Raw genomic sequence first — 57,671 nt, forward strand, 5'->3', positions numbered from 1 at the left:
TATGTGATATTCGATGCTTTAGGCGTACGAAACCTTTCATAGTTCTAACATAAAGGCTCAACTGCAAGACTCAGCCCCCCTACTCATCCTTTTTATGCACTCTCCCTCGCATATTTCGCCGCAGCTAAAAACAACTCATGATCCGGTCTAATCCCGGTATACAACACAAACTGTTCGACCGCTTGAATCGCAAACACCTCTGCGCCGCTGATAACGGTTTTGCCCTGTGTCTTGGCGTAGCGGATCATTGGCGTTTCCGATGGCAGTGCAACCACGTCAAAAACCACGTTTGCGGAGTTGATTTCATCTTCGCTGTAGGCAAGTTTATCGGCGTCAGCGCCGCCGCTCATACCAATTGGCGTCGCGTTAATTAATACCTCGGCGGTGACACCTTGCATATCCGCGCGCCATTCATAGCCATATAACTCGGCCAATTGCTGCCCCGTCTTTTCATTTTTAGCCACGATATAGCCACGCTTAAAACCAGCATCTTTCAACGCGCAAGCTACGGCTTTCGCCATACCGCCGCTACCACGTAAAGCAAAAACCTGATCATTAGACACCGCATACTGTGCCAACAGTTGCGCAATCGCCAAATAATCGGTGTTATAGGCCTTTAAATGACCATCAGTGTTAACAATGGTATTAACTGAATCAATCGCCTTAGCAGATGCATCCATTTCATCGACTAACGGGATCACATCCTCTTTAAACGGCATCGAAATCGCACATCCGCGAATCCCCAGCGCACGAACGCCGCCTATAGCCGCCTGAATATCTTTGGTCGTAAACGCTTTGTAGAGATAGTCCAGATCCAGTGCATCGTAAAGATAGTTATGGAAACGAGTACCAAAATTACTTGGCCGCGCCGCCAGCGACATACAAACCTGCGTATCTTTATTTAGGTATTTGGTCATGTAACAAAGCCTCTTCGCCAAAGGTGAATATGAGTAAAGCCGCAGAGATGCGCCCGTATTGAGGTCTATCATGGACTAAAATGGGGAAGGTGAAAATGGCTGAATATCTTCTCTTTAGTTCCTCTTTTATAGCAACACTGCGACTCGCCAGAACGCAAAAAAGGAGCCATAAGGCTCCTCTCTCTATGCATATTGGCAAAACTTAGAAGTTATAACCTGCAACCAGGTAGTAACCCCAGCCGGTAGATTTCACGTCAAAGTTACCTTTACCGAAGTTCAGTTCAGTACCATCGTTCCACTGTCCGCCATTATGGAAGTAACGCGCAACGAAGGAGTAGTGCCAGTGATCGTAGTTCAATGCCAAGATGTGGCTGGAGGCGATAGAGTTGCTAGTACGAGTACGCTTGCCATCGATGTTGCTGTAGCCAGAGTCTTTGCCCAGGTCAGAACCCCAGTCAAAGTTGGTAAAGCCGATGTAGCTCAGGTTGCCACCCAATACTTCGGTGATTGGCACGAAGTATTTAACTTTGAAGCGGTAACCATCCCACTCGTTTTCGTTAGACGCATTGTAGTTCTGCCATTGGTATTTGGCATATACGTTCATGGACAGGCTCATTGGTAGGCCGGTATCGATATCGGTACCCAAACCCATATACCAAGTGCTCTGGCGGTTATCGCTGTTACGCCCCATATCGTAGATATAGTTGTTCGCGAAGTACCACTCTTTAAACGGACCAAAGCTCAGGTCGGTGCCAGTCAGTTTATCAATAGAGAAACGTGGTTCGATTTCCATGAACAACGGTGAACCGTGGTTCCAGATACCGCGAGAGGTGCTGTCACCACCGAAGAACATTGGCGCATCCACGTAACCGTAGAAGTCGAACCAATCTTTCTTGGCAAAAGCTTCATATTCTAAGTAGGTATCGTCACGTAATTGTGGTCCGAAACGCGTATGAGCACTGCCCACGACGTTAACGCTCTGGTGCCACCAGTCAGAAAGATATTCGCTGTTGTTGTCTGCTGCTACAGCAGTAACGCTGCTTGAAAGCGCAAGCACGGTGCCTGCAGCTAAAATTATTTTTTTCATAATATTGCTACTTACCTTAAGCAAGATTCCCTGCCAGGGGAAAGACCCATGTAAACATCACCACAAATAGCCATCAATTGATCAACAACCCAGCTTTCTGGCTGCGTGTATTATAGAAATCATTGCTCACAAAAATCTGTGATCTAGGAATACATTCTTAAATACGTAATCGATTGCATTCACGTTTGCGGTAAAAAAATCCGGAGGGATTCTACAATCTTTGCAGGATTAATCAAATTTAAAACGAAGAGAACAATTTTAAAACAGCCCGACAAGGCTTGCCCTGTAAGGGTTTCATCAATAGTCATCAACTAACATGATCACCTGTAGCCACGTTGCGCAACGTTATCTACGAAAAGTCTGACGAAACTTTGCTGTTGTAACAGTGTCGCACCAAACAGATGTTTGGAAGATAATAAAACAGCTCCAATTTTGTGATAATTATGACACCACGCTTATGCACGCGACATTATAAAAACTTATTTATTCCCTTATAAATCATTTAATTAGTTGATAACTAGAAGCCAAAATATTACTCCCTATCCTGTTTTAATTATATTTTGGCGTACACGTGTACACTGGAATCATTCTCAGCTAATCTAGCCTTAGCTTTACACCATCACATGTTTTTCATTGTTCAACAGAGGTAACGCCGCACTATGGCAAAGGCAAATATTGTTCAGCAGGGATATTCGCTGGCAGAGGAAGTTGCCAACAGCATCAGCCACGGAGTTGGTTTTATTCTAGGCATCGTCGGCTTAGTGTTATTACTGGTGCAAGCCGTTGGCACCGGAGCTGACGCCACCGCGATCACCAGTTACAGCCTGTATGGCGGCAGCATGATTCTGCTGTTTCTGGCCTCCACGCTGTATCACGCAATTTCACATCAGCGCGCCAAGCGTTGGCTAAAGGTGTTTGACCACTGCGCAATCTATCTATTGATTGCCGGCACCTATACCCCTTTCTTGCTGGTTGGGCTGGACTCAACGCTAGCTAAATGGCTGATGGCGGTGATCTGGGGAATTGCGCTATTTGGCATTATCTTCAAACTCGCATTTGCGCATCGCTTTGAAGTGTTGTCGTTGATCACCTATCTGACGATGGGATGGTTGTCGCTGATTGTGATTTACCAACTGGCGACCAAGCTGGCATGGGGCGGAGTGACACTGCTTGCTATCGGCGGGATTGTTTATACGCTGGGAGTGATTTTTTACGTCAGCAAACGCATCCCCTACAACCACGCCATCTGGCATGCGTTTGTACTCGGCGGCTGCGCTTGTCACTTCTTTGCGATTTATTTGTACGTGTAGCTGACGTTGGACTACGTAAAAGACCGGAATGATGAAACGAGGGCACCCACGTAGCAGGCTGGAAGGTGGTGCCGAGGCGTCGGAGGGCGGCGATTGAGCCCTCCGACACGGACGCCTGCACAATGCAGATGTAAGACCGGATATATTAGGCAGACGTAATATTCACCCAGTTTAATCTTGTTTCAACGCCACTTTTCCGCCTACCAACTTGCTCATTTTAATCACTATCGGCGACAGCAAAATCAACGCGATAAGGTTTGGTAGCACCATCAGCCCGTTGAACATATCGGCCATATTCCATACCAGCTCAACCTTGAAGAATGACGCAATAAAGATAAAGGCGATCACCATCAGTTGATAAGCACGTACCGCTCTTTGTGAATTGAATAGGTAGCGAATGTTCATTTCACCGTAGTAGTACCAACCGACAATCGTTGAAAAAGCAAAGAAAAATAGGGAGACAGAAATAAACAGGCTGCCGAAATAGCCGTAGACATAGGTATACGCTTGCTGAGTGACCGCAATTCCTTGACCGGTAAACACACCGAGGAAATTAGCCTGAGTTTTACCATCCAGTTCCCACATGCTCATACCTGAAGTGATAATCGCCAATGCCGTCAACGTTACGATGACGCACACGACGAAAACCCCCATCATCGCGATATAACCCTGTTGTTCTGGACGTTCGACCTTAGCGACCGCATGCGCATGAGGCGTAGACCCCATACCGGCTTCATTGGAGAACAGGCCGCGAGCAATACCAAAACGCATTGCCTGCTGGATGGCAATCCCTGCCCCACCGCCTAACACCGCTGTCGGATTAAACGCCGCAACGAAGATCGATTTAAACGCAGGCAAAATATAGTGTGCGTTATGCACCAAAATCACCAGAGTACCCAATAAATAGAAGACGGCTTTAATAGGCACCACTTTCTCAGTAAAGGACGCAATACTGCTGATCCCGCCCATAATGACCACGCCGGTAATCAACGCAAGAATAATACCAATGACCCAACCCGGAACACCTAAAGAACTATTAAACGCCGCGGCAATAGAGTTGGATTGAACCATGTTGCCGATAAAGCCTAATGCAATAATCACTAACACCGAGAAAATACAGGCGAGCCATTTGCAGTTCAGACCCTTTTCGATGTAATACGCTGGTCCACCGACGACCTGCCCATTTTTATCTTTCGATCTGAATTTTTGAGCCAACATCGCTTCAGCATAAATTGTCGCCATCCCAAGAAACGACGAAACCCACATCCAGAAAATCGCACCTGGACCACCAGCAATAATGGCCGTAGCCGGCCCCGCTAAGTTCCCCGTGCCAACCTGCCCAGCAATCGCCGTCGCCACGGCTTGAAAAGAGCTCATCCCCTGCTTATCTGCTTTAGCGCCAGACAGCGAGATACCACTAAACAAGGCATTAAATCCCGAGCCAAAATGACGGATTTGGATGAAACCCAAACGCAGTGTGTAATAAATCCCCGTCCCACAAAGTAGAAAAATCAGTAGTTCATCCCAAAGCAGGCTGTTGACCTGATTAACTAACTGAGTAATGAATTCCATAAATGCCTTACCTGTTTTATGCCAGCGCGCGTGTGGTCACGCGTCAAAGTTGTCGTGCAAAACCAATAGCTCACCCGTAGTCGTTAAAAGCACCAAGGTGGATTGTCATGATGAAAATGCTGATATATCAGCCAATAAGCCTAGATAGACTGGCTGATCTTGTATTCATTAGGGGAACATTTCACGGTGAGAACTCTATCACACTTTTATCACCATTCTGGGGTTGAATGAGGGGAAAGTCAGCATGAGTAAAAGTGATGATTAGTGTAAGTAATAGAATGTTAAACCATCATAACTAAATGATAAAAATAGATTTATTCAGACCCTCCCAAGAGGTAAGTCATTGGGTATCTGCAACTTATGCATTAGAAAACTTCATCCAAAACAAATGAGAAAAAGTAAGGGAAATCCAAAACCCGCTTACGCCCCCGTTTTCATGCTCATATTTTGTAACCAATCCCCGAGCCACAAGAGAAAACATTAAGCATAGAACAGGGTCTGAGTATCTAATAAAACGCCATTCGAGCAGTGAGTTCGAAGTGACATAGCAATGTCAAAGGATGACACCCCATGAAAGCCAAACTCGTTTTTCTCCCTTTTGCGCTGTTATTGCTATTTGGTCATGCCTACGCAGCCATGCCAGATATTCCCCCCTCTTTACTAAAGGAGGCACAACAAGGTGATGCCAGTGCTCAAAATAAAATCGGCGATAGCTACTTTGAGGAGGAGGAGTATCAACAAGCGCTCATTTGGTATCAGAAAGCCGCTGACCAAGGCTTTATTACAGCGCAAATCAACCTTGCCTATATGTACGACGATGGAGACGGCATTCCAAAAAACGACCAGCAAGCCGTGGTTTGGTATAGAAAAGCAGCCGAGCAAGGTAATGCAATGGCACAATTTAATCTTGCAGTCAAATACGATGAGGGCAAAGGCGTACCGTTAGATAATAAACAAGCCATTGCTTGGTATAAAAAAGCCGCCGAGCAAGGTTATGCCGTTGCACAATTTAATCTTGCACTCAAATATGATGAGGGCCAAGGAGTACCTTTAGACGATAGACAAGCTGTTATCTGGTATCAGAAAGCAGCCGACCAAGGCCATGCTGATGCACAAAATAATCTCGGAGCATCCTATCAAAACGGTGATGGCGTACCACGAAATATCCATCTTGCTATTAGCTGGTACGAAAAATCTGCCGAACAAGAGAACTACATAGCGGAAAGTAATCTTGAAAACATATACCGCAGTGGCGAAGGTGTTCCAAAAGATACTCAAAAGGCAGATTATTGGATGCAAAAATCCTACGCCGAGCAGGGAAAAGCCGGATACCAGAATTCATTAGCAACACTCTATTACAATGGGACTGGTGTATCACAGGATTATCAGAAAGCAGTCATTTGGTATCAAAAATCAGCCGAACAAGGTTATGCAATGGCACAATATAATCTTGGTTTGATATATGAATATGGAAAGGGAGTGACACCAGATTTTCCTTTAGCGCTATCTTGGTACACCAAAGCCGCAGAACAAGACGATATCAATGCGCAACAACGCTTAGCCACTCTGTATCAAAATGGTCAAGGCATAATACCTAAAGATCCGCAGCAAGCTGCATTCTGGCAATTAAAAGCCGCAATAAATCCCCAGAGAAATAAAAAAACAAATGATATAGATAGAGTCATCAATTTTTTCGTTAAAGATTTCAATGATTCAATAGCTTGGATTAAAAATGAGAAAACGGTAGATGACATTGCAGAAGAGTTTATCCTCAGTAAAAAATATGATCATGGCAATGGAACAATAAAAGATTACCAAAAAGCGTTACTTTCTTGGTATCAACAGACGGCCGATCGGGATGGTGCGGAAGCCCAATATAACCTAGGACGGATGCTTGAAGACGGAACAGGGGTTCCTCAAAACCCTAAGCAAGCGGTGGTTTGGTACAAAAAATCCGCAGAGCAAGATTATGCTGTCGCACAATATTCGCTAGCTCTAATGTATGATCTTGGTAATAAAATTCCGCAGAATTATTCTCAAGCGTTGATTTGGTACACCAAAGCAGCCGAACTAAATGACGCTAATGCACAAAACAATCTCGCAGCCATGTATGGAAATGCGAAAGGAATTCCCAGAGATAATAAAAAAGCACTTTTTTGGTATACAAAATCAGCAGAGCAAGGCGCCAGCATTGCACAATATAATGTTGGTCAAGTCTATGAAAATGGCAGTGGTACATCGATTGATTACCAGAAGGCGTTAGTGTGGTATACCAAAGCCGCTGAGCAAGGGGAATCAGCCGCTTATGTAAAAATTGGTCATATTTACCGTGATGGGCGTGGCGTCGCCCAAAACTATACCACCGCCATTGAGTGGTATCAAAAAGGCATAGCATCAGGGAATATAGATGCAAAAATTAGCTTAGCCGAAATGTTCTATTATGGATTAGGAGTAGCTCAGGATTATCAAAAAGCATTCAGCCAATACGAAGAACTTGCCAAACAAGGTTATGCCTCGCCTCAATTAACACTTGGGTACCTATACGAAAATGGAGAAGGTGTTGCCAAGGATTATATTCAGGCATGGGCGTGGTATGCAGTCGCCATTTATAATGGTGAGAAGAAAGACATTCAGTGTTTAAAACAAAATATGACTGAATTAGATTTAGATAAAGCAGAAATGCTCGCTCATCACTATATTATTCAATATAGAAAGAAAACGTAATCCTTGAAGAAATAACGATGGTAAAAAAAGCCTCATCGATAAAATGATGAGGCTGAAACCGAAGAGATGCTATGTCAGACACTCCTCGGGGTAGGTGAAATCAATGGCTCTTGAATTAGAACATTTCGCTCATATTCAGTTGGCTCATCAGCAACGCATTATCGCTATAGTCGACCGGTACGGCGACAACCGCAGGTCCTTGCACATCCATGGCGGCGCGAAGCGTGCTCTCGAGCGTTTCCGAGGAGGTAACGGCAAAACCTTTAGCCCCAAAAGCTTCAGCATAAACTTTAAAGTCAATGGGCCCAAACTTAACCCCTGACGTGCGGTGATACTTTTTATCTTCTTGAATCGCAACCATATTATATTCGTCATCGACCCAAATAATATGCAGCAGGTTTACGCCTAAACGTACGGCAGTTTCTAGCTCCATGCTGGATTGCATAAAACCACCGTCTCCAGAAACCGAGACCACTTTGCGGCTAGGATCGACTAACGCAGCACCTATTGCCCACGGTAACGCAACGCCCATGGTTTGCTGTCCATTTGAGATCAACACCTGACGCGCACGGAAACTGTACAGGTAGCGAGCAATCCAAATATGGAAACTTCCCATATCTACGCATAACGTCACATCACTATTGACGATATCCTGCATCGCTCTAACCAAGCGCAACGGATGAATCGCAAACTGCGTTAGGCTACGGCCTTTTTGTGCCAGAAGTTCCCGTTGCTGACGCCGCTCTTCTAAAATAGCCACCGCATCACGGCTTAAATCCAGCGCGGCATGAATATGCTCAGAAAGCAGATCCAACGTATCGGCGATATCACCCACCAGTTCAATATCTGGCTGATAATCGCTATCGGTTTCGGCAGGCATGATATCGACATGTACCAACGCACTTTCGTCGTTATTCCACTGTGCTGGTTCATATTCTATCGGGCTGTAACCAATAGTTATCACCAGATCCGCATTCCTCAGCAGACGATCCCCTGCCTGATTATTGAATAACCCCACCCGACCAGCAAAGCGATGGAAATGCGCCTGATCGATAACCCCCGCAGCTTGATAGGTACTGGTAACGGGCAGCCCACTTTTATGTAAAAACCGGCGAATAGCTTCAGCATTACGCGGCTGGCTGGCCATCAGTCCCAGCAAAATGACTGGATTTTTGGCTTTCTCAAGACGGCGTGCGACTTGAGCCACACTCTCAAAAGGAGCCGCACCAAGAGTAGGGTGCTGCGTCGTCAACACCCTGCTATTGACTGGCTCGTTGAGAATATCCATGGGTAGACTAATGAAACTTGCCCCAGGACGCCCAAACTCTGCCGCTCTAAAACCATTGGCTAACACCTCAGGCAAAGCAGAAGCCGATGTCACTTCAGCTGAATACTTGGTGACCGGACGGAACATCGTCACGGTATCCATGGTCTGGTGTACCTGTTTTAAATGGTCAGCGCGTTTTACCGCCCCACCCAATGCAACCAAAGGATCACCCTCCGATGTTGCCGTGGCTACACCGGTAATTAAATTCGAACAGCCAGGTCCTGAAGTCACCAACGCTACGCCAGCTTTACCCGTCAAACGGCCCACCGCCCCCGCCATAAAAGCCGCATTTGCCTCATGACGCACAGGAATAGTTTCGATATTGGAATCGACTAATGAGTTAAATACGCGGTCAATTTTCGCACCAGGAATACCGAATACATGTTTTACCCCCTGAGCTTCCAACTGCGCGACGATCAGATCTGCCCCACACTGCCATGCTTTGTTGCTATCAGACTTTTTCATGGAACCCAACTCCTAGATGCCTTCAAGATTTAACTTTCTACAGAACGAATTGCGGTATCTAAATTTGCAGGACATAAATCAGCCTGCATAAAATCATCGTCATGGGGAAAATCGATCAGCAATTTGTCGATTGTGCCGAAGGTCAGCACACCGCTTTCCACCTGATAATCGAGAACATGCCCACCACAGTCGCGCTCTTCAGTAATGAAGTGTTCGTGATAGCCAGCAACGTTGATACCTTGCATATAGTTAGGGGTGAGGAACCCAATCAGTACGCCCTTACGCTGTTCAATGTGATATGTCGGCTGCGCTTCAATAGCCTCCTGCATCGGCTTATAAGGACGATGCTGTTCAGGTACAGTCCGCGTTTCCACATTATGGAAAACACCGTCGATGCGTAGTGCGCAAAATGCATTTTGGCTCGTCAGCATTTTGTCGATAACCTGATGGATTTCATCACGGCTATGTAGGCGGTTAATACGGTACTCTTCGGTGGGTTGGTAAAATGTCATGACGGCAAAAGGTGTCTTTTGCTCAGGCTTGGCTTTCCGAGCGCTGCCGTCACCACGTAGTTGGAAAATGTTGCGGTTAAACGCAATCATCTCACCGTCGAGGTGATTAAACGTGCCCAAGCCAAAGTCACCATGCTTGAGCAAATCGGCCATGGTGGTTTCACCTTCGTAGACCCCGCTTAATAGCGCACTCATTAGAGAAGTTTGATAAATGACGCGTTCTGGATGTTTACGATAGAGCTGCTTAGCAGTTTCTGCGATGTCTGCCACGCATGAACAGTCAGAATGATGTGCTTTCATGAGGTGATCCATTTTTTAATCATTAGCGTTGTTAACTAAAGGTTGACTCCTTTCAGCAATGAGTTCCAATATGATGTTGTGTTCACTTTGAGACGTTTTTGATATGGAACTACGCCATTTACGCTATTTCGTCGCAGTGGCTCAAACCGGTCACTTCACTCGAGCCGCTGAGCAACTCGGGATCTCCCAGCCACCACTCAGTCAGCAAATCCAAAAGCTTGAGCATGAAGTTGGCACGCCTCTCATAAAGCGCTTAACTCGCGGGATCGAGCTTACGGAAACCGGGAAAACGCTCTATAAAGACGCATGTGAAATCATCAAACTCACCGATGCCGCACTGGAACGTGCTCGCAACGTGGCGCGCGGTATCAGTGGTTCCGTCAATATTGGATTTGCGTGCTCTACGGCGTTTAATCCCACGGTATTTTCGCTGTTACGCCGCTTTCGCGAAAACTACCCAAAGATGCACCTCCAGCCGCAAGAGAAAGACATGTCGGCATTGATGAACGCACTTGAAGAAGGGAATCTGGATTTTGCTTTTATCCGCCTGCCGTGCGAGCGCAGTAAAGACTTTATGTGCCGAGTGATCGACACAGAGAAAATGATGGTGGCTTTACCGCGTACTCATCCTCTCAGCCAAAATAAATCCCTATCATTACTAGAGCTGAAAGATGAGCCGCTGATTACCTTTCCACGAGAGGTGGCGCCAAGTCTATATGACCAAACGATTAACGCCTGTGAAGAAGCCGGATTCACGCCGTTGTTAGGCCAACAATCTCCTCAGCTAACCTCGGCAATTAGCATGGTGGGAGGAGGATTTGGCTTTGCTCTCGTTCCGGCTTCGCTAAGCAAAATAGATGAAAAAAACGTGGTTTGTCTTGAGTCTCTCCGGGCGCTGCCTACCAGCGATATCGCCATTGCTTGGCGGCGTGGTGATTCAGGACATGTAATCCTTCACCTACTCAATTTGCTATAACGCTTTGCGAATTTATGACATAAAAAACCGCTCTGAGCTGTTGATTCACAGCATCAGAGCGGTGGTTTTGATACTTACCGTTTTATTCTAAATAACTATTCGTATTCAGAAATTGGCACACACGAGCAGAACAGATTACGATCGCCGTAGACGTCATCCAGACGTTTCACGGTTGGCCAGTATTTATTCTCTCTGGTTGATTCCGTTGGGAATACCGCCAATTCGCGTGAATAAGCGTGCTCCCAGTTTGCCACCAACTCAGCCTGAATGTGGGGAGCGTTGACCAGCGGGTTATCCGCCAATGTCCATTCGCCACTGCTGACCCGCTCAATTTCGGCGCGAATCGCTAACATGGCATCAATAAAGCGATCCAGTTCAGCTTTGCTTTCCGACTCGGTGGGCTCAACCATCAGCGTCCCCGCCACAGGGAAAGACATGGTTGGTGCGTGGAAGCCGAAATCAATAAGACGTTTAGCAATATCCATTTCGCTGATACCGGTCTGCTCTTTCAGCGGACGAATATCCAGAATACATTCGTGTGCGACACGCCCATCACGACCGGTATACAAAATTGGATAAGCCGATTTCAGGCGCGTAGCAATATAGTTCGCATTTAAAATTGCCGTCTGGCTGGCTTTTTTCAGCCCCTCAGCTCCCATCATGCGGATGTACATCCAGCTAATCGGCAGAATCGACGCGCTGCCAAACGGTGCAGCAGAAACCGCGCCTTGCTGAGTGGTTAAACCGTCAATCTGTACGATGGTATGACCCGGTACAAACGGAGCCAAATGTGATTTCACACCGATAGGCCCCATGCCCGGTCCGCCACCGCCGTGAGGGATACAGAAGGTTTTATGTAGGTTGAGATGCGACACATCCGCGCCGATATAGCCCGGCGTGGTGATCCCCACCTGTGCGTTCATGTTGGCGCCGTCAAGATAAACCTGTCCACCAAACTGATGCACGATCTGGCACACTTCACGAATGGTTTCTTCATATACGCCATGGGTCGACGGATAGGTCACCATAATACAAGACAGCTCATCGCCGGCCTGCTCTGCTTTAGCACGCAGATCGTGCAGATCGATGTTACCGGAATCGTCGCAGGCCACAACGACCACACTCATACCCGCCATTTGCGCTGAGGCTGGGTTCGTCCCATGGGCAGAACTTGGAATCAAGCAAACATGACGCGTTGCTTCGTTACGGCTCTCGTGATAGCGACGGATCGCCAGCAGCCCCGCATATTCCCCCTGAGCACCGGAGTTCGGCTGCATACACACAGCGTCATAACCGGTTAATTGCACCAGCCACTGTGACAATTGGGAAATCATTATCTGATACCCTAACGCCTGTTCTGGCGGGCAGAACGGGTGCAGTTCTGCAAATTCAGGCCAAGTAATTGGAATCATCTCCGCAGCAGCGTTCAGTTTCATCGTGCAAGAACCCAGCGGGATCATCGCCTGATTCAACGCTAAATCCTTACGCTCTAAACGATGCATGTAGCGCATCATTTCAGTTTCGCTGTGATAGCGATTGAATACTGGGTGAGTCAGAATAGGATCGGTACGCAGCATATGCGATGGGATACTGCCTTCGCTCTCTTCAGAAACTAGAGTGTCTAGCGTATCAATATCCAAGCCATGATTATCGCCTAACAGAACCGCAAACAGCGCTTCAACATCTTCACGGCTGGTCGCTTCATCCAGAGAAATCCCTACTGCGCCAGGAATATCGCTGCGTAGGTTGAAGCCAAAACTCAATGCACGAGCCAAAACCTCGGCTTTATCTTTAACTACCACCGTAAGCGTATCAAACCAGCTGTGATTACGAATGGTGACATCTTTTTGCTTCAGACCCGCAGCCAAAATATCGGTTAAACGATGAATACGATCGGCAATACGTTTCAGCCCAACTGGACCATGATAAACCGCATATAGACTGGCGATATTGGCGAGCAATACCTGCGAAGTACAAATGTTGGAGTTAGCTTTTTCGCGACGGATATGCTGTTCACGCGTCTGCATTGCCATGCGCAGCGCGGTATTACCCGCCGCATCACGCGAAACCCCAATGATGCGTCCCGGCATGGAACGTTTAAATTCGTCACGGCAGCCAAAGAAGGCCGCGTGTGGACCACCATACCCCATCGGCACACCGAAGCGTTGTGCAGAGCCAAATACGACGTCTGCACCTAATTTTCCCGGAGCCGCCAGCAGTACCAGTGCCATAGGATCGGCTGCGACACAGGTTATCACCTTGCGGTTTTTCAGCTCATTCATCAGCGCGGTGTAGTCGTGCAGCTCGCCGTAGGTCCCCACCTGTTGCAGCAATACGCCAAACACGTCTTGATGATCGAGCACTTTCTCTGCATCGTCGACGATAACGTCAAAGCCAAAAGTCTCGGCACGGGTACGTACCACATCCAGCGTTTGCGGATGAACATCTGCAGCCACAAAGAAGCGGTTAGCGTTTTTCAGCTTGCTGGCTCGTTTGGCTAACGCCATGGCTTCCGCCGCGGCTGTTGCTTCATCCAGCAGGGAAGCAGAAGCTAACTCAAGACCGGTAAGATCCTGCGTCAACTGCTGGAAATTCAGCAGTGCCTCAAGACGTCCTTGAGACACTTCCGGTTGGTATGGCGTATAAGCGGTGTACCAACCCGGATTCTCCAGCATATTGCGCTGAATAACCGGCGGCATCAGCACACCGTGGTAACCCATACCAATAAAGGATTTGTAACGTTGATTCTGACCCGCAATGGCTTTCAGCTCAGCCAACGCCTGATGTTCAGTCACGGCGTCACCCACCGCTGGCGGTGTTGGCAACTGAATATCCGATGGAACGATCTGCTCGATCAGATCACGTAAAGAGCGTGCTCCGACAGTTTCCAGCATTTCTTGCTGCTGTTGCGCAGACGGACCGATATGGCGAGCAATAAAGGATTCGCTGTTTTCGAGCTGGCTGAGAGTCTGGGTCATGAGTTACTGATTCCTAAATGTGCATACAAAAGAAATGACACTACGAACTCACTTTCTCTCCGCGATACCCTACTGCCGAGAGAAAGTTTGAAGCGCTATCTACCACGAGTTGCCGCTACGGTGCCCAAAAGCGTTCAGGCACGGACACTTAGTCTTCGATAGAAGACTCATAGGCTGCAGCATCCAGCAAGTCAGCAATCTGCGATTCGTCTGATGCTTTAATGCGGAACAACCAGCCTTCGGAATAAGGCGCGCTGTTTACCAGTTCTGGTGCACCTTCTAACTCATCGTTAATCGAGACGATTTCACCGCTGATAGGCGCATAAATATCTGAAGCCGCTTTTACGGACTCCGCTACCGCACAGTCATCCCCAGCATCGAAAGAGGCACCGACTTCAGGCAAATCGATAAACACCATATCGCCCAGCAACTCCTGTGCATGCTCGGTGATACCAACGCTATAAACCCCTTCGCCTTCTGCACGAACCCATTCGTGAGATGCGGTATATTTCAATTCAGTAGGCACGTTGCTCATCGAAATCCTCTCTTAAATGTTTGTTAAATTATACTTTCTAAGTCTGATTCAATTGGTGTAGCCAATTTAAGTGCGGTCAGCGTAGGAACCGGAATGTACTCAGTACGTGAGGATTCCGAGCGCTACCCGAACTTAACGTGGCAAGCGCAGTAGCCTAGTTAATCAGGCTTTTACCGTTGCGCACAAAACCAGGTTTAACGACACGAACCGGCATTTCACGGTTACGGATCTGCACAATAGCCTCTTCACCAATTCCTACGGGGACGCGCGCCAATGCAATACTGACACCTAAGGTTGGAGAGAAAGAACCACTGGTGATCACACCTTCTTGAAGATTTCCGTTGGTATCGGTGAAACGCACCGGAAGCTCATTACGTAACACACCTTTTTCGGTCATTACCAAGCCAACCAACTGTTCTGTGCCGTTTTCGCGTTGCTGCTCTAATGCTTCACGGCCAATAAAATCACGATCTTCCGGAGACCAAGCGATGGTCCAGCCCATATTGGCGGCTAACGGCGAAACACCTTCATCCATTTCCTGACCGTAGAGGTTCATACCCGCCTCTAAACGCAGAGTGTCACGCGCGCCTAAACCACAGGGTTTTACGCCAGCTTTAACCAGTTTTTGCCAAAACTCAGGGGCTTCACCCACGGGCAGTGCAATTTCATAACCGTTCTCGCCGGTGTAACCCGTAGTCGCAATAAAGTAATCGCCGGCCTGTACGCCAAAGAAAGGTTTCATGCCGCTGATAGCCTGCTTTTGAGCATCCGAGAACAGCGTTGCTGCTCGTTCCTGCGCTTGCGGGCCTTGAACGGCAATCAGCGCGAGATCGTCACGTACGGTGATATCAACGTGATATGGCTCGGCGTGCTCGGTGATCCATGCCAGATCCTTTTCACGCGTAGCAGAGTTAACCACCAGTCGGAAATATTCCTCGTCGAGGAAATAAACAATCAGGTCATCAATAACGCCTGCTGAGGCGTTAAGCATGCCAGTGTAGAGAGCTTTACCCGGAACCGTCAGTTTAGCGACGTCGTTTGCTAGCAGGTAGCGCAAAAACTCACGGGTTCGTGGCCCGCGCAGATCGACGATAGTCATGTGGGAAACGTCAAACATGCCTGCATCCTGGCGCACGGCATGATGCTCATCGAGCTGTGAGCCGTAGTGCAGCGGCATCATCCAACCGTGGAAATCAACCATACGCGCGCCACAGGCGACGTGCTGATCGAAGAGTGGAGTCTGTTTAGCCATCTTAACCCTCTTTTCCTGAACGTTTTGTCATCCGGTACAAGTCATTCTCTTGGCGTCCCGGGCGCACTGATAAGATATGTTTTGCCTAAAGATGTCTTCGAGCTAAAAAGCAGCAAACATCGCTACGCAAACGATACCCTTGCTCAGACGTTATCACCGAAATCAGCGATTAACCATAAGTTAAAATAAGAGTAGGTGTTAACGATAGTGAAATTTAGAGAGGGGATAATGCAGAAGTTTCACCTAGAAAACTGCGTCTAATGGCACATTATTAACATTTTCACTGCAACTGCATTGCAGTTATATAACGTATGTCGCAATTTTATCGTGGAAAATAGCGGATGTTAAAATCGCATGCATTAGAAAAACTAATTCAAAACACAGGGCAGCATTAGAATATTTCAAACAAGGTCGCAAGAGGGAAAAGAAAGGGAAGAATGGAGGCGGCCAACAATACGTTTTGTCAGCCGCAAAAGAGGATTATTTTTGCAACCAATCCGGTAAATCAGCTAACCCCATAGCATGTTGCACCAGCCGAGGTTTTAGGCCGGGGAGATTATCCGCTAGCATCATTCCAACATCACGCAGTAGCTTTTTAGCAGGGTTATCACCGTCAAAGAGCTGACGGAAACCTTGCATCGCCGTCAGCATCACTGCGGCGCTATGCTTACGAGAACGTTCATAGCGGCGCAGATACATATATCGGCCAATATCCTTACCCTGACGTTGCAAGCGCTTAATTTCAGAAGCCAACTCAGCGGCATCCATAAAGCCTAAATTCACGCCCTGCCCCGCTAATGGGTGAATGGTATGCGCTGCATCTCCTACCAAGGCTAAACGATGTGCGGCAAAACTACGTGCGTAGCGCCCCACCAGCGGATGTGACTGACGTGGGCTTACCACCTCACACAGCCCTAAACGTGTATCAAAAGCCACCGCCAGTTCGCGGTTAAAATCGCTGTCCGATAAAGCTTCCAGACGCCGAGCCTCTTCCGGCCCAACAGACCATACGATTGAGCACAGGTATTCGTCTTCCAGCGGCAAGAAAGCCAGTATGCCATTTGGCCGGAAAACCTGACGAGCACAGCCATCGTGCGGCTGTTCGGTTTTGATCGTAGCAACTAGGGCATGGTGCCCATAATCCCAGAACGTTAGAGGGATATCCGCATGCTGACGCAGCCACGACTGTGCTCCATCGGCCCCAATGACTAAACGCGCCGTGAGCATTTGCCCATTATTCAGGGTGATGAACGCTTCATTCTCTCCCCATGCCACCTGTTGGAAAGTGGCTGGCGCTATCATGGTTACCTCGGATTGCCGAGCAACCTTATTCCACAATGCCTGCTGAATGACATCGTTTTCAATGATATGTCCCAGATGAGTATGGCCATATTCCTGTGCGCGGAACGCAATGCGTCCAAAGCTATCACTATCCCATACTTCCATGCCTTGATAGGCACTGGCGCGTAGGGCGAGAATATCTTGCCAAACGCCCAGATGTTGCAGTAGGCGCTCGCTGGCGGCATTAATCGCGGAAACACGCAGGGCGGGTTCTGGCGTTAGCTCTGCGAGCTCAGGGATCCTATGTTCAACCACAGCAATACGTAAACCGCTTCCCTGAAGCGCCGCTGCTGTTGCCAATCCCACCATGCCACCACCGGCAATGACCACATCAAAAGATTGCATTGTGATTATCTGTTCCTGTTAATGAATCATATCCCTAAAGCATTCAAGCTGCTGAAAAGCACCCCGAAGTACGGCGAGGATAAATTTAACGCTCCACCCAGCCGAGCGTACGCCGCGCCAATGTTTCACGCAGCGATGGAACGAGCTCCATCGCCATCAGCCCCAGATTGCGCCCAACAACCAATGGCGCAAGGCGATTAGCAAACAGATGTATAAGCCCGTCGGTCACACCAATCGTAGCCTGTTGATCCGGTTCACGACGCTGTTGATACTGGCTTAGCACCTGATAACTGCCGATATCATGCCCTTGCTGCTCGGCCTGAACAACCGTCTCTGCCAGTGAAATCACATCGCGCAGCCCCAGATTGAACCCTTGGCCTGCAATTGGATGCAGCGTCTGTGCCGCGTTACCCACCAAGGCAAGACGATGGCTAATATGTTGCTGAGCCAACGTTAAGCGCAATGGATAGCTATGGCGCTTACCCGCTTTGACCATCGCGCCCAATCGCCAGCCGAACGCCATCTGCAGCTGCCGCAAAAATTCGCTATCGCTCCAGCTATCCACGTTGTCCTGTTCGTCTGCGGAATGGCACCACACCAGCGAGCAACGCCCCTCACTCATCGGTAACATGGCTAGCGGGCCATTACGGGTAAAACGCTCAAAGGCTTTACCTTGATGCGGCAATGCGGTGGTCACATTAGCAATAACAGCGATTTGACCATAGTCTTCACTACGCCAATCGACGTTGCAATGCTGAGCCAACGCCGAAGATGAACCATCTGCCGCCACCAGCAGTTCGCCAGTGAGATGAGAGCCATTATCCAGCGTAATACGGGCACTATTTTTTTGCCGCTCGACCCCCACCACTTTTGCCGGACAGTGCAGTGTAACGCCCGGCGCTTTCTCTAGCAGTTGGAATAGCCGTGAACCCGCCTGATGCAGTTCAACCACCTGTCCCAAATAAGGGATCTGATAATCCAGAGCATCGAGGCCAACAAAGCCGGCATGTCCCTGATCGCTAACATGCACACGCTCAATCGGTGTAGCACACGCCTTAAGCGCCTGCCATACGCCAATTCGTTCCAATTGCTGGCATGTACCATACGCGAGAGCAATAGCGCGAGCGTCGAATCCTGGATGTTGTCTGCTGTCTGGGGAAACCGCCTCAACAACCTCAACTTGAATACGTCCAGCGCTCAGAGCAGAAACCGCCAACGCCAGCGTGGCTCCCGCCATGCCCCCGCCCACAATGATCATTTTCATGCCGTTTATCTTTCCTTAACGGGCTGATTTGGCCTGCGCCATCAGCGCTTCGATATCATCAGCCTGCTTAACAACATCTTTAGTTAACACCTCAAATCCATCTTCAGTAATCAAGATGTCATCTTCAATGCGGATGCCAATACCGCGATATTCCACTGGAACATCGGCATCTGGTGCGATATATAAGCCCGGCTCGCAGGTTAATACCATGCCCGGTTCTAACACGCGCTCACGTGCAGAAGAGCCATAATCGCCAACGTCATGCACATCCAGCCCCAACCAATGGCTCAAACCGTGCATAAAGAACTGGCGATGTGCCTGATCGGCAATCAGCTGATCCACATCCCCTTTCATTACGCCTAATTTTACTAACCCTTCGACCATCACTCGAACCGTCGCCTCGTTCGCTTCGCGAATACTGCGGCCAGGAGCAAAGATTTCAAATGCCTTGTCCATCGAAGCCAATACCAGATCGTAAATTTCGCGCTGTGGCTTGGTGAATTTGCCATTTACAGGGAAAGTACGGGTGATATCACCGGCATAGCCTTTATATTCACAGCCCGCATCAATCAGTACCAAATCGCCGTCTTTTAACTCACACTCATTTTCGGTGTAGTGCAAAATGCAGCCGTTTTCACCACCGCCAACGATAGTGTTGTAAGAAGGGAAACGCGCGCCGTGCTGAGTAAACTCATGCAGAATTTCGCCTTCCAACTGGTATTCGAACATACCTGGACGACATTTTTCCATCGCACGGATATGGCCTAATGCCGTTATCTCACCCGCTCGGCGCATCGCCGCAATTTCTTCCTGCGATTTAAACAAACGCATTTCATGTACCCAAGGACGCCAATCAATAAGCGTTGCCGGCGCGCGGAAGTTTTGACGTACACCACGGCGCAGTTTTTCGAGGGCGGCAAAGGTAATTTGGTCGGCAAAATCGTACTGACCCTGAGCGTGATAAACCACGTCTAGCCCGTTCAGCAGCAGGTGAAGCTGCTCTTCAATATCGCCGTAAGGTAAGGCGCGGTCTATGCCTAACTTGGCCGGAGCGGCCTCTTGCCCTAAACGACGACCAAACCAAATCTCGGCGGTTAAATCACGCACGCGGTTAAACAGCACGCTGTGATTATGGGTTTCGTCGCTTTTAATCAAGATCAGCAGCGCTTCAGGTTCGTTAAAACCCGTCAGATACCAGAAATCACTATTCTGGCGGTAAGGATATTCACTGTCCGCGCTGCGGGTACATTCTGGAGCAGCAAAAAAGAGAGCGGCACTACCGGGTGCCATCTGTGCCAAAACAGCCTGTCGGCGACGTTGGAATTCTTGCGGGGTCATGACCTTCTCCTGAAATCGGCAGTTGCGAAAACGTAGCGTAGTGCTCATAGCATACGGCTTAATCAGCATGAGCTATCAATACAGATAGAGCCCCCAAGCTTCAAGCATGCAGGGGATATAGCCTAAATATTGGTGTTGCATCAAGGCAGCAAGCACATAAATTCCGATGAACCTACATCAGTAAGCGATTCGGGCGCATGAGCGCAGCTAACGCCGAGGCAGCTTTAAATATGATGGGTATAGACTATCACGCGGTTTGCGAAATGGGATAAGCAAGATCAATCAGGCGGCGGGAGTGCCACCTGATTCATAACAGAAATTAGTGCAACGTTGGCTTTTGCACTTCAGCCGCGTTTGGCTTTTCTTGAGAAAATTCGCTGTGGCACAGCATGGCTGCCATACGCACATATTCCGCGACTTCTTCCAAAGATTGTTCTAACTCTTCCTGATCTTCGTCTTCTTCATAGCCCAATTGAGCAATGCTACGCAGATCGTCGATCACTTCACCCACTTCCCCTTTAATTTTGCCAAGGTTCTTTTGCATCATACCTAAACCTAGCAGGAAGTGATTTACCCAGCCAGACAGCGCATCGGCGCGATCAAACACGGTCACATCATCGCCATCAGGCAATAACAATTGGAAACCAAATCCATCGTCTTCCAGCGTGTCGCGGGTATGCTGATAAACAGCCTGAAGAGGCTGTGCAAGCGATTGAGAAAAAGCCTCGCCCTCATTGGTCAGGTCATGAACCATAGTGCGCCAGTTGTCGTTCTGATTGCCGCCACACAGTATTCCGCTGATCAAACCATGCATTTCAGCGGGAGTTAATCCAACGCCTTGCTGTTGCAAAGCCTGAGTAAAAACAGAATATTCCGGTACAGTAATCTCAATTGACATACGTTTTGGTCATCGTTGGCAGATAAAGTTCGTGTTATGCTACCATCAAGAACAGTCGCTATACCAGAAAGGGCACGCTGTAAGGCTTGAAATGGCTTGTAACTGCGTAGCGAGGTATATATAGTTGGCGCCCGATTTAGTGACCCTCGCGGTTTTGAAACTGGCGCAAAATCTAGGCAGGAAGGTGGTATGTCTGCACAACCGGTAGATATTCAAATTTTTGGTCGTTCGTTAAGAGTTAATTGCCCGCCAGAACAACAAGAAGCGTTGAATCAGGCTGCAGAGGATCTTAATCAGCGGTTGCAAGATCTCAAAGTTCGCACTAGAGTCACAAATACAGAGCAACTGGTTTTCATCGCGGCATTAAACGTATGTCACGAACTGGCGCAAGAACGCTTGAAAACTCGCGATTATGCCTCCAATATGGAGCAAAGAATTCGCATGTTGCAGCAGACAATTGAACAAGCTCTGCTGGAACAAGGTCGCATCACTGATCGTCAGGGTGCGCAGTTCGAATAAGTGTGACCTATAGTTGTAACATGTTGGTTAGCAAGCGATTTTTAAATAAAATCGTATCAATTTAAGAAAAATGTGATAAGCTAATTAGCGTAAAGGATACAAAATTTCTCTGAGGTGTTCGTGTGCGGGCCAGTCCCCTGAGCCGATATTTAATACCTCAAGAATGCGGCGGATCCGTAATCGGTGAGCACGCTCGGTCTCCGAGAAGCCTTAAGATTGCGTCGTTGCGTTCACCTTGAACCATGGGTTCAAGGGTTACAGCCTGTTACGGCACCTCGGAGATTCCTTACCCTAAACATCCTTAAACGGGTGTCTCATGCCCAATAACTCTGCTCTTCCCTACTCTACTCCAATATCTGCTCTATCCCGTTCGGATATCCGCTCTTCTGTCCGCCAGCGCCGGAAAAAACTTAGCTCTGAATTTCAACGACATGCAGCCCTGAATATAGCGGCTCGAGTGATGTCATTACCTCAAATTCAACGCGCTCAAACGCTTTCTCTTTTTCTCTCTTTTGACGGAGAATTAAATACGCGTCCACTCATTGAGCAGCTCTGGCAGGCAGGAAAATCGGTTTATCTGCCGGTTCTTCATCCCTTTAGTCGCGGCAATCTGCTGTTTTTACGCTATGCCCCTGACACCGAAATGACGCGAAACTATTTTGGCATTGATGAGCCTCGGCTCGACGTGCGGCAAGTTCTACCACTACATCGACTGCATATTGTATTTACACCGTTAGTTGCATTTGATGAATTAGGGCAAAGACTGGGGATGGGCGGCGGCTTTTACGACCGTACTCTTCAGGAATGGCAAAGCGCGCACGCCAAGCACTGCGGCCCTTATCCCATCGGCTTAGCTCACGATTGCCAAAAGGTCGATACTCTGCCGTCTCAAGAATGGGATGTGCCGCTGCCAGAAATAATCACGCCAACGGCTCACTATCATTGGTGATGTTGCGTAAGGATTATCGACAAAATAACGGTAGGACAGACTCAAGAGATGGTCTGTCCCACGGGAGTTAAGACTTTGCTTTTGGTACCGCTGTTAGCGTACAAACAGCTTGAATTTTGTCGCCACGACGATCGGTGATCGTCACTTCATCTCCCGCTTTTTTACCTGCACAAGGCTGCACCATTTTTTCATTAAATGCATCTCTAGCTTGCTGACGTGTTGGGGTCGCAAGCGTTGAGAATGATGCCAATGCAGATGCCACAATAACCATGCTGAAAACTGTTTTCTTTAACATAACTCAACTCCTATTTTTGTATTACGATATGAACCGATGAAATAGTAGCAAGCTATCGTCAACCTACCTGTAACATTGCATGTTTAATAATTTCATATGTAAACTATTGATTTTGTCGCCCATAGCCGCAAGCATAAAAAACGGCAGCCTTATGGCTGCCGTTTTCACAATGATACTGATGGGAAATTAATACAGAAGACGAGCGCGGATAGTCCCTGCGATCTCTTTCATCCGTTGCAACGCTGCTTCTGCGCGCTCGGTTTCCGTTTCGATATCAATAACCACATAGCCAATCTGCGCATTAGTTTGCAGATACTGAGCGGCGATATTCACACCCTCTTCGGCAAAAATCTGGTTAATCTGAGTCAAAACCCCTGGGCGGTTTTCATGAATATGTAGAAGTCGACTGACATTCTCTTCATGCATCGGCAGTGAAACTTCAGGGAAGTTGACGGCTGACAGTGAAGAGCCATTATCTGAATATTTTGTCAGCTTACCCGCAACTTCTGCGCCAATATTCTCCTGCGCTTCCTGCGTTGAGCCGCCGATATGAGGCGTTAGCAGCACGTTATCAAACTCACACAGCGGTGAGTTAAACGGATCGCTGTTCGTTGCTGGCTCCGTTGGGAACACGTCGATAGCCGCACCAGACAAATGTTTAGATGACAGCGCATTGCATAGCGCAGGAATATCGACGACCGTCCCACGTGAGGCGTTAATGAGGATCGAACCAGGCTTCATCAACGCCAGTTCATCCGCACCAATCATATCTTTCGTAGAGCGGGTTTCCGGCACATGCAGAGACACCACGTCACTCATGTTGAGCAAATCAGAGAGATGGCGAACCTGCTGCGCATTACCCAGAGGTAGCTTGTTTTCAATGTCATAGAAAAAGACATTCATCCCGATACCTTCAGCCAAAATTCCCAACTGAGTACCGATGTGACCATAGCCAATAATGCCGAGCTTTTTACCGCGTGCTTCAAAACAGCCAACGGCTTGCTTGTTCCACTCACCGCGATGCGCACAGGCATTCGCCGTCGGTATGCCGCGCAACAGTAACAATAACTCGCCCAGCACCATTTCAGCCACGGAGCGCGTGTTTGAGAACGGCGCGTTAAATACCGGAATACCGCGTTTGGCAGCGGCAACCAGGTCAACCTGATTGGTTCCGATACAGAAACAACCGACCGCAATCAGCTTCTCGGCTGCTGCAAAAATATCTTCAGTCAGATGGGTTCGGGAGCGAATACCTACAAAGTGGGCATCGCGGATGGACGATTTCAGCGATTCCGAGTCCAGCGCACCTTTATGATATTCAATGTTGGTGTAACCCGCTGCACGTAAATTATCAACCGTGCTTTGATGAACTCCTTCAACTAAAAGGAATTTAATCCTGTCTTTCTCCAAAGATACTTTTGCCATGACCCGACCCTAACCCCTGTTAATTCGAACCTTAGTGTGACCGCTGCGAACGATAAAACTCATGCGGCATGCAGCCAACATAACAAATATTACGCATCCAGCAAGCCAACCGATTGCCTACAATGAGGTGAGCAAAGGGAATAAAACGTTAAAAGTTGGCGAAAAATGCTACCGGCTTTCATCACCGCAGAGTGAAAGTATCGTCAAGCGCAAATATGTGACATATGTCACCGAATTTAGGGTGTGTGATAAATAAATGAAATTCAGTGTTTAAAACAACGTTAACAAAGGGAAGGACGCTAAAGGGAAATCATGGCAGATGAACAAAAAAACAGCTCCGAGTTTTCGGAGCTGAGTCGACGATAACAATTGTTACGGCGAATTTATGCAGTGATGGCTTGATAAGGCGATGGCTTTATAAAACGACGATTTTATAAAACGATAGTTTTTACGCCGTCTGCCGAGCCGACCAACGCAACGTCAGCCCCGCGGTTAGCAAACAGGCCAACGGTCACTACACCTGCGATCGCGTTGATTTGCTTTTCTAACGCAATTGCATCCATGATTTTCAGGTTATGCACATCTAAAATCACGTTGCCGTTATCGGTCAAAACACCTTGTCGGTACTCTGGCTGGCCACCGAGCTTCACCAACTCACGCGCAACATAGGAGCGCGCCATTGGAATAACCTCCACCGGCAGGGGGAATTTACCCAGAATATCAACCTGTTTGGACGCATCGACGATGCAAATGAACTTCTTCGCGACGGCAGCCACCACTTTTTCACGTGTTAACGCCGCGCCGCCGCCTTTGATCATCTGCATGTGGCCGTTGATTTCATCGGCGCCATCAACATAAATATCGAGTGAGTCCACATCGTTAAGATCGAAGACAGTAATACCCAAACTCTTCAATTTTTCCGTAGAAGCGTCAGAGCTGGATACAGCACCCTCGATCTGCCCTTTCATGGTTCCTAGTGCATCAATAAAATGAGCTGCCGTTGACCCCGTCCCCACTCCAACGATGGTACCTGGCTTCACATATTTCAGCGCTTCCCAACCCACTGCTTTTTTCAGTTCATCTTGAGTCATTACCGAATCCTATCGACTAATCTACGAAAACGTGTGCGTATTATAGAGCAACTGCCTATAAAATGGCGTGTCACACGGCGAGTTTTTAGTCCTTAGTAACAACCTTTTCCCTGTGGTTGATATATTTTCTCCTCGTCAATGAGAAGAAATGTGGCATATTGCAGTTATTAAGATATAAAAATCATAAGCGCAGGGGACGAAGAACAACATGAAACGCCCGGACTACCGGACTTTGCAAGCACTGGATGCGGTAATACGCGAACGTGGCTTTGAGCGTGCGGCACAAAAACTCTGTATAACTCAGTCTGCGGTTTCTCAGCGAATCAAGCAGTTGGAAAATCTGTTCGGCCAGCCTCTGTTGGTGCGTACCGTTCCGCCACGCCCTACTGAGCAAGGACAGCGCCTGCTTGCGTTGCTGCATCAGGTCGAATTGCTGGAGGAAGAGTGGCTCGGGAACGATAGCAGCACGGATGGCCCGCTGTTGCTCTCTTTAGCCGTCAACGCCGACAGTTTGGCAACATGGCTACTGCCTGCGCTTAAACCTGTGCTGGCCGACTCGCCGCTACGTTTGAATCTTCAGGTTGAGGATGAAACTCGAACCCAAGAGCGTCTGCGCCGCGGTGAGGTTGTTGGTGCCGTGAGTATCCAGCCACAGCCACTACCCAGCTGCCTCGTTGACCGCTTGGGGGCACTAGACTATCTGTTTGTCGCATCGCCAACGTTTGCTGCTCGTTACTTTCCAAACGGCGTTAACCGCTCTTCGCTGCTGAAAGCCCCTGCCGTGGCATTCGACCATCTGGACGATATGCATCAGGCCTTCTTACAGCAAAACTTTGACCTTCCCCCTGGCAGCGTGCCATGCCATATCGTTAACTCGTCCGAAGCCTTTGTGCAGTTAGCTTTGCAGGGAACCACCTGTTGTATGATCCCTCATCTGCAAATTGAAAAAGAGCTTAAAGACGGTTCATTGATCAATCTAACTCCGGGCATGGTGCAGCGCCGTATGCTGTATTGGCACCGATTTGCGCCAGAGAGCCGCATGATGCGCCGAGTCACCGATGCATTGCTGACCTATGGGCATCATGTGTTACGTCAGGACTAAGTGCGGTGTATCAAGCCTAAAAAGCACACCCGTAAGGTGTAATGCTTGTCAGTTAAGCCTGATTTTAGGGGAAGTACACCGATGGGGTCGTAGCGGCGAAGCCGCCGGAGCGCCCCGCGGTGTGCTAGCCCCGTGTATCTCGATCTCTTAAATGAACAGCATTACATCCGTAAGGTGTGCTTTTTTTATGGCGAATCCCTGCAATTACTTACCCAGATTAAAAACGACGCTAACGTTGTCGCTGAAGTAAACCTTTGGCTGTTCATAGGTATGTTGGATTTCAGCTTTTGGTCGCATGGCAGCTTTGGCTGCATAGTAGTATCGAATTTCCCTTTGTTCCGACTCGATTGATTGAGACTGGTAGTTAATGCTATACACCGCCCCCAACTGAACACCAAAACCTTTTGCCACTGAGGTTGCTTGTTCAATCGCGTTTTTAATCGCCGCTTGACGCGCCTGCTCGCGGTATAACTCAGGCTTAAGCACGCCAAATGTCACCGACTCAATCTCATTTAGATGAGCCTCTAGCGCACCGTCTAGCAGTTCATTCAACTTGCTCAAATCACGCAAAGTTACAGTGACACTGCGCACAGCGCTGTATCCCGCGAACTTACGAGTAGAATTAGAGTATTCGTAATCTTGCTCGGTACTCACGTTTGCTGCGTCGATATCGCTTTTCTCGATACCGTTTTTACTTAAAAACTCGACATATTTAGCCACTCGTTGATCGGCCAGTTTTTTGGCATTTGCCGCCGTTGGCGAAACAATGCTGACATTAAAGACCAGTGTGGCCAACTCAGCTTTAACATCAAATTGAGACGTTCCTACCGTTGTAATATGCGGGCCTTCTGGTACATCAGCTGCCTGCGATAATACGGGTAACGTGCCAAATCCAATCAATGCCGCCATGGCAAATACGTGTAGTTTCATCATTTATTTCCCTATCAATGAGTTTAGTGATCGGGTAATAGACTCTTTTTAACCGCGTAAGTGCCGTGTGAAAGGTAAAAATTGACCATAAAAAAAGCACACCGTTTGGTGTGCTTTTGCAATTCATCAGCGTTAACTATTTGTTCAGGCTAAAGACCACATCAACCTGATCGTCAAACTGGATAGTTTGCTGTTCGTAAGTTTGTGCAGCAGAAGTCTTCGGCATAGAGTCTGCGGCCATATACATGCGGCTTACCGGCGCTGGCTGGTAGTTCGAGACATGATAACGAATGCTATATACCGGACCAAGCGTCACGCCAAAGCCTTTTGCCAGAGACTGAGCCTGATTTACGGCATTTTTGATCGCTTCCTGACGCGCCTGCTCACGGTAATTATCTGGCTTAGCAACACCTAGCTCTACCGAACGAATTTCATTCAAGTTGGCTTTTAACGCGCCATCTAACAAACCATTCAGCTTATCTAACTGACGCAGAGTCACCTGAACGCTACGGTCAGCACGATAGCCTTTTAGCACGCTTTTGCCATCTTTCAGATAATCGTATTCAGGCTGAGTACTGAGATTCGCGGCGCTGATATCTTTTTTCTCAATGCCATTGGTCTTCAGAAAATCGAAGTACTTGGCAACCCGCTCATCTACCTGAGTTTTAGCACTTGCCGCATCTTTAGCAGACGCTGTTACTTGGAAAGTCAGCGTTGCGATGTCGGGAGTAGCGCTTACGCTTGATGTACCGGAAGTCGCCAAATGTGGTCCTTCTGGTATATCTGCGGCCTGAGACAGTGTCGGTAACGCACTTAATCCCATCATTGCAACCATTGCTAAAGCTTTTAGCTTCATGGCGTCTCCTTGTAGACATACTCGATTTTTGGGGCTTCAGCATGAACCTATTTCATGCTGAAAGATGAACAATATCCTGAACTAAAACAGCACGTAACGCTTTAGGAACAATCCAGAATTTTGTCCATCGGGTGCAAACCCTAATTTACGCATCGAGTTACAGATTAAATTACAACTGTAGTCCACTTCGAGCCAATTGCAGGGCGATAACCCACATGACGCAGGCAACCAACAGGTTAATCACTCGCTGAGCTTTTGGTGTACTCAACCACGGAGCCAACCATGCGGCTAATAGCGCGAGTGAAAAGAACCATAACGCCGATGCACTCACTGCGCCGAACGCAAACCAGCTACGCGCGTCTACGGCGAGCTGTCCCCCCAAACTGCCCAGAACGACGAAGGTATCAAGATAGACGTGTGGATTTAGCCAAGTCACCGCCAACATAGTTACGACAATACGCCAGCGACTTTGCTGCATAACCTCAGTGCCGGTCTGAATACCCTGTTTCGCCAACGCCGCACGGAAAGCCCCCCATCCGTACCAGAGCAGGAAAGCAACACCGCCCCATGTAACCAGCATTAACAACAGCGGCGACTGGCTTAATAACGCACTTCCCCCAAAAATACCGCCACAAATTAAAACGATATCGCTAAGCGCACACAGGCAAGCGATCATCAGGTGGTATTGACGACGAATCCCTTGGCTCAACACAAACGTATTTTGCGGACCAAGAGGCAAAATCATCGCTGCGCTCAGAGCAAAGCCCTGTAAAAAAACAGAAAACATGGAAGTCCCTCAGAAATATAACGGCGTCCCAAAGAGATAATGGGCCGGAATGGCAGCGATATTACGCCGAGAATTTATGAAGAGGAAATGGATGATTCTTATCGGGGATTAGAGAGGCTAATGATAGAGAGACATGCGGCTAGAGCATTGAATATCACGCCAGCCTTTCGTCCGCCCACTAGCATCCCTAATGGCGGCTCTAAAATGCATTCCATTCAACATGAAAAGACACAGCAATATTGTTTTGTTTGTGTCTTTTTAATTGTTTAAGTCTTGGTAGTGAGAGCCGCCGATACAAGGATATATCGGCGGAGTTTGGGGCGCCCTGGATGGGCGATACCAAACCGGAGCGGAGATGGCGTCTCGGATAAAAGCGCGCGAGTGCAGAGACCACGCGCTGGTGGTCTCTGCCCGTACTCCTTCATGGATGTATCAATGAAGCTCGGTATGGACAGGCGGGCGGAATATTACACACAGTGTATCAATGACACTCGGTATCGACAGGCGGCGGAACCTTGCACAGCCTTAACATAAACAACAGACGCTCGAAACGCCTAAACAATAGGAGAATTCTATTCCCCTTCAGCTTTACGCACCGCAGTTTGATACAGATGTACATCCATCTGTGGGAATGGAATACCAATTTTATTGGCATCCAAACCGCGTTTGAAGTTTTCCATCAGGTCAAAATAGACAGGCCAATAATTAGCATTGGTTGTCCATGCGCGAACCACAAAATTCAGAGATGAAGCCGCCATTTCATTCAGGCGAATAGTGACACCTTGATCGTGCATAATACGGCTATCAGCAGCAACAATATCGCCCAGAACTTTTTTAACCAGATCGATGTCAGCATCGTAGGCAACGCCAACGGTAATATCTACACGGCGATTAGGCTCTCGCGAGTAGTTGATAATATTACCCGCAATGATTTTACCATTTGGCACCACAATAGTTTTATTGTCAGCAGTCAGCATCGTTGTAGAGAAAATCTGTACGTCTTTAACCGTACCCGATACGCCACCCAAATCAACAAACTCACCGGTACGGAATGGACGAAACAGAACCAACAAAACACCCGCGGCAAAGTTAGATAGCGAGCCCTGCAACGCCAAACCAACAGCCAAACCTGCGGCACCGATAACGGCAATCACAGACGCAGTCTGCACACCTAAACGTCCTAGCGCAGCAATAATGGTAAACGCCATAATACCGTAGCGCACCAGTGCAGAAAGGAAGTGAGCAACGGTGAGATCTACGCCGCGAGCCTTCATTAAACGGGTAATTGTGCCGGAAACGATTTTGGCAATAATCGAACCCACAATGAAGATAACGATCGCAGCAATAATATTTACCGCATAGTGAATCAATAAGTCCTGATTTTTCACTAACCAGTTTCCGGCATTATTAATGCCATCAACAACGTTCAGGTCTTTCATAAACCATCCTTCCTTTTAAGAAATCAAAAGTAATGCAATATGCTCAATTTATGCCGTTTTATACGACATGTTGAAGTAAGGTTAACGGACAATGGACGATACGCCAACAAATCAACGCTTAAAATACAAAAATTGGCTTAATCAAATAGGATAATTCAGAGACGCTAGTCATCTTATAAAGCAAAAAAAACACCCCAACGAAATCGTCAGGGTGTTTTTATTTGACCGCAGCACTAATCAAATGAGTGCTGCACCGCAAGAATTACAGAACGTCTTTGCAGTTCAGTTCGTCGAATGCCAGTTCCAGACGAGCAATCATGCTAGTCTGAGCTGCACGCAACCAAACGCGTGGGTCGTAGTATTTCTTGTTAGGCTTGTCTGCGCCTTCTGGGTTGCCCAGTTGGCCCTGCAGATAACCTTCGTTTTTCTTGTAGTAGTTCAGAATACCTTCCCAAGTTGCCCACTGGGTATCGGTATCGATATTCATTTTAACTACGCCGTAGCTTACAGCTTCTTTGATTTCTGCAGCAGTAGAACCAGAACCGCCGTGGAATACGAAGTTCAGGCTGTTGTGTGGCAGGTTATGTTTCTTAGAAACATATTCCTGAGAGTTGTGCAGAATTTTTGGAGTCAGCTGTACGTTACCTGGCTTGTAAACGCCGTGTACGTTACCGAAAGAAGCAGCGATAGTGAAACGTGGGCTGATTGCGTTCAGTTTGGTGTACGCATAGTCAACGTCTTCTGGCTGAGTGTACAGCGCAGAGCTATCCATATGGCTGTTATCTACGCCATCTTCTTCACCACCGGTGCAGCCCAGTTCGATTTCCAGCGTCATGCCGATTTTAGACATGCGGGTCAGGTACTTGGAGCAAATTTCGATGTTTTCTTCTAAGGACTCTTCAGACAGGTCGATCATGTGAGAAGAGAACAGTGGTTTGCCGGTTGCTGCGAAATGTTTTTCGCCAGCGTCCAACAGTCCGTCTAACCATGGCAGCAGTTTCTTGGCGCAGTGGTCAGTGTGCAGGATAACTGGAACACCGTAGTGCTCAGCCATCTGGTGAACGTGGTGTGCACCAGAAATTGCGCCCAGAATAGCAGCGCCCTGAGGAACGTCGGTTTTCACGCCTTTACCAGCGATAAATGCAGCACCGCCGTTTGAGAACTGAACGATAACCGGAGCACGTACTTTCGCAGCAGCTTCCATTACCGCATTGATAGAGTCGGTACCAACACAGTTGACCGCAGGCAATGCGAAATTGTTTTCTTTAGCGATCTGGAAAACTTTCTGAACATCATCACCAGTGATGACACCCGGTTTAACAAAATCAAAAATTTTAGACATGTTACGTCGTCCTGTTTCGTGGGCCGTAAGTAAAAAATAAATCGTCTTCAGCTGCTTAATGTGGGCAAAGTACAGAGAAAAAGGCTACCACACATTCAAACAGATAGAACAACGGGAGGCTCGGCCTCCCGTTACGGTTCATTACTGCTTAGCACGTTCTTCCAGCATCACTACAGCTGGCAGTTTCTTGCCTTCAACGAATTCAAGGAATGCGCCGCCGCCAGTAGAGATATAGGAAATTTTGTCAGCAATGCCGAACAGATCGATAGCTGCCAGAGTGTCGCCGCCGCCAGCAATAGAGAATGCTTCACTATCAGCTATAGCCTGAGCAACGATCTCGGTGCCTTTACGGAAGTTAGGGAACTCGAACACGCCGACTGGACCATTCCACAGAATGGTTTTTGCATTCTTCAGAATTTCAGCCAGTTCGTGTGCAGAAGCATCACCCAGATCCAGAATCTGTTCGTCATCTTTAATGTCGTTTACGGATTTCAGCGTTGCGACCGCAGTTTCAGAGAACTCAGTTGCAACACGGACATCCGTTGGTACTGGGATATCACAGGTAGTCAGCAGTTTTTTCGCTTCGTCTACCAGATCCGCTTCGTACAGAGATTTACCTACGTTGTGGCCTTGGGCAGCAACGAAGGTGTTAGCGATACCGCCACCAACAATCAGTTTGTCAGCGATTTTAGACAGGGAGTCCAGAACGGTCAGCTTGGTAGAAACTTTTGAACCACCAACGATAGCAACCATTGGACGCGCTGGATTACCCAGAGCTTTACCCAAAGCTTCCAGTTCTGCAGACAACAGTGGGCCCGCACATGCGATAGGCGCAAATTTGCCTACTCCGTGGGTAGAAGCCTGTGCGCGGTGTGCAGTACCGAATGCGTCCATGACGTAAACGTCACACAGCGCAGCGTATTTCTTAGACAGGGTTTCGTCGTCTTTCTTTTCGCCTTTGTTGAAGCGAACGTTTTCCAGAACAACCAGCTCACCTTCTGCAACATCAACACCGTCCAGATAGTCTTTAGCCAGACGAACAGGTGACTTCAGGTGCTCCTTCAGATAGTTAACTACAGGCAGCAGAGAGTACTCTTCGTTGTATTCGCCTTCGGTAGGACGACCCAGATGGGAAGTAACCATAACACGAGCGCCCTGTTTCAGAGCAGCTTCGATAGTTGGCAGAGACGCACGGATACGCGCATCAGAAGTCACTTTGCCTTCTTTAACTGGAACGTTCAGATCTGAACGGATCAGGACACGTTTACCAGCCAAATCCAAATCGGTCATCTTAATTACAGACATGGTGAACCCTCTCGTTGATTCTCTTAAAGTTGCTTGACCGTCACAGCAACACAGGCCGCTGTGCCGTACTGGAAACCGCTTGGAACATTGCCAGCGTTGTATCTAACATACGATTGGCAAAACCCCATTCGTTGTCACACCAGACCAACGTTTTTATCAGGTGTTGACCGCTAACTCGCGTCTGCGTGCCATCAACAATAGCACTGTGCGGGTCGTGGTTAAAATCGGTCGAAACCAGTGGTAATTCTGTATAGTCAACTATACCACGAAATGAGGTGCTTGCTGCCTTTTGCAGTAGGTGGTTGACATCACTCACCTTTACTGCCACCTGCACGCTAACGCTCAAATCAATTGCCGTCACATTGATGGTCGGCACTCGCACTGAAATCGCTTCAAAACGATCGCAGAACTTGGGAAATATGCGGGTGATACCTGCGGCAAGTTTGGTGTCGACAGGTATAATCGACTGGCTTGCTGCACGCGTCCGACGCAGGTCGGAATGGTACGCGTCTATCACCGGCTGATCGTTCATTGATGAATGAATCGTTGTCACCGTGCCCGATTCAATGCCAAACGCATCGTCGAGCAGTTTTATAACAGGGATAATGCAGTTCGTCGTGCAGGATGCGTTAGACACAATGTGGTGTTCTGGTTGTAACTCCTGCTGATTCACACCGTAAACAACGGTGGCATCAAGGTCGTGACTGCCAGGGTGGGAGAACAACACTTTTTGGGCTCCCGCCGCAATATGCGCCTCACCGTCAGCTCGGCTGCCATACACGCCGCTACAATCAAGCACGATATCCACCCCCAATTCACGCCACGGTAAATTGGCAATCTGCTTTTCATGCAGCAGGCGGATAATATCCCCACCTACCCACATCGTATCTCGTTCTTGACGGACATCCCAAGCAAAGCGCCCATGACTGGTATCGTATTTCAATAAATGAGCCATGCCTTCAGCATCAGCCAATTCATTGATCGCCACCACGGACATCTCTACCCGTCGGCCGGATTCATATAGCGCACGTAACACGCTGCGCCCGATGCGGCCAAAACCGTTTATTGCGATGCGAATGGTCATATCACTCCCTGCGCCGAACGCAGTTTAAAACAAAAGTTTTAAGACAAGAGCATAGAGTACTGCAGCATCGAAAACGATGGAAATCCCACGGTCACATAATCCCAACAATGACGTTTCATCAATCAACTGAAACGCTTCAGCCAAGAATAAACCAAAGCCTTAGCAAAAGAAATAACCGCAATAAAAAGGGCGTTAAGCCTCGCTTTCTTTCGCCAAAAATGTGCTGTAGTTCACAAATTAGCGCGTTTCATCACCCGCTATCAGGCATAAAAAAACGGGACTGCCCTGCGGCAATCCCGTTTCTATCTACAATGCTTACCGAATTACTTCAGCAGCGCTTTCGCTTTAGCAACAACGCTGTCTACGGTGAAACCAAACTCTTTGAATAACAGTTCAGCCGGTGCTGATTCACCGAAGGTTGTCATACCCACCACCGCGCCGTTCAAGCCAACGTATTTGTACCAGAAGTCAGCGATACCGGCTTCAACAGCCACGCGCGCAGTAACTGCCGCTGGCAGTACAGATTCGCGGTATGCCGCATCTTGCTTATCGAAGACTTCCGTTGCAGGCATAGAAACTACGCGCACTTTGCGGCCTTCAGCGGTTAGCTGCTCTGCTGCGTTCATTGCTAGTTCAACTTCAGAACCGGTAGCGATGAAGATCAGCTCTGGCTGACCCGCGCAATCTTTCAGGATGTAACCACCGCGAGAAATATTAGCAACCTGCTCTGGAGTACGATCCATCTGAGCCAAATTCTGGCGAGAGAAGATCAGCGCAGATGGGCCATCGTTGCGCTGAATAGCGAACTGCCACGCAACCGCAGACTCAACCTGATCGCATGGGCGCCAAGTGTTCATATTTGGCGTTACGCGCAGGCTAGCCATCTGCTCAACAGGCTGGTGAGTTGGGCCATCTTCGCCCAGACCGATAGAGTCATGGGTATAAACGAAGATATTGCGAATTTTCATCAGCGCGGCCATACGTACGGCGTTACGCGCATATTCCATGAACATCAGGAAAGTTGCACCGTATGGCAGGAAACCGCCATGCAGAGCAATACCGTTCATGATGGCAGACATACCGAATTCACGTACACCATAATGGATGTAGTTACCGGCCAGATCTTCGTTCAACGGCTTAGAACCAGACCACATGGTCAGGTTGCTAGGAGCCAAGTCAGCAGAACCGCCCAGAAATTCTGGCAGCACTTTACCGAAGGCTTCCAGTGCATTCTGAGACGCTTTACGGCTAGCAATTTTGGCTGGGTTTGCTTGCAGGTGGTCGATGAATTTCTTGGATTCTTCAGCCCAGTTAGCAGGCAGTTCACCGCTTACGCGACGTTTGAACTCAGCAGCCAGTTCAGGGAATGCAGCCTTATAAGCAGCGAATTTCTGATCCCAAGCGCTTTCTTTCGCTTTACCTGCTTCTTTAGCATCCCACTGAGAATAGATTTCCTGTGGGATTTCAAATGGAGCATAGTTCCAGCACAGAGCTTTACGGGTGGCTTCGATTTCAGCCGCGCCCAATGGAGCACCGTGAGCTTCATGAGAGCCCGCTTTGTTCGGAGAACCGAAACCGATAGTCGTTTTGCACATCAGCAGTGATGGCTTATCGGTGACTTTACGTGCGTCTTCGATTGCCGCTTTGATAGCGTCGCTGTTGTGACCGTCTACGCCACGGATAACGTGCCAGCCGTAAGCTTCGAAGCGCTCAGCGGTGTTATCAGTGAACCAGCCTTCAACATGACCATCGATGGAAATACCGTTGTCATCGTAGAACGCAGTCAGTTTGCCCAGCTTCAAAGTACCCGCCAGAGAGCAAACTTCGTGAGAAATGCCTTCCATCATGCAACCGTCACCCAAGAATGCATAGGTGTGGTGGTTAACGATTTCATGACCAGGACGGTTAAACTGCGCAGCTAAAGTACGCTCAGCAATCGCCATACCTACCGCGTTTGCGATGCCCTGACCCAATGGGCCAGTGGTCGTTTCAACACCTGGGGTGTAACCGTATTCTGGGTGGCCTGGGGTTTTAGAATGTAACTGACGGAAGTTTTCCAGCTCAGTGATTGGCAGGTCATAACCTGTGAGGTGCAGCAGGCTATAAATCAACATGGAGCCATGGCCGTTTGATAGCACGAAGCGGTCACGATCGGCCCAATTTGGATTGGTCGGGTTGTGATTCATGTAATCGCGCCACAGGACTTCCGCGATATCAGCCATCCCCATAGGGGCACCTGGGTGACCAGAATTGGCTTTCTGCACAGCGTCCATACTGAGTGCACGGATCGCATTGGCAAGCTCTTTACGAGAGGACATGTTCTACTCCAAGTCGGATTTAAAGAAACAGGGTTCGAGGTATTTTCTCAGACTACGTATGAAAACAGCAATCCCTAAGGCCAAATGAATGCATCAAGTCTCATTTAGTCCCTGTAAATAGCAGATTAATCCGCTTTCATATGGAGTCTGCATCGACAAAATACATACTCAATGACAGCCCATTTTGCGCTGGATACACTACCACAGATCGACCTTCAATCTCTGGAAAGACTGCACCAAAGGAAAATAACATGAACAAAATAACACTTCCGCTTATTGCTCTAACAGCCTCCACCTTCCTCAGCGGCTGTCAAAACATGAACACTGAGGGACTGATGCAATCGGGTGCACAAGCATTTCAAGCCGCAACGCTTTCAGATGCGCAGGTAAAAGCCCTGAGTGAACAATCATGTGCCGAAATGGACAGCAAGAATCAAATTGCACCTGCAGACAGTACTTACGCCAAACGGTTAGCCACTATATCTAAAGCATTGGGCAGCGATATCAATGGTACCCCAGTTAACTATAAAGTCTACGTTACTAAAGATGTCAACGCATGGGCAATGGCTAACGGTTGTGTGCGCGTATACAGCGGTCTGATGGACATGATGAACGATAATGAAGTCGAAGGTGTTCTTGGTCACGAAATGGGGCACGTCGCCTTGGGGCACTCACGTAAAGCTATGCAGGTAGCCTATGCTACGACAGCAGCACGCACAGCCATCGCGGCCAGCAGCGGTATCGGCGCACAGCTTTCTCAATCACAGCTGGCCGATCTGGGTGAAAAACTGGTGAATTCCCAGTTCTCCCAAAAACAGGAAAGTGAAGCCGACGACTACTCGTTCGACCTGCTGAAGAAACGCGGCATTAATCCGATTGGATTGGCGACCAGTTTCGACAAACTCGCCTCTCAGGAAGCCGGACGTCAAAGCAGTATGTTTGACGATCATCCATCCTCTCAGGCCCGCGCTCAACATATCCGCGATCGTATCGCAGCAGAGCAATAACACTCTCAGGCTCCGATACAATTCGGAGCCTTTTCGCCCTGCTTCATCCTCTTTTTTTTCCTGCTAAATTGCCTCTGACTTAATATTCAATTAACTATTTGCGTTCTTGACCTAGTGATAGCATCAGATGATTTTATTTTATGTAAATCATCCAATTAACCTATCATTTGTCAACGGAAGATAAAGATAATGAAGCTTAAAACAATCATTGCGATTGCGGTCACTACCGCATTATTAGCAGGCTGTAAGAATGTAAATACTCAAATGATGGCTCAATCTGGCGTACAGGCTGTTCAAGCAGCCACTCTGTCCGATGATGATGCTAAAGCTATCGCTAACAAGTCTTGCAAAGAGATGGATAACCAAAGCCAAATCGCCAGCAGCAAAAGCAAGTACACTAAACGTTTAAATAAAATTGCTAAGGCAATGGGCAATAACATCAACGGCATGCCAGTTAACTATAAAGTCTATATGACTGACGATGTTAACGCATGGGCAATGGCCAACGGCTGCATTCGTGTTTATAGCGGGCTGATGGATATGATGACCGACGAAGAAGTTGAAGGCGTTTTAGGTCACGAAATGGGTCACGTCGCACTGGGTCACAGCTTGAAAGCAATGAAAGTTGCCTATGGCACCGTTGCAGCACGTACCGCCGTAGCTTCCACAAGCGGTGTTGCCGCAGAGTTGTCCCAAACTCAGTTAGCCGATCTGGGTGAAGCCCTGATTAACTCTCAGTTCTCACAGCACCAAGAGTCAGAAGCCGATGACTTCTCTTACGATTATCTGAAAAAACGTAAGCTAAATACCTTAGGCTTGGCCACGAGCTTTGAAAAATTGGCGCAGTTAGAAGGCAACCGTAAAGGCAGCATGTTTGATTCTCACCCACCATCAACCGAACGTGCACAGCACATCCGTGAACGTATCGCTGCTGATAAGTAAAAATTACTACATGCAAAAAAACCACCTCATCTGAGGTGGTTATCCCAACAATGGCATTCGCAATAAGGTTTTGCAGACACTCATTCAGCCAGCAAGGCTTTTTCAGCCATCGCTTTAGCTTTCGACTTCGCAATAATGCCGTAGGATAAAAACATTAACGAGCACAGGATAAAAATCAGCGTTTCTGCAGAAAACGCGATGCGGGCGCTAAACTGCTGCGACAGGAAATAAAACAGCGGAGCTAATACCAGTGCGAACGAAACGACCAGCGGCGGTACTTTACTAATCCCGACCTGCAAGATATAAAGCGGCAACACATTCCCTAACATCGCCACAATCAACAACGTCAGCCAATACTGATGTAGCGTCGCCATGATTTCGTCATAACCCGCAATATAAACACCCACCAACACAATCAAAACGAAGCGAAATGTCATGATGCTATGGGGTTTTACACCCTGATTATTCAACCGTTTTGAGAATATGGTATTCAGCACCATTGAAAGACCGCACAAAAATGCCATGCCAATCCCGATAATGGCGTGATCGCGGGAGATATTCCCCAATGCGCTGGTACCGTTCATCGTGGAACGGATCATTAGCAACATACAGACAAACACACCGATAGCAGAGAAGATCTCAGCTCGGCTCAGTTTGTCGCTTTTAGCAATTTTCACGGTAATAAACAGCGTCAGCATTGGACCAATTGCATTCGCAAGGGCAGACACCACCGCCGGTTCAATATATTTCAGCGCCACGAAGAATCCCAGCCAACTTCCCGCGGTGGTCAGGTTAATCGCGAGTACGTTATAAAATTTAGCGGCCGGTGCCGTCGGTATGCTTTTCTTCTCTTTATAAAACAAAGACACGCCCAGAAAAAAAACGCTGACAAAGAAAAACGTAATAGTGATGGTGGCAAACAGATTCGCCTTTTGCAGCAGCCCCGATAAATAGACCGCCTGTATCCCAGACAGCAGATTAAACACCAATATATAGCCGACGCCGAAACGGCTGCCTTTTTGACTATCAACGTTCCCCATATTCCTTCCCCTAGCCTGTCAGTGATGTTTTGTGCCCCACCGTTTTAGCGGGGCTATCGTTATAAACAGATCCAATCAATAGATAGATTGGAGATTAGCTCTCATCGCCTAAGGCTTGGTCGAGAATACATACCGCCTCCTCAAGCAACGCTGTCTCAATCGTCAGAGCGGGAAGTAAGCGCACCACTGCGCCATGCCGCCCTCCCGTTTCAACAATCAAACCATGCTCAAAACAGCGACGTTTCACGCGCGTGGCCAAGTCGCCGTTGGGAGGGAAGCGGCCGAATTTATCGCTCTCCCCTCTTATATCAACCAGCTCAATGCCGACCATCAAACCGGTTCCGCGCACGTCTCCTATTGATGCATGGCGTACTTTCAATCCTTCGAGCATATGCATCAGCACGGCACCTTTGAGCTTGGTTTGTTCCAAAATCTGCTCGCGCTCTATAATCTCCAGCGTCGCGGTTCCGGCAATCATCGCCAGTTGATTTCCACGAAACGTTCCGGTGTGTGCGCCTGGAGCCCAGCGATCGTACTTCTGGTGGTAGACCAGCAAAGACATCGGCAATCCGCCGCCAATCGCTTTGGAGAGTAAAACGGCGTCAGGCTGAATATCGGCCAATTCAAAGGCAAACATCGCCCCCGAACGCCCAATGCCAGACTGAACTTCATCGAGGATCAGAGGAATATCGAGCTCGGTGCAAATCTCTCTTAGCCCTTTTAGCCAGCGCAGAGGAGCAGGTATACATCCTCCCTCCCCCTGAATCGCCTCAACGATCATCGCCGCAGGTTTGCTAATCCCACTTTCAGGGTCGACTAACGTTTGTCGGATATGATGGAGAGAGATATCAATCGTCTCTTCGGCACCCACGCCGTACGGGCTTCGGAACAGGTACGGATAAGGCAGAAAATGAACGCCCGGCATCAAGTTCTGAATAGGGTCTTTCACCTTTAGATTGCCCGTCATCGATAAGGCACCACAGGTCATCCCATGATAAGCACCGTGAAACGCGATAATATTGCTGCGCCCCGTGGCGGTCTTAAACAGCTTAATCGCGGCCTCGGCAGCATCTGCGCCCGTTGGACCGCAGAACTGAATTTTCAGATCGTTACGCCATTGCTCAGGAAAAGCGGTAATCACCTTTTCGCTAAAAATCCGCTTAGCCGGCGTCACCATATCTAGCCCATGCAAAATCTGCCCGCTGGTTAAAAAAGAGGTCAGGCAAGAGACTATTTCAGGGTGATTATGTCCGGTCGCAAGAGTGCCTGCGCCAGCCAAACAATCGATATACCGATGTCCTTGCTCATCAAACAATAAAGAGCCTTGCCCGCGCACAATGTTGCAATTAATCGTGCGCGAATAAGTTCGTGCGTTGGACTCAATACCAAACTGTCGAGAAAGATCGTTATCAAAAGGGGCCATGTTATTAAGACTCCATCTGGGCGTTGGCAACCATCAACTGCCCCAAGGCTATACCGCCATCGTTGGCAGGAACCTGCTGCTGAACGAAGGGACGAAAACCACTGTTTTTTAGCGCCGTGTAAGTATTGGCTAGCAGATATTCATTCATGAATACGCCACCGCTGAGAACAAATTGGCTGGTGTTGTAGGCTTCGGAAAGAAGCTGGCACAGCCTCTGCGTGGCGGCCACAATCGTGGCGTGGAAACGGCGTGAGAGATGCGCAGCATCCTGTGAGCCGTTAATCAAACAGCCCACAATTTCGGCAATCATGGGACGATAATCCAATCGAATCACACCTTGATCGCCGACAAAGCCATAGGCAAAAATCTCAGCGCTGGAAAGATCGCGCCCCAGTAAACCTTCAAGCTCAATAGCGGCCTGCGCCTCATATTCAATTTTGCTGCGCACGCCGATAAGCGCCGACACACCATCAAATAATCGCCCCATGCTGGACGTTTTCACGGTATTAATTCCGCGGCTCAGCATAGTCATCAACACATTGATTTGGTCTGCCTGTAGCTCACTTAAAAACGGCAACGGTAGGTGCCTTGCATCATCACCAAAAGTTTCAAATAGCAGGCTTAGCGCAACGCGATATGGCTCTTTAACCGCTTTGTCTCCACCCGGAAGCCCAAACGGATGCAGGCTAGCAATGCGATGTGCGCTTTTGTAGTCGCCCAGCAAAAACTCACCGCCCCAGATCGTGCCATCATCACCATAGCCAGTGCCGTCAAACACCACGCCGATGGTTTGGCCTTGCAAACCATTTTCAGCCATACAAGACGCCATATGTGCGTGATGATGCTGAACGCGATACAGAGGTAAATTGCTGCTCTCTTCGATGTGACGAGTTGAACGAAACTGTGGGTGCATATCCGCAGCCCAAGCCGTCGGCTGAATATCCAGTAGATGACCGAGCGTTTTGCCACACAGTTCATGTGCGTCAAAAGCCTTATCATTTTTGAGATCGCCAATGTGCTGGCTTAAATAAACCTGTTCACCTTTTGAGAGTGCTAACGTGGTTTTCAACTCCGCACCCACGGCCATGATGGGACGCAGCGTTTGCCCCACGTTGACCGGATAAGGTGCAAAGCCGCGCGAGCGGCGAACAAACGTCGTCAATGTTTCACCATCACGGGTAGGAACCAAACGAACCAGAGAATCATCGACACGGGTATGAATATCGCGGTTATGGAATAAAAAAACGTCTGCAATTTGCCCTAATTCCGCCACCGCATCTTCATTGCGAAACACAATCGGGTTGCCAGAACGGTTGGCACTGGTCATGACTAAGGCAGGCAGCGCGGCGTCATCCAGCAACAAATAGTGCAACGGCGCGGAAGGCAGCATAACGCCAAGTGATGGGTTAGCTGGGGCAATAGCGTCAGGCAGCGAACAATCACTGCGTTTTTTCAAGATGACAATGGGGCGCTGGTGTGATTGTAGATAGCGTTCTTCCTCAGCGCTGACCTCACAAAAACGGCGCACGGTAGCCATGTCTTTGACCATAATGGCAAACGGCTTGTCATCCCGTCGCTTACGCTGGCGTAATAATTTGATGGCGCTTTCCTGTGTCGCATCCACAGAAAGATGAAAGCCACCCAGTGATTTCACCGCCAGAATTTTTCCATCACGCAGCATGCAGCGAGCCTGAGCCAACGGCTCAGGATGCAATATCTCTTGACCTGCGGTATCAGCAAGCCATGCTCGCGGCCCACAGTCAGGACACGCATTCGGCTGAGCGTGGTAACGGCGGTCGGCAACATCCTGATACTCCGCCAAACAGCTATCACACATGGTAAAAGAGGCCATGGTGGTGTTCTTACGGTCGTAAGGCATATCTTCAATCAGAGAAAAACGCGGGCCGCAGTTGGTACAGTTAATGAATGGATATAAATAACGACGATTGGTGCGGTCAAACATTTCCCTGACGCAGTCAAGGCACACATTGGCATCGGGGGGAACTATCGTCGTAGTATTTAATTTCTCTAGGCTTTCTTTAATTAAAAATGAAGTGTATTTAATTGCGGCCGTTTCGTGATTCGTTTCGAAGCTCGTTTCTACGCAGGAAATAATGCTCGCCATCGGCGGCTTATCTTCTAATAGCTGTCGTTTAAACTTGGCATAATTTTCAACGCTTCCCTGTACTTCAATAAGTACACCTTGGGAATCATTTAACACCCATCCAAATAGATCGTTAATTAATGCAATCTTATGTACAAAAGGGCGAAATCCAACCCCTTGTACGACTCCGTTCACTCTTATCTGTTTGTGTGTATACATAATGTATTTCTTTGCAATTTTAATGGCTAAATAGCCATAGTATTAAGAACAGATAGTTGAAAAAGGCGGGTCAATAAACGAGATAACCTGACCCGCTACGGAAATATTTCGCTATGCCCTAAATAATTGAATGGGTATCGGCCTCTCATGTATTCCGTTCATCCTGATGAGCTTACTCTCGTCAGTCGTTCGGGTAAGCGAGCCTAGCCAACGCCGATACCGTTTCAAATATGACGGGGATTAGCAAAGGCGTGGCAATTCAGCCCCAACCAATTGCTCCAACGTGTAAGAATCACCATCACTCTGACGCATCAATACTTGGCAGCCTGCCTCGATGCTCACTTCCCCCACGATGGTCGCATTTTTTGATTGTTCAAACTCATGCAGGAAATTCACAACTTCGTCTGCATGTTCAGAACGAACAAATAGGCACAAGCAACCTTCGTTAGCTAAATGAATAGGGTTAACCCCTAACATATCGGCAGCCATACGCGTTTCGGCTTGAATAGGTAATCGTGCTTCATCACAACACACGACATGTCCTGTCGACTGGCTGTATTCATGCATAACTTCACTGAAGCCACCGCGGGTGACATCGCGCATGGATACGACTGCTGAAGCCAAAGAGGAACTGAGTAATGCTTCGATAATATTATTAAGCGGCGCACAATCGCTCTTAACGCGTTGCTCAAATCCCAAACCTTCACGAATGGAAAGTAAATGAATAGAGTGATCGCCAATATTACCACTGAGGATAATTTTATCGCCGCTACGCACGTTCAACATGCTTAGAGGCTCTCGCTCGAAAGTGCCAATGCCGGTCGTATTGAGGAATATTTTATCCGCCTCACCGCGCCCAACAACTTTGGTATCTCCCGCCACAATCTTCACACCGGCTTCACGAGCAGTATCACGGATGGAAATAATAATACGTTTCAGATCCTCAATTAAGAAACCTTCCTCGATAATCATCGCCAAAGTGATAAATAAAGGTTTGGCTCCCATTACGGCCAAATCGTTTACCGTTCCGCATACGGCTATTTTTCCAATATCACCGTTGCCGAAAAAAACAGGAGAAACAACAAATGAATCGGTTGTCATGGCAATTTTGTTATTACCAATATTGAGAACCGCACTGTCTTCCATTTTACCAATATGCACATCACCGAGAAGTTCTGTCATGGTACGAATAAGATCCTGACTTAATTTCGCACCCGTTCCGTGATCGAGAACAATCTTGTCCTGCTGGTTCATTTATTGCTCACTCAATATAAATTAAGGGATTTTAACTTCTTTACGGGGTAAGTGACCTTTGTCCACCAGCGTATGCAAAATCTCATCGCTAGAACATACGGTGGCACAATATCCAGCAAGCCAGGTTAGCGCTCTTTCTTTATCTTCATCACGGGCCGAAACTACGCCGTCAGTGGGAACCCAAACGTTATAGCCACGGAAAAATGCATCAGCCGCTGTCGTTTGAACACAGATTTGAGTCTGCATGCCGGTGATAATGACCGTATCCACATCATTCTGCTTCAAAATATTATCCAACTCGGTTTCATAAAAACCGCTGTCTTTATTCTTTTCAACCACAATATCCGCAGGATGCAAAAACTCACTAATAATCTCCGCACCATGAGTTCCTTTCTGTACCGGAAGGAAACCATTATAGCGCTCTACATTAGGGTCATCAGGCAAGTTAACCAGTTGTAGATGAACAATCATATGCCCCATTTCACGCATATTATTCATGAATGAAACAAAGCGCTCTTTAAATGCATCCACGGCGGCAACACGCTCAGGGTTTTTCTCTACCAAGTCATATTGCAGATCATTAGTCAGCACAGCTATCTTTTTCATTTATCAATCCTTTAAATATATAATCAGAAATAACTACACTTCAAAAATCAGATTCTCTTGTTCTAGCTTTAACAAAAGTTTTTTATCGTCTTCAATCTGTTGAGCATTATCGTGAGTAAGAATAACTTTGAGCGGGCAGGTATATAAATCAACCGTTTCAGCAATAGACTCACCCGGTTTAACGTACCAAAAGGCATCAAAATAGGATGGCAAATTCTCGACAACGCTTTGTCCACGAATCGCTTTTACTTTTCCACCTTCACCCGAAATATAGAAATGAATAAGAATTTTTCTATCCAGATTCAATGGTTCTTTAGCGCGGCGATGGAACGAAGGATGATCGATATAAGAATCAACGAGCAATTCAATTTGGGACCATTTCGCACATTTCTGCACAACCGATGGAATATTGCCACCGTGCATACGCGCACCGACTTCCACTAGCACAGGTTCTCCGTTGCTAATAATAATTTCGCTGTGCCCTGCACCTTGGTGAATATCTAACGCCTTCAGTACCTGATCGTTATAGGCAATCAGCTTTTGGGCAATCGGGTCGTCGAGCTCTAGCGCACGAATAGCGCGATAAACAAAAGCGACGTTGTTAGCAGCGACTTTCTCATACACGAATACGTTACAGGTAACGGTTTGGCCATTAAGTGTCACGGTGTCGACCACATATTCATGGCCATCCAGAAACTCCTGTACCAGTACGAAAGCATTCTCCTGCTCGAATTTATTCAACTTACCTAAAATCAGCGAGCATGCGTATTTCACCTCATCCAGATCGTGGCAAATCGTTACGCAATCTGAGCCAGCCGAATTTACCGGTTTAACCACCACAGGGAATACGTTATGTTCTGCAACCCAGCGAATGATTTCGTCTTCGCTCGCGCTCATTTTTTGCAGTGGGGCGCGTAAACCAGCGGCACGCACCGCTTCGCCCATGGCAAATTTGTCGCGACGTCTTTCGCTGGTAAATACGTTATTGCCCGGAACGTCTAGCAAGTTAGCCACACGATCCGCCAAAGCCACGCTGGTTTCTAAGCAAGACACCACGGCACGAATATCTAACTGGCGCAAAACGTTGGAGATCTTTTTCACATTACCGTCGAAGCGAATTTCCATGAAGAAATCATCACGGCGGTATGATCCTGCAAATACCGCAGGAATGTTTTTCTGAGATATTAGCGCTATGCACTCTAAGCCACGTTTCTTAAACTCAGCGGCTAATAGAGCACCGCTAGAAAATGGGTCGACAATAACGGCAAATTGCTGAGAAACAACAGCTGACTGACTGATATTACTTTCCATATCCACGCTCTCTCATTTTATTAAAAACATATTTTAAAATTTATTAATTCATAACCTTTACGTCACGGAGATATGGCTCTAGCGTCAAGATTCACCGTAAAATTACAGATAACATCTCTAGCGCTAGGAGAGCGACTCTCTGTTTTTTGAATAGATCGCTCCCTCGGAGCGATTTAATACCGATAGTTTGAAGCTAAAAAATGATTATCAAGAATGCGAAAATATTATGAAGTAAATGATACGCTATTCTTCTGCACGCATTTTCGCTCGACGTAATTGGCGAGCAGAAGAGAAACCGGCAACCAAAGCCGCTTTTTCAACGCCCATGCCACTTTGGATATATTGCTGCGCAATGGCCAAACGCATCTGTTCATGAAACTCTCGTACGCTAATGCCAAGATGCTGGCGAAATAAACGCGACAAATGGCGTGAGCTAACGTGAATAAGCGCGGCCAGCTCCTCAATGTTCCAGTTCTTTTCTGGCGAAATCGCAATAATATCTTGGGCACGATGGATAACCGGATGGTGATGATGCCGAAACCTTAGCCACGGTGACATTTGTGCATCATCGCCCGCCCGTGGAAAATAAACCACCATCTCTCTCGCCACACGCATCGCTTCTTGTGGGCTACAAAACCGGTGCACTAAGTGCAGCGCTAAATCAATACCAGCCATAATGCCAGCGCACGTGCACACGCCTTTATCTTCAATAAAGATGCGGTTTTCTTTCACCAACGCTGCCGGTGCCAGTGCCCGTAACCGATCCAAAATATCGTGGTGCGTCGTACATTGAATTCCGTCTAACAGACCTGCTCTCGCCGCGAGCAATGCACCGGAACAGATGCATACGATGCTGAGCTCCTGCCGACTCACCTTCCCTCGCCACCCTTTGAGCCACTCCAGTGCGGTCAGCGCCTCTTCAGTGTCAAAATCAACCAGCGAGTTGGTGACTCCGGGCAGCACCAACAGGCTGCCGTTAGGTAACGTTTCCGGCAGCGGTTTTAAGTCACCAACCATCATTCCCGTAGAACAGCGAACGCTTTGCTTGGGGCTTATGTAATGAATTTTAAAGTGATCGCCTGCCAGCTGTAACGTTTCTGACGGCCCGACAATATCCAGCACCATCATATTCGGTAATACCAAGAAGTAGACATCTACGCTCATTTTGCTCAAGTTCCGTCTGTAGCCAGATACCTTGCATCTTAATAGCTAACGGCCTTAAGCAATACCACTTCTTGTGGGATCTATAATGCTTGTTAATATTTTAAATTTAAAGGCCATATACAGACATGTGTCTGCCCATCACGGACAACATGTCATTCTCGTGACGCATGTTAGCGAGCTACGTTCATTTAATGCACGACCGTTTTCGGACATAAAAAAAGCCGCAATTTTCATGCGGCTTTTTCATCGGGTAACTGCGTTAATCCTGCGGTTTCCCTTCCTTCGCTTCCTCGGCTTCCTTCGCCTCGATTTCACGATACCAACGCGGATGGTGTTTGCGCGCCCATCGGCGGCTTACCTTACCTTCCACCATGCCCTTGATCGATCCCTTAACCCAGAATGCCATATACATATGGATCAGGATGGCGTGGATCAGCACGATAGCTACCGCGGCGTGAATCAGCAGCGAATAGCGCACCAGCTCAATCGGGAAGTGCTGAGCAAAATACGGACGCCAGATAATAATGCCCGTCACCAGCAGCACGAAGATCAGGCTCATGATGCTCCAGAACATCATCTTCTGTCCGGCGTTATATTTTCCTACGTCCGCGACTTCATGCTCATTGCCTTTTAGCACTTCAACAATGTTGACCACCCACGGCACGTCTTCGCGTTCAGGGATGTTGTGCTTCACAAAACGGAAGAACATGAACATTAGCGCCACAAAAATCAGTACGCCAAAGAACGGGTGCATAATGCGGCCCATTTGAGGCGTACCAAAAGTCTGCGTTAGCCATTGCAACGTAGGGAAGAACAGCGCAATACCCGATAATGCAACCAAGAAGAAACAGATCACTACCGTCCAATGGCAGGCGCGATCGATAAACTTAGTACGAACAATCATTTTGCTTTTACTCATGATGGTTCCCCTTTTCGTCATCGCTCTCTTCTTCGTCACTCACTTCTTTGTTTGGGCCAATACCGATGTAGTGATAAATCAGCCCTGCAAAGGTGGCGATAAACCCAGCTACGGATAATGGCTTCAACACGCCTTTCCATAGACCCACGGCCATATCGATCTTCGGATCTTTCGGCAGATTGTGATAGAGCTCTGGCTTATCCGCATGATGCAGTACATACATCACATGTGTGCCGCCAACGCCTTCAGGATTGTATATCCCCGCATGCTCAAAACCGCGTTTCTTCAGTTTTTCGACGCGCTCGCTAGCCACTTCCAGCATCTCTTTCTTGCTGCCAAAGTGAATCGCTCCGGTTGGGCAGGTTTTCACGCAGGCGGGCTCCTGTCCCACGCTGACACGGTCAACGCACAGCGTACATTTGTACACACGATTGTCGTCTGGGTTCAGGCGTGGAATGTTAAACGGACAGCCCGCGATGCAATAGCCACAGCCGATGCAGTGTTCAGACTGAAAATCCACGATGCCGTTGGCATATTGGATGATCGCGCCCGCCGATGGGCATGCCTTCAGACAGCCCGGATCGGTACAATGCATACAGCCATCTTTACGGATCAGCCACTCTAGCTTGCCGTTTTGCTCTACTTCAGAGAAACGCATCAGCGTCCATGACTTGGCGCTCAAATCGGCTGGGTTATCATAAACCCCAACGCAGTGCCCTACTTCATCACGGATGTCATTCCACTCTGAGCAAGCGACCTGACAGGCTTTACAGCCAATACAGGTTGAGACGTCAATGAGCTTGGCAACCTCTTCCTTGTAATCGCGAGCCTGCGGCGGCGGCGTTAAGGCATTGGTCGCCGAACGCTTAATAATGTCTTGTGATTGCATGGACATAAGTTCGGCTCCTTATACCTTTTCCACGTTAACTAAAAACGCCTTGTACTCTGGCGTTTGCGAGTTAGCGTCGCCTACAAACGGAGTCAGGGTGTTTGCCACAAATCCTTTACGCGCCACGCCTTCAAAGCCCCAATGAATTGGAATACCGATGGTTTCCACATCCTGACCATGAACGCGCAACGTGCTCAGACGGCGGGTGACCACCGCTTTGGCTTTGATAAATCCACGCTTGCTGCTGACCTTAACCGTATCGCCATGAGTAATTCCTTTCGCCTTCGCCAAGCCTTCGCTGATTTCCACAAACTGCTCAGGCTGCACAATGGCGTTTAAACGCGCATGTTTCGTCCAAGTATGGAAATGCTCCGTCAGGCGATAGGTGGTACCGACGTAAGGGAACTCCGTTTTTTCACCCATACGCTTAGCGTCGGATTCATACAAACGCGCAGCTGGGTTAGAGATAACATTTGGATGCAGCGGATTAGTACCCAGCGGCGTTTCAAACGGCTCGTAGTGCTCAGGGAATGGCCCTTCCGCCATCTTGTCGATGGCAAACAAGCGACCCAGCCCTTCCGGCTGCATGATAAACGGTCCGACGCCGCTGCCCGGCGCGGCGGTGTTGTAATCTGGAATATCGTTTCCGACCCATTTACTACCATTCCATTCGATCAACATCCGCTTCGGATCCCAAGGTTTACCCATTGGATCGGCTGATGCGCGGTTATAAATAATGCGGCGGTTTAGCGGCCATGCCCAAGCCCAGCCCAGCGTATTCCCCAAACCGGACGGATCGCTGTTATCGCGATTTGCCATCTGGTTGCCTTTGCTGGTCCAGCTACCGGCATAAATCCAGCAGGCACTGGCCGTGGTTCCGTCATCACGCAGAAGAGCAAACGTATCCAACAGTTGGCCTTTTTTCGCCAGTAACGTGCCGTTAGCGTCATACAAATCAGCCAAGGCATAACCGTTGTTTTCTTTAGCCACTTCTTCAGATTCAGGATGGTCTGGCTGTTCATAGCGCCAGCCCATTTTCAGCAGTGGCTCCGCGCCCGCTCCGCCTTCGTTCTGATACATGGTGCGCAAACGCTGATAGAGGCCAGCCAGAATTTCGCCGTCATTACGCGCTTCACCAGGAGCATCCGCACCTTTCCAGTGCCACTGTAACCAGCGACCGGAGTTGGCAATCGAACCATCTTCTTCAGCAAAACAGGTGGATGGCAGACGGAATACTTCAGTCTGAATAGACGCAGTATCGACATCGTTCATCTCGCCGTGGTTTTGCCAGAAGTTTGAGGTTTCTGTTACCAGAGGGTCGATAATCACCAGATATTTCAGCTTCGAAAGTGACTCGACGACCTTATTTTTATCCGGGAATGACGCAACTGGGTTAAAGCCTTGGCAGATATAGCCCGTCACTTTGCCCTGATCCATCATCTGGAAATATTTCATGACGTCGTAGGATTGATCCCACTTCGGCAGCCAGTCAAAGCCCCAGTTGTTTTCCTTCTGCGCGGCATCACCATAGAACGCCTTCATCAAGCTGACGAAGAATTTAGGATAATTGCCCCAATAGTTAACCTGCCCCGGCAGCGTGGCTTTTGGCGTATTGGCGGCCAGATAGGTTTCCAGAGTAGTTTGCTTTTCAGAAGGCAGCGTCAAGTAGCCCGGCAGGCTGGTAGACAGCAAGCCAAGATCGGTAAGCCCCTGAATATTAGAGTGACCACGCAGGGCGTTAACACCACCGCCAGCCATCCCCATATTGCCCAGCAACAGCTGAATCATCGCCATGGTACGAATGTTCTGCGCGCCCACGGTGTGCTGAGTCCAACCCAGCGCGTACAGGAACGTCGTAGTGCGGTCTGCGGCGCTGGTTGAGGCCAATACTTCACACACCTTGAGGAAGTCGGCCTTTGGCGTACCACAGATATTTTCTACCACATCCGGCGTATAACGGCTGACATGCTCTTTCAACAGATTCCACACGCAGCGTGGATGCTGCAAGGTATCGTCTCGTTTGGCATAACCATTTTCGTCGAACTGATAGTTCCACGTCGTTTTGTCATACTGACGTTTTGATTCGTCATAACCGCTAAATAGGCCGTCTTCAAATGTAAAATCATCACGTACCAGCAGGCTGGCGTTCGTGTAATTCTTGACGTATTCAGCGTTGATTTTGTTATTGGAAATCAGGTACAGCAGCACGCCCGACAGGAAAGTAATGTCGGTGCCGGAACGAATCGGCGCATAGATATCCGCGACCGATGCGGTGCGGGTAAAGCGCGGATCGACCACGATCAGCGTGGCATCGTTATTGTTTTTGGCTTCCATCGCCCAGCGGAATCCCACCGGATGCGCTTCAGCGGCATTGCCGCCCATCACCATCACAACGTTGGCGTTTTTGATATCAACCCAGTGGTTGGTCATCGCACCGCGACCAAATGTTGGAGCAAGACTTGCTACCGTTGGTCCGTGTCAGACGCGCGCTTGGTTATCAACCGCCAGCATGCCCAGAGAGCGGGCAAATTTTTGCGTTAGCATACCGGTTTCGTTGCTGGCCGCAGAGGCGCACAACATGCCGGTGGAGAGCCAGCGATTGACCGTTACGCCTTCGGCGTTTGTGGTTTCAAAATTCTTATCACGGTCGTTTTTCATCAGCTTGGCGATACGATCAAAAGCATCGTCCCAGCTAATGCGCTGCCACTTATCAGAACCCGGGGCACGGTATTCTGGGTAACGCAGGCGATTTTCGCTATGGACATAGTCCAATAGGCCAGCACCTTTCGGGCAAAGCGCGCCTCGGTTTACCGGATGATCCGGGTCCCCTTCGATATGGAAAATCGTTGATTTAGCATTCTTGGCACCATCACCAAGGCTATACATCAATAACCCACAACCAACAGAACAATAGGTACAGGAGTTGCGTGTTTCTTTTGCTCGCAGCAACTTATAGTTACGCGACTCCGCCAGCGCCAGACTAGGAGTGAACCCTAAAACTGCCGCTGTTGTACCAGCCATCCCGCCGGCGCAGATTCTAAAAAACTGTCTGCGACTGACGTCCATTGCCATCCTCATTGCTTCAATGATGTTTTTGTCAGCGGCAAACTAGCAGTTAAAACCCTGCTCATATTGAGTCAAATCAAAAAAGAGAACTATTTAGTCAATATTTACCCCTTAATAAGTATGAGAGGTAACGTTTCATTAACTCCAATGGCACACAGAATGTGGATTTGTAGGATTTATACCCATTACTTTCTTTATTCAAAAAATTAGATGGAAATGGAGGGAAAAGCCAAATTAGCCATATATGAGTGATAAAAAAACCGCAACGTTATTGGTTGCGGTCTGATAAAACTTAGCTGATAGCCATTCTTACTGCTCTTATCGTGTTATATCACTGAGAAAGATAACGAATCACCAGCGGCTACTCGCACCGCCGCCGCCGCTGCTTCCTCCGCCTCCACCAAAGGTTGATGAAGAACTCGAAGAGCGTTCACTTTCCCAGCCATTTCTCTGCCTCGAGGACTGAACCGAACTCCATCCCTTAAGAAACGGAAGTATTAAAAAAACGATAAACATGAAAATACCGAAGAAAATAGAAAACGTCGGTTCAAGAGAACTCAATTTAAAAGGTGTGGGTTTAAGCAAGAGGCAAACAGATTGATAGACAACGTTGCCAATCCCCATCCCTATACCGCCCCATAATGCCGGTAAAATAACCTTACTACTTCTCGCAGTTAACTTAAGTAAAAGCAATATGCCGACAATCCACACATAAACCCCATACGGACTCGATGGCATATGGCTGATGGTTCTTCTTGCTTTAGAAACGGTTGTATTCGTTCGATTGGGCGTCGTTGCTGCAGAAACGCCTTCCGACGCACTTCCATCAGCCGTTTTTTCACTGGTGAGCTTAAACGTCACCCGCTCAATGCCGGAGCTAATTCCCTGCGCAAACTGATTTTTCTTAAACAACGGGACGATGTATCTATCTAACACATTTGCCGCGTCAACATCCGTCATCTCGCCTTCCAACCCATACCCCACTTCTAATCGCAGAGTATGATCTTGCTTGGCGATGAGCAGTAATAAGCCATCATCACGTTTCTTATCTCCCAATTTCCACTGTTCAAAAACACGCGTGGCATATTGTTCGATAGTTTCCTCGCCCGTGGTTTTTACCACTAAAACCGCAAGTTGATGGCCCGTTTTATTTTCGAAATTAACAATCTGATTAGATATCTGCGCACTTTCACTATTCGTAATCGTATCGGTTAAATCAGTCACTCTTTGAGTTAACGCAGGAATCGGTATTTCTTTAGCAAATAGACTGCCGCTCATCAGTGATAACAGCAGAATCATTCCATATCCGAAAAAGCGCATCCGTTTCGCCTTATTTTGCCGTTGAAGGGGTTGAGAAATCTATCTTTGGTGCCGTGCTAATAGATTCGATATTTTCAGGTTGAAAAGTGAGTTTAGGCTTATATCCTTTCCAGCTAGCCGTCAGGTTGTTAGGAAACGTTCTAATGCGGGTGTTATAAGTTTGCACCGCTTGTACATAACGATGGCGAGCAACCGCAATCCGATTCTCCGTCCCCTCGAGTTGTACCATCAGATTGGTATAAAGCTGATCGGATTTCAGGTCTGGGTATTTCTCATTAACAACCAGCAAACGTGATAGCGCACTACTCATGCTGGCCTGTGCTTGCTGAAACTGCTTAATGCTTTGCTCATCCTGCGGAGCCTGCTGCATATTTGGCAATCCGCCTATTTTTGCTCTGGCTTCAGCAATCTGTGCGAATACTTCCGACTCGTGGGCGGCATACCCTTTAACGCTGGCTACGAGATTAGGAACCAGATCGGCTCGTCGTTGATATTGGTTTAATACCTCAGCCCAGGTGGCATTAACATTTTCATCATCCGACTGAATATCGTTATACCCACAGCCAGATAAAGCGAAAATGATCCAGAAACTGCACAACAAACGAAACAACGTTAATTTGTTCATCACTACTCCCTTAATAATAAACATAGACTTCAGCAATCACGCTATTTTAGGCAACAGCGAAATATCCATATGGTATTTTTTAGGATCGTTTTTATCGAGGTAAACGGTAATCGTCTCACCCTGTATATAAGAAGAAGGGTCGAAGTTAATATTGTCACTGTAAAAAACGAATACTTGGTTTGTATTTTTATCTAACCACTGGCTTTTAATTCGATAAGGTGAACGGCCATTAAACTGAATAGCCTGATTCAATTCAACACCGATAATTTGTGCCTCAATAGGCACTCCCTCTTGAAGCAAACGGGCACTTCGACGAGAGCGTACTCGCATAATCAGAAAGGGTATACAACCGATGCTGGCAAACACTATTCCCATGCCCCCCAGAATAACAGGGGCACCCCATTGAGACAGTGAGTCATTTATCTCAGCGTTCTCTGGAGCATCTGCGGCATAAAGAACCTCAATGCTATTTCCTTCAGTACCTCTGTAGCTAGAACTCCCCGTTGAGGATTCGAAAACAATTCTCTTATTTTGATTGGTGTTAAAGGCAATAACGGGATGATAAGATCCTTTTGAATCACTCGAACGCTCATAGCGAACTTCGGTCACAACACCTTCAGCGCGTAAAGCAGTTTTCTGAAACTGCATGCTTGAATAGAGCATATAGCCAGCAAGAATAAGCAGGATGCATCCCACACCCCAAAATAACCCAAGTGCTTTTTTCACGACAAAATCCATAAATTGGTAATAATTTATTCTATCACCAAGAGCATGTAGTAAAACAAAAATTACAGTTAAGTGATGCTTATTCCATATAAGCAGCCAATTAAATTATGCTACTCAGGGTGAGTGAAATAATAGAAAACAACATCTCACAGTAGCCAAAAATAGGTAAGATGATTACACCATTTTTATATTTTACTGCTAATTTTTACCCTGTTTTTATAATAACCCCCCTATTCTATTTTTATGGTATTGATTCCATAGCATTGATATCCCCATCAGATTTTAAAAACCGTTAGGTAAATATCATGTGCAAAATTATCGCGGTACACCCAATGCATTATGCGCAGGTCCTGTGCCAGCAGAACCATAAGGTCGGTGAGTCGGTGTTTGCCTCAACCAGCCGCCCTATCAGTATGAAAATATATTTACTGCTGCCCCAAAGAGTACAGCAGAATTAAAAAAGGCGGCCCGATGGCCGCCTCAATATCATAAGACTTCGCGAAAATTATTCGCCTTTTTTATCTGCCTGAATATATAACATTTCCAGTGCCAGCGTGGCCGCGGCCAGAGCGGTAATTTCAGACTGATCGTACGCTGGAGCGACTTCCACCACGTCCATACCCACGATGTTAAGATCTTTCAGTCCACGCACCAGTTTAAGCGCACGATCGGAAGTTAAACCACCAATCACTGGCGTTCCTGTGCCTGGAGCAAAAGCAGGGTCCAGACAATCGATGTCGAAAGTCAGGTAAACCGGCATATCGCCAACAATCTGTTTGATTTGCGCCAGCACGTCATCCACACCGCGATCGTTTACCTGTGCAGCGTCCAATACGGTAAAACCGTTATCACGATCGAACTCAGTACGAATACCAATCTGCACGGAGTGATTTGGATCGATTAGCCCTTCATTTGGCGCATGGAAGAACATCGTTCCATGATCGAATTTGCTGCCATTAGCATAAGTATCAGTATGCGCGTCGAAATGCACCAGCGCCATTTTGCCAAAGTGTTTGGCATGAGCGCGCAGCAAAGGCAGCGTGACAAAGTGGTCACCACCGAAAGTTAGACAGCGCTTACCGGACTCCAGTAATTTCTCGGTGTGTGCCTGCAGAGAGTCACTCATGTCCTGAGCATCACCAAAGCTGAATACCACGTCGCCGCAGTCAACGACATTCAGGCGATCGCGCAGATCGAAATTCCATGGCCAGCGGTTGCCTTCCCACGCCAGATTGGTGGATACCTGACGGATAGCTGCAGGGCCATGACGCCCACCCGCACGGCCTGAAGTGGCCATATCGAAAGGTACACCGGTGATAACCCAATCAGCATCGCTGTCGTATGGCTGGAAATTCAGCGGAAAACGCAGGAAGCCAAAGGCGTTAGAAACCAGTGAGTTATCGGGTTTATTGCCCAGGGTGCTCATAATCAATCCTCGTTGAAGGCCACATTTATCACAGGCCGAAGTCAAAGTACCGATGAAAAAAAATCCCTTCCGCGTCGTTAGCCCGACGAGAAAGGGATTTATTGTTCGCTTTTAAAGCTGCTACTAGCAATTATCGCCGTAAACTTTCCACTCTTCAAGCCTGATGTGAACCCTTGCTCACAACGTCGATAAAGCGCTGAATTTCTGCCAACTGCTCTCTATTATATTGGCAGGTTCCCACTTCAATTTTGGGCTTATTGCGTCCGTGAAAATCACTGCCGCAGGTCACATAGGCGCCCTGTTCACACGCAAAATTGTAGAGTCGCTGCGCCAGCGCCTCATCGTGATAGCTTGAGAAGACCTCTATGCCTGCTACGCCAGATTCCAACATCAGCTCGAGCATCGCCTCATGTTCTTCTTTCAGGTTAGCCCCAATATGCGCAATCACCGGTATTCCACCATTATTGCGAATCAAATCAGCCATATCTTCTAACGCAGGATAGGTCACTGGTTGATAACAGGCTTTGTTGGGGCCAAAGAAATCCCAATAGAAATTGATTAACGGCATATCTGCACGTTCACCACCTGAGCGGTATGGCAAGAGCAATGGATTGCCGGCATTGCGCTCATCCTCCAGAATGGCTTCACCCATTTGCTCTTCCTGTGGCAAGCGACCGTTAGCTAATCGAGCCAAATGTTCATCATCAATGAAAAAGCCCAATTCACGCAGCTTGGTCAATTTCACCGGTACGAGCTCACGCTGAATATTGTTGAAGTTTTCATAAACCTGAGAGAAGTCATCCGACGGTGTAAAACCGTAGCCCAGCAGATGGAAATTGCGTCCTTGAAAGGTGCAGTCGATTTCAATTCCCGAAATAATATTCAGGGAGTCACTACGCCATTTTAGAGATTCTGCAAACGAAAATGCCGAGTTGTGATCGGTCACCGCCAGCGTAGTCACTCCTTCGCGTAGGCAGCGAGCGATCAATTCAGCCACCGGATAATCCGCGTCATCACTGTAATGCGAGTGCATATGCAGATCGATTT

Annotated in this window: 47 protein-coding genes and 1 other RNA gene (1 of these 48 running past the window's edge); 10 read left to right on the top strand and 38 right to left on the bottom strand. The window is 48.0% G+C overall.

The window, feature by feature from the left end:
* Nucleotides 1–92: 92 nt before the first annotated feature.
* Nucleotides 93–917 carry a shikimate 5-dehydrogenase gene (locus tag HMPREF3091_RS05645; RefSeq protein WP_070714705.1) on the bottom strand — a complete coding sequence of 275 codons (825 nt, stop codon included), beginning with the start codon at nt 915–917 and terminating at the stop codon, nt 93–95.
* A gap of 202 nt (nt 918–1,119) precedes the next feature.
* A complete protein-coding gene (locus HMPREF3091_RS05650) occupies nt 1,120–2,004 on the bottom strand; it encodes a nucleoside-specific channel-forming protein Tsx (RefSeq protein WP_004846922.1) in 885 nt (294 codons plus the stop codon).
* 659 nt (nt 2,005–2,663) lie between these two features.
* Between HMPREF3091_RS05650 and HMPREF3091_RS05655 the strand changes: the two genes are divergently transcribed.
* Nucleotides 2,664–3,314, top strand: a complete 651-nt coding sequence (locus HMPREF3091_RS05655) for a PAQR family membrane homeostasis protein TrhA (RefSeq protein ID WP_004846918.1) — start codon at nt 2,664–2,666, stop codon at nt 3,312–3,314.
* A 171-nt stretch (nt 3,315–3,485) separates the two neighbouring features.
* Here the strand turns inward: HMPREF3091_RS05655 and HMPREF3091_RS05660 are convergent, their stop codons facing one another.
* Nucleotides 3,486–4,886: an alanine/glycine:cation symporter family protein gene (locus tag HMPREF3091_RS05660; protein ID WP_070714708.1), complete on the bottom strand. Its 1,401-nt coding sequence runs from the start codon at nt 4,884–4,886 to the stop codon at nt 3,486–3,488.
* Between the two features lie 570 nt (nt 4,887–5,456).
* Here HMPREF3091_RS05660 and HMPREF3091_RS05665 point away from each other — a divergent pair.
* Complete coding sequence (locus HMPREF3091_RS05665; protein ID WP_070714710.1) at nt 5,457–7,610, top strand: SEL1-like repeat protein; 2,154 nt, start codon at nt 5,457–5,459, stop codon at nt 7,608–7,610.
* Nucleotides 7,611–7,725: 115 nt separating this feature from the next.
* On the opposite strand, the gene alsS is transcribed toward HMPREF3091_RS05665, so the two are convergent.
* Nucleotides 7,726–9,402, bottom strand: coding sequence for an acetolactate synthase AlsS (alsS, locus tag HMPREF3091_RS05670; RefSeq protein WP_070714713.1), 1,677 nt, complete (start codon nt 9,400–9,402; stop codon nt 7,726–7,728).
* Between the two features lie 29 nt (nt 9,403–9,431).
* Nucleotides 9,432–10,214 carry an acetolactate decarboxylase gene (gene budA / locus HMPREF3091_RS05675; RefSeq protein WP_008815037.1) on the bottom strand — a complete coding sequence of 261 codons (783 nt, stop codon included), beginning with the start codon at nt 10,212–10,214 and terminating at the stop codon, nt 9,432–9,434.
* A 103-nt stretch (nt 10,215–10,317) separates the two neighbouring features.
* Between budA and HMPREF3091_RS05680 the strand changes: the two genes are divergently transcribed.
* Nucleotides 10,318–11,190, top strand: a complete 873-nt coding sequence (locus tag HMPREF3091_RS05680; RefSeq protein WP_070714715.1) for a LysR substrate-binding domain-containing protein — start codon at nt 10,318–10,320, stop codon at nt 11,188–11,190.
* A 95-nt stretch (nt 11,191–11,285) separates the two neighbouring features.
* Here the strand turns inward: HMPREF3091_RS05680 and gcvP are convergent, their stop codons facing one another.
* The 7 genes from gcvP to HMPREF3091_RS05715 all read right to left on the bottom strand — a co-directional run bounded on the left by gcvP (nt 11,286) and on the right by HMPREF3091_RS05715 (nt 21,141).
* Nucleotides 11,286–14,168 (bottom strand): aminomethyl-transferring glycine dehydrogenase, encoded by a 2,883-nt coding sequence (gcvP, locus tag HMPREF3091_RS05685; RefSeq protein ID WP_004846901.1) that lies wholly within the window; start codon nt 14,166–14,168, stop codon nt 11,286–11,288.
* A gap of 148 nt (nt 14,169–14,316) precedes the next feature.
* Nucleotides 14,317–14,703, bottom strand: a complete 387-nt coding sequence (gene gcvH, locus HMPREF3091_RS05690) for a glycine cleavage system protein GcvH (protein ID WP_070714717.1) — start codon at nt 14,701–14,703, stop codon at nt 14,317–14,319.
* 154 nt (nt 14,704–14,857) lie between these two features.
* On the bottom strand, nt 14,858–15,955 hold the full coding sequence (gene gcvT, locus HMPREF3091_RS05695; protein WP_070714719.1) for a glycine cleavage system aminomethyltransferase GcvT: 1,098 nt from the start codon (nt 15,953–15,955) through the stop codon (nt 14,858–14,860).
* Nucleotides 15,956–16,435: 480 nt separating this feature from the next.
* Nucleotides 16,436–17,641, bottom strand: coding sequence for an FAD-dependent 2-octaprenylphenol hydroxylase (ubiI, locus tag HMPREF3091_RS05700; protein WP_070714721.1), 1,206 nt, complete (start codon nt 17,639–17,641; stop codon nt 16,436–16,438).
* An 85-nt stretch (nt 17,642–17,726) separates the two neighbouring features.
* Nucleotides 17,727–18,905: a 2-octaprenyl-6-methoxyphenyl hydroxylase gene (gene ubiH / locus HMPREF3091_RS05705; RefSeq protein WP_070714724.1), complete on the bottom strand. Its 1,179-nt coding sequence runs from the start codon at nt 18,903–18,905 to the stop codon at nt 17,727–17,729.
* Nucleotides 18,906–18,920: 15 nt separating this feature from the next.
* Entirely contained in the window at nt 18,921–20,243 is a 1,323-nt protein-coding gene (pepP, locus tag HMPREF3091_RS05710) for a Xaa-Pro aminopeptidase (protein WP_070714726.1), read from the bottom strand.
* 319 nt (nt 20,244–20,562) lie between these two features.
* Nucleotides 20,563–21,141, bottom strand: coding sequence for a YecA/YgfB family protein (locus HMPREF3091_RS05715; RefSeq protein ID WP_070714728.1), 579 nt, complete (start codon nt 21,139–21,141; stop codon nt 20,563–20,565).
* A gap of 189 nt (nt 21,142–21,330) precedes the next feature.
* Between HMPREF3091_RS05715 and zapA the strand changes: the two genes are divergently transcribed.
* From zapA to HMPREF3091_RS05730, 3 genes are all read left to right on the top strand, one after another.
* Entirely contained in the window at nt 21,331–21,660 is a 330-nt protein-coding gene (gene zapA, locus HMPREF3091_RS05720; protein ID WP_004846886.1) for a cell division protein ZapA, read from the top strand.
* Between the two features lie 103 nt (nt 21,661–21,763).
* A non-coding RNA gene (ssrS, locus tag HMPREF3091_RS05725) (6S RNA) lies at nt 21,764–21,946 on the top strand.
* A gap of 30 nt (nt 21,947–21,976) precedes the next feature.
* Nucleotides 21,977–22,609 (top strand): 5-formyltetrahydrofolate cyclo-ligase, encoded by a 633-nt coding sequence (locus HMPREF3091_RS05730; protein ID WP_070714729.1) that lies wholly within the window; start codon nt 21,977–21,979, stop codon nt 22,607–22,609.
* Between the two features lie 67 nt (nt 22,610–22,676).
* Here HMPREF3091_RS05730 and HMPREF3091_RS05735 read toward each other — a convergent pair whose 3' ends face one another.
* The 3 genes from HMPREF3091_RS05735 to rpiA form a co-directional block, all read right to left on the bottom strand.
* Nucleotides 22,677–22,904 (bottom strand): hypothetical protein, encoded by a 228-nt coding sequence (locus HMPREF3091_RS05735; RefSeq protein ID WP_004846881.1) that lies wholly within the window; start codon nt 22,902–22,904, stop codon nt 22,677–22,679.
* Between the two features lie 186 nt (nt 22,905–23,090).
* Nucleotides 23,091–24,329, bottom strand: coding sequence for a phosphoglycerate dehydrogenase (serA, locus tag HMPREF3091_RS05740; protein WP_004846878.1), 1,239 nt, complete (start codon nt 24,327–24,329; stop codon nt 23,091–23,093).
* A 431-nt stretch (nt 24,330–24,760) separates the two neighbouring features.
* A complete protein-coding gene (gene rpiA / locus HMPREF3091_RS05745; protein ID WP_004846874.1) occupies nt 24,761–25,420 on the bottom strand; it encodes a ribose-5-phosphate isomerase RpiA in 660 nt (219 codons plus the stop codon).
* A 208-nt stretch (nt 25,421–25,628) separates the two neighbouring features.
* Here rpiA and HMPREF3091_RS05750 point away from each other — a divergent pair, with 208 nt between their 5' ends.
* Nucleotides 25,629–26,522, top strand: coding sequence for a LysR family transcriptional regulator ArgP (locus HMPREF3091_RS05750; protein WP_004846873.1), 894 nt, complete (start codon nt 25,629–25,631; stop codon nt 26,520–26,522).
* 204 nt (nt 26,523–26,726) lie between these two features.
* On the opposite strand, the gene HMPREF3091_RS05755 is transcribed toward HMPREF3091_RS05750, so the two are convergent.
* The 8 genes from HMPREF3091_RS05755 to tkt all read right to left on the bottom strand — a co-directional run bounded on the left by HMPREF3091_RS05755 (nt 26,727) and on the right by tkt (nt 36,583).
* The gene (locus HMPREF3091_RS05755; RefSeq protein ID WP_070714730.1) at nt 26,727–27,452 is read right to left on the bottom strand and encodes an oxidative stress defense protein; all 726 of its coding nucleotides are present in this window, start codon (nt 27,450–27,452) and stop codon (nt 26,727–26,729) included.
* A 136-nt stretch (nt 27,453–27,588) separates the two neighbouring features.
* On the bottom strand, nt 27,589–28,308 hold the full coding sequence (locus HMPREF3091_RS05760) for an oxidative stress defense protein (RefSeq protein WP_004846868.1): 720 nt from the start codon (nt 28,306–28,308) through the stop codon (nt 27,589–27,591).
* A 169-nt stretch (nt 28,309–28,477) separates the two neighbouring features.
* Nucleotides 28,478–29,095, bottom strand: coding sequence for an arginine exporter ArgO (argO, locus tag HMPREF3091_RS05765; RefSeq protein ID WP_004846867.1), 618 nt, complete (start codon nt 29,093–29,095; stop codon nt 28,478–28,480).
* Between the two features lie 572 nt (nt 29,096–29,667).
* Nucleotides 29,668–30,534 (bottom strand): small-conductance mechanosensitive channel MscS, encoded by an 867-nt coding sequence (mscS, locus tag HMPREF3091_RS05770; protein WP_004846866.1) that lies wholly within the window; start codon nt 30,532–30,534, stop codon nt 29,668–29,670.
* Between the two features lie 262 nt (nt 30,535–30,796).
* Nucleotides 30,797–31,876 (bottom strand): class II fructose-bisphosphate aldolase, encoded by a 1,080-nt coding sequence (gene fbaA / locus HMPREF3091_RS05775; RefSeq protein WP_004846864.1) that lies wholly within the window; start codon nt 31,874–31,876, stop codon nt 30,797–30,799.
* A 141-nt stretch (nt 31,877–32,017) separates the two neighbouring features.
* Complete coding sequence (gene pgk / locus HMPREF3091_RS05780; RefSeq protein WP_070714732.1) at nt 32,018–33,181, bottom strand: phosphoglycerate kinase; 1,164 nt, start codon at nt 33,179–33,181, stop codon at nt 32,018–32,020.
* Nucleotides 33,182–33,221: 40 nt separating this feature from the next.
* Nucleotides 33,222–34,265 carry an erythrose-4-phosphate dehydrogenase gene (gene epd / locus HMPREF3091_RS05785; protein ID WP_070714734.1) on the bottom strand — a complete coding sequence of 348 codons (1,044 nt, stop codon included), beginning with the start codon at nt 34,263–34,265 and terminating at the stop codon, nt 33,222–33,224.
* Nucleotides 34,266–34,588: 323 nt separating this feature from the next.
* Complete coding sequence (gene tkt, locus HMPREF3091_RS05790; protein WP_070714736.1) at nt 34,589–36,583, bottom strand: transketolase; 1,995 nt, start codon at nt 36,581–36,583, stop codon at nt 34,589–34,591.
* Nucleotides 36,584–36,834: 251 nt separating this feature from the next.
* Between tkt and HMPREF3091_RS05795 the strand changes: the two genes are divergently transcribed.
* Both HMPREF3091_RS05795 and HMPREF3091_RS05800 read left to right on the top strand, forming a co-directional pair.
* Nucleotides 36,835–37,590: a metalloprotease LoiP gene (locus tag HMPREF3091_RS05795; RefSeq protein WP_035502642.1), complete on the top strand. Its 756-nt coding sequence runs from the start codon at nt 36,835–36,837 to the stop codon at nt 37,588–37,590.
* A gap of 189 nt (nt 37,591–37,779) precedes the next feature.
* Nucleotides 37,780–38,532 carry a metalloprotease LoiP gene (locus HMPREF3091_RS05800; RefSeq protein ID WP_004846854.1) on the top strand — a complete coding sequence of 251 codons (753 nt, stop codon included), beginning with the start codon at nt 37,780–37,782 and terminating at the stop codon, nt 38,530–38,532.
* An 80-nt stretch (nt 38,533–38,612) separates the two neighbouring features.
* Here HMPREF3091_RS05800 and HMPREF3091_RS05805 read toward each other — a convergent pair whose 3' ends face one another.
* From HMPREF3091_RS05805 to HMPREF3091_RS05870, 13 genes are all read right to left on the bottom strand, one after another.
* Complete coding sequence (locus tag HMPREF3091_RS05805) at nt 38,613–39,572, bottom strand: DMT family transporter (RefSeq protein ID WP_070714738.1); 960 nt, start codon at nt 39,570–39,572, stop codon at nt 38,613–38,615.
* 94 nt (nt 39,573–39,666) lie between these two features.
* A complete protein-coding gene (locus tag HMPREF3091_RS05810) occupies nt 39,667–40,995 on the bottom strand; it encodes a diaminobutyrate--2-oxoglutarate transaminase family protein (protein WP_070714741.1) in 1,329 nt (442 codons plus the stop codon).
* Between the two features lie 4 nt (nt 40,996–40,999).
* Nucleotides 41,000–43,318 carry a carbamoyltransferase HypF gene (gene hypF / locus HMPREF3091_RS05815; protein ID WP_070714743.1) on the bottom strand — a complete coding sequence of 773 codons (2,319 nt, stop codon included), beginning with the start codon at nt 43,316–43,318 and terminating at the stop codon, nt 41,000–41,002.
* A 240-nt stretch (nt 43,319–43,558) separates the two neighbouring features.
* Nucleotides 43,559–44,572 (bottom strand): hydrogenase expression/formation protein HypE, encoded by a 1,014-nt coding sequence (gene hypE / locus HMPREF3091_RS05820; RefSeq protein WP_004846847.1) that lies wholly within the window; start codon nt 44,570–44,572, stop codon nt 43,559–43,561.
* Nucleotides 44,573–44,593: 21 nt separating this feature from the next.
* Nucleotides 44,594–45,178 (bottom strand): cysteine hydrolase family protein, encoded by a 585-nt coding sequence (locus tag HMPREF3091_RS05825; RefSeq protein WP_070714744.1) that lies wholly within the window; start codon nt 45,176–45,178, stop codon nt 44,594–44,596.
* Nucleotides 45,179–45,211: 33 nt separating this feature from the next.
* Nucleotides 45,212–46,489, bottom strand: a complete 1,278-nt coding sequence (locus HMPREF3091_RS05830) for an ATP-grasp domain-containing protein (RefSeq protein WP_070714747.1) — start codon at nt 46,487–46,489, stop codon at nt 45,212–45,214.
* A gap of 243 nt (nt 46,490–46,732) precedes the next feature.
* Nucleotides 46,733–47,653 (bottom strand): GlxA family transcriptional regulator, encoded by a 921-nt coding sequence (locus HMPREF3091_RS05835; protein WP_004846841.1) that lies wholly within the window; start codon nt 47,651–47,653, stop codon nt 46,733–46,735.
* A 259-nt stretch (nt 47,654–47,912) separates the two neighbouring features.
* Nucleotides 47,913–48,572, bottom strand: coding sequence for a formate dehydrogenase-N subunit gamma (gene fdnI, locus HMPREF3091_RS05840; RefSeq protein WP_070714749.1), 660 nt, complete (start codon nt 48,570–48,572; stop codon nt 47,913–47,915).
* Nucleotides 48,565–49,467, bottom strand: a complete 903-nt coding sequence (gene fdxH / locus HMPREF3091_RS05845; RefSeq protein WP_035502638.1) for a formate dehydrogenase subunit beta — start codon at nt 49,465–49,467, stop codon at nt 48,565–48,567. The genes fdnI and fdxH overlap by 8 nt, the downstream gene beginning before the upstream one ends.
* A 12-nt stretch (nt 49,468–49,479) precedes the next feature.
* A complete protein-coding gene (gene fdnG / locus HMPREF3091_RS05850; RefSeq protein ID WP_139146200.1) occupies nt 49,480–52,527 on the bottom strand; it encodes a formate dehydrogenase-N subunit alpha in 3,048 nt (1,015 codons plus the stop codon).
* Nucleotides 52,528–52,878: 351 nt separating this feature from the next.
* Nucleotides 52,879–53,826 carry a TPM domain-containing protein gene (locus HMPREF3091_RS05860; RefSeq protein WP_305793954.1) on the bottom strand — a complete coding sequence of 316 codons (948 nt, stop codon included), beginning with the start codon at nt 53,824–53,826 and terminating at the stop codon, nt 52,879–52,881.
* Nucleotides 53,827–53,857: 31 nt separating this feature from the next.
* On the bottom strand, nt 53,858–54,472 hold the full coding sequence (locus tag HMPREF3091_RS05865; RefSeq protein ID WP_064575090.1) for a LemA family protein: 615 nt from the start codon (nt 54,470–54,472) through the stop codon (nt 53,858–53,860).
* Nucleotides 54,473–54,508: 36 nt separating this feature from the next.
* Nucleotides 54,509–55,198, bottom strand: a complete 690-nt coding sequence (locus HMPREF3091_RS05870) for a DUF3592 domain-containing protein (protein WP_246839957.1) — start codon at nt 55,196–55,198, stop codon at nt 54,509–54,511.
* 305 nt (nt 55,199–55,503) lie between these two features.
* Here HMPREF3091_RS05870 and HMPREF3091_RS22640 point away from each other — a divergent pair, with 305 nt between their 5' ends.
* Nucleotides 55,504–55,656 (top strand): hypothetical protein, encoded by a 153-nt coding sequence (locus HMPREF3091_RS22640; RefSeq protein ID WP_004846824.1) that lies wholly within the window; start codon nt 55,504–55,506, stop codon nt 55,654–55,656.
* Between the two features lie 47 nt (nt 55,657–55,703).
* Here the strand turns inward: HMPREF3091_RS22640 and speB are convergent, their stop codons facing one another.
* Both speB and HMPREF3091_RS05880 read right to left on the bottom strand, forming a co-directional pair.
* Complete coding sequence (speB, locus tag HMPREF3091_RS05875) at nt 55,704–56,624, bottom strand: agmatinase (RefSeq protein ID WP_004846823.1); 921 nt, start codon at nt 56,622–56,624, stop codon at nt 55,704–55,706.
* Nucleotides 56,625–56,778: 154 nt separating this feature from the next.
* Nucleotides 56,779–57,671 carry the 3' portion of a PHP domain-containing protein gene (locus tag HMPREF3091_RS05880; RefSeq protein ID WP_070714760.1) on the bottom strand. The gene runs 7 nt beyond the window's last position, so 893 of the gene's 900 nt are visible here — the last part of the coding sequence; its start codon lies beyond the right edge, outside the window; it ends in the stop codon at nt 56,779–56,781.

This window comes from Hafnia sp. HMSC23F03, from assembly GCF_001816025.1.
Classification (GTDB): Bacteria; Pseudomonadota; Gammaproteobacteria; order Enterobacterales; family Enterobacteriaceae; genus Hafnia; species Hafnia paralvei.

Bases quoted from the DNA above. Each gene is read 5' to 3' on its own strand.
- HMPREF3091_RS05645 (WP_070714705.1), bottom strand. From the start codon at position 917: ATGACCAAATACCTAAATAAAGATACGCAGGTTTGTATGTCGCTGGCG.
- HMPREF3091_RS05650 (WP_004846922.1), bottom strand. From the start codon at position 2,004: ATGAAAAAAATAATTTTAGCTGCAGGCACCGTGCTTGCGCTTTCAAGC.
- HMPREF3091_RS05655 (WP_004846918.1), top strand. From the start codon at position 2,664: ATGGCAAAGGCAAATATTGTTCAGCAGGGATATTCGCTGGCAGAGGAA.
- HMPREF3091_RS05660 (WP_070714708.1), bottom strand. From the start codon at position 4,886: ATGGAATTCATTACTCAGTTAGTTAATCAGGTCAACAGCCTGCTTTGG.
- HMPREF3091_RS05665 (WP_070714710.1), top strand. From the start codon at position 5,457: ATGAAAGCCAAACTCGTTTTTCTCCCTTTTGCGCTGTTATTGCTATTT.
- alsS (WP_070714713.1), bottom strand. From the start codon at position 9,402: ATGAAAAAGTCTGATAGCAACAAAGCATGGCAGTGTGGGGCAGATCTG.
- budA (WP_008815037.1), bottom strand. From the start codon at position 10,214: ATGAAAGCACATCATTCTGACTGTTCATGCGTGGCAGACATCGCAGAA.
- HMPREF3091_RS05680 (WP_070714715.1), top strand. From the start codon at position 10,318: ATGGAACTACGCCATTTACGCTATTTCGTCGCAGTGGCTCAAACCGGT.
- gcvP (WP_004846901.1), bottom strand. From the start codon at position 14,168: ATGACCCAGACTCTCAGCCAGCTCGAAAACAGCGAATCCTTTATTGCT.
- gcvH (WP_070714717.1), bottom strand. From the start codon at position 14,703: ATGAGCAACGTGCCTACTGAATTGAAATATACCGCATCTCACGAATGG.
- gcvT (WP_070714719.1), bottom strand. From the start codon at position 15,955: ATGGCTAAACAGACTCCACTCTTCGATCAGCACGTCGCCTGTGGCGCG.
- ubiI (WP_070714721.1), bottom strand. From the start codon at position 17,641: ATGCAATCTTTTGATGTGGTCATTGCCGGTGGTGGCATGGTGGGATTG.
- ubiH (WP_070714724.1), bottom strand. From the start codon at position 18,905: ATGAAAATGATCATTGTGGGCGGGGGCATGGCGGGAGCCACGCTGGCG.
- pepP (WP_070714726.1), bottom strand. From the start codon at position 20,243: ATGACCCCGCAAGAATTCCAACGTCGCCGACAGGCTGTTTTGGCACAG.
- HMPREF3091_RS05715 (WP_070714728.1), bottom strand. From the start codon at position 21,141: ATGTCAATTGAGATTACTGTACCGGAATATTCTGTTTTTACTCAGGCT.
- zapA (WP_004846886.1), top strand. From the start codon at position 21,331: ATGTCTGCACAACCGGTAGATATTCAAATTTTTGGTCGTTCGTTAAGA.
- HMPREF3091_RS05730 (WP_070714729.1), top strand. From the start codon at position 21,977: ATGCCCAATAACTCTGCTCTTCCCTACTCTACTCCAATATCTGCTCTA.
- HMPREF3091_RS05735 (WP_004846881.1), bottom strand. From the start codon at position 22,904: ATGTTAAAGAAAACAGTTTTCAGCATGGTTATTGTGGCATCTGCATTG.
- serA (WP_004846878.1), bottom strand. From the start codon at position 24,329: ATGGCAAAAGTATCTTTGGAGAAAGACAGGATTAAATTCCTTTTAGTT.
- rpiA (WP_004846874.1), bottom strand. From the start codon at position 25,420: ATGACTCAAGATGAACTGAAAAAAGCAGTGGGTTGGGAAGCGCTGAAA.
- HMPREF3091_RS05750 (WP_004846873.1), top strand. From the start codon at position 25,629: ATGAAACGCCCGGACTACCGGACTTTGCAAGCACTGGATGCGGTAATA.
- HMPREF3091_RS05755 (WP_070714730.1), bottom strand. From the start codon at position 27,452: ATGAAACTACACGTATTTGCCATGGCGGCATTGATTGGATTTGGCACG.
- HMPREF3091_RS05760 (WP_004846868.1), bottom strand. From the start codon at position 28,308: ATGAAGCTAAAAGCTTTAGCAATGGTTGCAATGATGGGATTAAGTGCG.
- argO (WP_004846867.1), bottom strand. From the start codon at position 29,095: ATGTTTTCTGTTTTTTTACAGGGCTTTGCTCTGAGCGCAGCGATGATT.
- mscS (WP_004846866.1), bottom strand. From the start codon at position 30,534: ATGAAAGACCTGAACGTTGTTGATGGCATTAATAATGCCGGAAACTGG.
- fbaA (WP_004846864.1), bottom strand. From the start codon at position 31,876: ATGTCTAAAATTTTTGATTTTGTTAAACCGGGTGTCATCACTGGTGAT.
- pgk (WP_070714732.1), bottom strand. From the start codon at position 33,181: ATGTCTGTAATTAAGATGACCGATTTGGATTTGGCTGGTAAACGTGTC.
- epd (WP_070714734.1), bottom strand. From the start codon at position 34,265: ATGACCATTCGCATCGCAATAAACGGTTTTGGCCGCATCGGGCGCAGC.
- tkt (WP_070714736.1), bottom strand. From the start codon at position 36,583: ATGTCCTCTCGTAAAGAGCTTGCCAATGCGATCCGTGCACTCAGTATG.
- HMPREF3091_RS05795 (WP_035502642.1), top strand. From the start codon at position 36,835: ATGAACAAAATAACACTTCCGCTTATTGCTCTAACAGCCTCCACCTTC.
- HMPREF3091_RS05800 (WP_004846854.1), top strand. From the start codon at position 37,780: ATGAAGCTTAAAACAATCATTGCGATTGCGGTCACTACCGCATTATTA.
- HMPREF3091_RS05805 (WP_070714738.1), bottom strand. From the start codon at position 39,572: ATGGGGAACGTTGATAGTCAAAAAGGCAGCCGTTTCGGCGTCGGCTAT.
- HMPREF3091_RS05810 (WP_070714741.1), bottom strand. From the start codon at position 40,995: ATGGCCCCTTTTGATAACGATCTTTCTCGACAGTTTGGTATTGAGTCC.
- hypF (WP_070714743.1), bottom strand. From the start codon at position 43,318: ATGTATACACACAAACAGATAAGAGTGAACGGAGTCGTACAAGGGGTT.
- hypE (WP_004846847.1), bottom strand. From the start codon at position 44,572: ATGAACCAGCAGGACAAGATTGTTCTCGATCACGGAACGGGTGCGAAA.
- HMPREF3091_RS05825 (WP_070714744.1), bottom strand. From the start codon at position 45,178: ATGAAAAAGATAGCTGTGCTGACTAATGATCTGCAATATGACTTGGTA.
- HMPREF3091_RS05830 (WP_070714747.1), bottom strand. From the start codon at position 46,489: ATGGAAAGTAATATCAGTCAGTCAGCTGTTGTTTCTCAGCAATTTGCC.
- HMPREF3091_RS05835 (WP_004846841.1), bottom strand. From the start codon at position 47,653: ATGAGCGTAGATGTCTACTTCTTGGTATTACCGAATATGATGGTGCTG.
- fdnI (WP_070714749.1), bottom strand. From the start codon at position 48,572: ATGAGTAAAAGCAAAATGATTGTTCGTACTAAGTTTATCGATCGCGCC.
- fdxH (WP_035502638.1), bottom strand. From the start codon at position 49,467: ATGTCCATGCAATCACAAGACATTATTAAGCGTTCGGCGACCAATGCC.
- HMPREF3091_RS05860 (WP_305793954.1), bottom strand. From the start codon at position 53,826: ATGATTCTGCTGTTATCACTGATGAGCGGCAGTCTATTTGCTAAAGAA.
- HMPREF3091_RS05865 (WP_064575090.1), bottom strand. From the start codon at position 54,472: ATGAACAAATTAACGTTGTTTCGTTTGTTGTGCAGTTTCTGGATCATT.
- HMPREF3091_RS22640 (WP_004846824.1), top strand. From the start codon at position 55,504: ATGTGCAAAATTATCGCGGTACACCCAATGCATTATGCGCAGGTCCTG.
- speB (WP_004846823.1), bottom strand. From the start codon at position 56,624: ATGAGCACCCTGGGCAATAAACCCGATAACTCACTGGTTTCTAACGCC.